Raw genomic sequence first — 57110 nt, forward strand, 5'->3', positions numbered from 1 at the left:
GACGAGAGGCGCCGGGCCGAGAACGGAGGCGTCGCGGCCCGCGCGCACAGCGGTCGCGCCCTGCGCCTCCAGCGAGTCCGCGAGGAGACGGCCGAGGCCGCCTGACGCTCCGAGGACGAGGACGACGGCACCGTCGAGTCGAGTCATGGGGCGAGCCTAGACAGATCCGGCCGCGAGGGCCGCCACCGTCGAGCCCCGACTCGCGGGTGCTGGTGCGGACGGTGAGCGGAGACGCGCGGGTCTCCCCGCCCCGATCCCGGCGCAGCCGTCAGCACCATCGGTCGGGATCGAGTCACCGACGCAGGTCCGACGCGGTCTCGTCAGCCTCGCGACGGAGGCGTTCGCTCCGACCGTCGGCGACCACGACGTCGCCCCTGGCGACACGGAGGTCGAAGGGACGGACCCGCGAGAGCAGTTCCGCCATGACTCCCTCCACTGCCTCGCGGCCGAGGTTCGAGATCACCCAGATATCCGAGTCGCCGTCGATCGAGACCCTCTTCGCCCTCGTCCTCGCGGGCAGATCAGGCTCCGATGAGACGAATCCCGGAAGAGCGACGGCCTCCCTCCCGAGTTCACTCGCGAGGATCCTCGCGACTTCCCGCAGCGCGCCGACCGCTGTGTACGGCCCCGCGTCGAACTCCGCCTGCCGTGTGCGGCTGAGCAGAAGATAGGTCCTGTACCGCGTCTTTCCCCGCAAACGGTCGTAGCGCCACTCGAGCTGACGCCCTCGATGCTGGACATTTCCCGCATTCTTGGTCTTCTCGATGTAGTCCTGCCCGAAGTGGGCGAGCATCTCGTCGTCGAGACGCCGGACTCGAGTGACCGGACCACCCGATTCCATCAGCGCTCGCACCTGCTCGCTGTCGACGTCCTCCAACGCCGATTCGAGCAGCTCGACCGTGTCGATCCCGCAGCAGCGCGCGAGTTCGATTCCGAATTCGATCCCTATTTGGCTGCCGTCGGTGTCGTCGGGGAACCGCGACTGCAGGAAGTCGGAGAGTGCATCCTTGTCCAGCGGAGTCGACAGGGTCTCCCCGTGCACGGCCTCCGGCTCGACTCGGACCTGGATGTGCGGCCTCTCACTGTCGATCGTCGGTCGCGCGAGAATCCGATCGATGGCCACGAACGTCTCATCGAGTGCGCGTCGCGCGTCGGACGCCGCGCCGAAGAGCTGGTCGATCGTCTCCTTGTCCTGCTTGCCGACCGCCTCGTACTGCGCGCCCTTGTAGCGTCTCGCGTGCTCGAATTCCGCCCACGCATGTCCTGCCACTGTGCGGATCTGGATCTCGAGGCCTCCGAACGTCGTGAAGTAGCGCTCGAGCTCTCCGCCGGAGACGACCCAGTCGGAGTCGTGGCCGTCGACTTCTCCGGAGACGACGATGTGCAGGCAGTCGTATCCGCGCAGGCGCGGCGGCTTCTCATCCCCGGGATTCCGATCCTCACCGGTCAGGACGGCGAATCGGGAGCGGATCAGCTCCCCCACGCGGTCTCTGTCCGTATTCGAGTACGTGATGATGCGGATCGCGACGATGTCCGTGATCTTCGCCATGGGATCCGTGTACTTCTTCAGCCGCTGCTTCCGCTGGAAGGACGCTATCGATTTCGCTCGCGCCGACACGGCGTGCGGCTGGATGCTCGACTCCGCGAGCAAGCGGCGGACATAGCTCTCGACCTCCTCCGCCGCGCGGGGAAGCCAGTCCCAGTTCGTGTAGTCCACATCGTCGATACTGCTCATCCCGCTCCCCTGTGCTGTCTGTTCCTCAATTCCCCCGCGTTTCACGGTACAGGCCCTTTCGCGGTAGAGGCCGTTTCACGGTAACCGAGCGCGATCTCCGGAGACTGCGCGCCGAGGGAGACGTCGACGCCGCAGGTGCGTCCGTCGAACGAGACGTCCGACGAGGTGTAGCCGATGCCGGTGATCACGTCGCGGACGACGGTCGGGATCTCCACGTAGCCGGAGGTCGTCACCTCCCCGGCGACGTGGACGAGACCGGTCGTCATCATCGTCTCCACGGCGACGCACGCGTGCGGATCGAGGGCGAGGACGGCGTCGAGGATCCGATCCGAGATCTGGTCGCAGATCGTGTCGGGGTGCCCCTCCGTCACCGATTCGGAGGTGAAGAGGCGGAGTGTCGTCGGGGTGTCGGACATGCTGTCTTGTGAAGGCGGGGCGGGGAAGCGAGGGGTGCGATCGGAGCGTCGGCTCCCGTCGCGGGGCGGGTCAGACGAGCTCGTCGAGCCGGGTCAGGCGCGGGGAGAGGCCTGCGGCGCGAGCGAGCTGCTCGGCGTGGGACCGCGCGGCCTCGAGCGCGGAGGCCGCGGTGGACGCCTCCGCTCTGACCTGGAGTACACGGTCGCCCGAGGAGCGCAGTGCGGGAGCAGAGTCGCGGCGCAGCCACACGACTGCGGTCGTGGTGGGCTCGGCGGAATCGTCGGGCATTCGGAAGGAGGAGGCCTCCTCCGCCGCGCCGAACCAGATCGCCTGCGCCGACCGCTGCACCGGCACGAGCCTGTCGAGCACTCGGTCGCCGAAGATCTGCTCGACCTGGAGCGCGTCCATATCGACGCCACGACCGTCCGCGACCATCAGGTAGATGTCGTCGCCGCCGACCCGAGCATGCGTCTCCAGCGGCACGGGGCCGCGCTCGGTCAGGACGAACTCGGTGTGCGAGGGGCCGTAGCGCAGCCCGAGTGTGCGGAGGAGCCGGCGGGTGCGCTCGGCGAACTCCGTCCGCACGGCGTCGGGGAGATCCGCCGGCAGCACGTGCCCCATCTCGACGAGTGTGCGCGGATCGGAGTACTTCCGTGTGACGGCGAGGACGACGTGCGTCCCGTCCTCCGAGAACGCCTCCACGCTGTACTGCGGGCCGTCGAGGAACTCCTCGACGAGCACGGCGGCCGACACCGCCAGCGCGCGCTCTCCCGCCGCCGACAGCCCGTCCTCGGAACGGAGGACGCTGACCCCCTGCGACCCCGTCGAATCGGACGGCTTCACCACGAGCGGGAACCCGATCGCCGCGGCGGCCGTGCGCAGTGACGCCTCGTCGTGGGCCATCGCGGACCGGACTGCGAGGTCGGGGTCACCCGCGAGGCGCCGCCGCATCGCGCCTTTGTCGCCGATGGCGGTGATGGTCGCCACCGAGTGGAAGACGAGTCCGGTGCGCTCCGCGAAGCGGGCGGCGAGGAGCGCCAGGTGGTCGACCAGGGCGACGACGTGGGTCGGCGTCGGGCCCCGTCGCGCGACCGCCTCGCTGAGCGCGTCCGGGTCGTGGGCGGCATCCGCGACCTCGATCACCGCGTCGACGGTGTCGACTCCGGTCGTGCGCCCGACCCGGCTCGCCTCCACCACCAGGGTCACGGTGCTGTGCGCGAAGCGCCGGTGGGCGCGCTCGGCGAAGTCGAAGGGCTCGCCGAAGACGACGAAGTGGGTCACGAGTCCGATTCCGCTCTGCTCGCCGGGGCCGTCGGGCCGTCGTGCTCGAAGAGCTCGGCGGCCAGCGCGGCCGCAGGCGCGACGATCTCCGAGAGCGACCCGCGCAGGGCGGTGAGCCTCTCGGCCAGCTCGCCCGTCGTGTCCGTGCCGAGCGCCAGCACGCCGTCGGCCAGCCGCGCACGGATCTCGGCAGCACCGTCGGCGCGTTGGATGTCGGCGTACACGTGCGGGTTCGCCTCCAGGATGCGGGCGGCGCAGGCCAGCACCGTCCGCGCCGGTGGGGGCGCAAGACGCCAGACCAGGGCGGGGTCGATCGAGGAGGAGGCGAGCACCGACGCGACCGCGAGGAGCGCCGCGTGCGGCAGCACCTGGGTGACCGCCATCAGGCGTCGTGATCGGCCGGGTCGAGGAGCTCGACGAGAGCGCCGCTGCTCTGCAGCGCGTCGCGGAGGGGCAGGGCGGCCGTTTCGTCGGCATCCGCCGTGGTCACCAGAAGGACCCGCCGCCCCGCCGTGCTGAGCGTCGGCCGGAACATCGGGTTGCAGCCGACGAGTCGGCGTCGACGACGACGGCCGGCGGCCGTGTCGAAGAGCGGAGACTGCACGGAGGCGGTGGAGACGAGCAGAGCGTCGGAGCGCAGCAGGGGCTCGATCGAGTCGGCCACCTCGAGGACGACGTCCTCCGGCAGAGCGAGCGCCACCAGATCGGCCTCGGCCACGAGCCGGCGCAGTCGCGGATCCGAGCCGCGAGCGTCGGCGTCGAGCTCAGCACCGGCGGTGTCGACCGCGACCACCGACCAGCCAGCGTGCTGCAGCACCTCCCGGAGCCACGTGCCCACGATCCCGGCGCCACCGATCACGACCGCCGCGCTCATTCTCCTACTCCGACGCTCGCCGGCTGCCGCTGGAGCACCGGGGAGCGGCACACACCGTGGGCGGGGACGCTCGCCTTGACGAGGGTCTCCTCGAACTCGTCCTCGGGGTCGGAGAGCGCGGTGATCGCGCCGCCGACGCCGAACGTCGCCCGGTCGCCGGTCACCACGACCGTGCGGATCACTACGCTCAGGGTGATCGCCCCCGAGTGGTCGAACCACCCGAGCGCGCCGGAGTACGGCCCGCGCGCGGCGCCCTCAAGCCTGTCGATGATCTCCATCGTCCGCCGCTTGGGAGCGCCGGTCATCGAGCCGGGCGGGAAGCAGGAGCGGACGACGTCGACGGAACTCACACCCTCCGCCCGCACGCCGACGACGGTCGACACCAGCTGGTGGACCGAGGGGAAGGACTGGATCTCGAACGGCGAGGGAACAGTCACGGATCCGGGCTCGCAGACGGCGTTCAGATCGTGCCGGACGAGATCGACGATCATCAGGTTCTCGGCCCGGTCCTTCCTGCTCGACGCGAGTTCCTCGCGCAGCCGCTGGTCGGCGACCGGGTCCGGGCCGCGAGGGCGGGTGCCCTTGATCGGCCGCGTCACCACCGTTGCGTCGGCGCCGATGCGCAGGAAGGTCTCGGGAGACGAGCTGAGGATCGCCAGGCCGGGGAGCTCGAGGAAGGCACCGTAGGGCACCGGGCTCACCGAGCGCATCCGCTCATAGGCCTCGAGGGGGTCGGCGGGAGCCGGCGCCGTCGCCGAGTTGGTCAGGCAGACCTCGTAGGACTCGCCGTCGCGGATGAGCCGCTTCGCCTCCTCGATCTTGCTCACGTACGCGCGGTGGCCGTCGCGGAGGTTCACTGCGGCTTCCGGCACCGGGCCGGGCGTGTACTGCGCGTCCGGCTCCTCCACCGCGGCGATCGGAGCGGGCGGGTGCGGGACGGCTCCGCCCGTGGCGACGTCGTGACGCCAGGCGCGGCGGCTCCGGTGGTCGAAGACGAGGAAGGACGGCGCCCAGGCGAAGCCCGCGTCGGGCACCTCGGAGCGTCGGCTCGGACCTGCGCCGACCAGCTCCTTCAGCTCGTAGCCGAGGTAGCCGACGAAGCCCGACGTGAACGGCGTCGGCCCGTCGGCCTCGCGCACCGCGGACGCGGCGAGGAGCTGGTCCAGGAGCAGGAAGAGATCGCCCGTCACGGAGTCGGAGCCCAGCGGTCCGTGGAGCGAGAGCCGCCGCGTCGAGACCTCGTAGGCGAGCGTGACGTCGCGCCCGCCGATCCCCATGAGTGAGTAGCCGGCATCGGGGTGCTCGCTGTTCTCGGCGTCGAGCCAGAACCGTGCGCCTGCGGCCCTGGCCTGCCGGAAATGAGCGGAGAGATCGCGGGGCCAGTCGACCTCCGTGACGTGGACGACACCGCGCAGGACACCGCCGACCCGCTCGAAGGCAGCCGTCACAGAGTCGGCGCCCGCCCGACCCCCGGCGAGATCGAGGAAATTGCTCAGCAGGGCCCGGCCGCCGTCGGTGTCGATCGACTCCGGATGGAACTGCACGCCCCAGATCGGGAGCGTGCGATGGCGGAGGGCCATCACCAGACCGTCCGCGGAGCGAGCGGTCACCTCGATCTCCGGCGGCAGGTCTGTGGCGACCAGCGAGTGGTAGCGGACGACGCGGAGCGGCGCGGGGAGCCCGGTGAAGAGCCCCGTTCCGTTGTGGGAGATCTCCTCGATCATCCCGTGCACGGGCTCGGGGGCGTGGACGACGCTGCCGCCGAACGCCACGGCGATCCCCTGGTGCCCGAGGCAGACACCCAGGATCGGAAGCGGATGACGCTCGATCACCTCCCGGCAGACACCGAAGTCCTCCGGCACGGACGGATGGCCCGGGCCGGGCGAGATCACGACGGAGTCGACCTCGCCCAGGGGGAGATCCTCGTAGCGCGTCCGGTTGTCCACGACGATCGGACGTTCGCCCGTGATCTCGTGCAGGTATTGGACGATGTTGTTCGTGAACGAGTCGAAGTTGTCGATCACCAGCACCCGGCTCATGCCTCACCCCGCTCCCCCGACGCCATTCGAGCGTCCTCCGCCGCACACGTCGCGTCGATCACCAGGCGGAAGACCCCGCCGAGATACTCCGGATCGAGCCCCTCACCGACCGCCCGCGCCCTGGCGCGCTCGATGACGAGGGAGACCCTCCCCGGCTGCATCATGGGGATCCGGTGCTGCGCTTTCAGGTCGGCGATGGTCAGGCACACGCCCATCCTCTCGACGAGGAGGTCGAGGAGCTGCCGATCGAGCTCGTCGAGGCGGGCGCGGTCGGGTGCGAGGATCTGGCTGGCACTCTGGGTCATCGGTCTGTTCCTCCTCGGAAGAAAAAGGGCTGTTTGCCGCGCCGATCGTGCGCGGGCGAGCGGTCGCGGTCGATCCGGATCCCGGCGAATCCCCGCGTCCGGAGGACCTTGGCGAGCGTCGGCTCGGCCAGGAAGGACGGGGCGAGCGTCGAGTCCTCGACTCCGGCGGCGCCGGGTCCGCAGAGCACGAGGCCGAACCGCTGCCCGTCGTCCTCCACGACGAGCTGCACGTCGGAGGACGCCACCGGGAGTGCGCCGCGGACCATGGCCTCGGTCACGAGAGTGCCGCGGATGTTCGTCGAGGTCCCTTCGCGAGAGCCGAGCCGGAGCACCATCGACGGCGAGCCGCACCGGCACCGGCGGCCGAGCTGCGTGCCCTCGTCCCCGACCAGGTACCTGACAAGCGCGAGTCCGCTGTCGACCAGAGGCGTCACGGCCACCGTCCCCAGCACTCCCTCAGGCACCGGCCGCCCGTCCGGGCCGAGGATCTGCACGTGCACGAGGTCTTCGTGGAGGTGGTGGTCCGGGCCGCTGAGGTGCTCGCACTGGAATCCGATCGGCCCGGTCTCGGTCGTGCTCAGCGCGAAGGAGCGCAGCTCCACGCCGCTCGCGGCCAGCGCGCTCCGAAGGTCCCGCCGCGGGCGATCTCCCAGGTAGTAGGCGACTCGGATCGAGTCGAAAGCCTCGGGACGTCGGGCGTGGAGCAGTCCGATCTGGCCGGGAACGGCCACGATCGCGTCCACTCGCTCGCCCGCCATCACGTCGGCGAGCGCATCGGGATCCATCGCGCTTCCCGCCGGCAGCACCGCCGCGCCTCGGCGGGCCAGGGCGTCCTCGGCGAAGCCGAATCCGCCGAAGAGGTCGCCGGGAGCGAGCGCGTTGACGACCAGGGGATTGCGGGGAAGGCCGCCCATCCCGATGCCTCGGGCGCCGAGGAAGCCCACCTGGTCGTTGAAGCCGGCGGAGTGGCGGACCGTGCGGATCGACCCGGAGGATCCGCTCGAGCGCAGAACGATGCGGACGTCTCCTGTCGTGATGCTGTTGGGCGCGACCGCGTCTGCACCCCAGGCAGCGAGCCGGGCCCGGTCGAGGACCTCGATCTCGTCGATCCGATCGGGACGGAGGGCGTCGACCACCCGGGTGTACGCGGTGCAGGTCTCCGACGCCGCGATCGCGTCGCGCATGGCGGCGAAGGACCGGTCCTGCGCGGCGTCCAGAGCAGACTGCTCGGTGGGCAGCGGTTCGAGACGCATTCAGCGCACCTCGATCCGGATCATCGCGGCGGCCCGCGCAGCGAGGTCCTCGGCGGCCTGGGCGGATGCTGCCGCGGCGACGACCTCTCCGACCCGCCACCAGCTGGCGTCGGCGTCCTGAACCTGATCGCCCGGCTCGACCGCGACCATGACCTCACGGACCCCGGCGAGCGCGCGGGCCGCCTCCACTCCCGAGATGGAGACCACCGTGCCCGTCCGCGCTTCCAGGAAGCGCTTGCTGATCGCGACGGCCGTGGGCGGCTCCGACGGTGGGACCGGCCGGCCGGTCGCGAGGGCGATGAGCTCCCTCTCTGCGTCGCGTCCGGTCACCGCGGCGACCAGGGCCGGGATGCCGTCTCCGCCGGTGCGGGCGTGCGATTCGACGACGACGACTCCGTCCGCACCCAGGATCACCTCGGTGTGCGCCGGGCCCGCGCGGAAGCCGATCCGATCGAGGAGCTCTCGGACCGCGTCCATGACCCGGCGGGCCCCCTCACCGGAGAGTCGGGCGGGGACGGTGTGCGCGACTTCCACCCGGTGCTCGTTGGTCGTCTTCTCGACGATCGCCAGGAACTCGTGCCGCCCGTCCGTGCTGACGCTCTCCACACTGAACTCGGGACCGTCCACGTACCGCTCGATCATGAACCCGAACACCGGGAGGACGGCGCTGTACCGGTGCCCCTCCTCGAGCAGGGACCGGACCTGCGCCCACACGGCGTCGAGTTCGCGAGCCTCCCGGACAGGGAACACTCCGAGACTCGCCGAGCCGCTCGTCGGCTTCACGATCAACGGCAGCCCGTGCTCGCGCACGAAGGAGGTCAGGTCGGCACGCGAGGACAGCACCGCCCACGGGAGCGCGAGGCGCGAGCCGGCGAGCGCGCGACGCAGCGCGGCCTTGTCGCGCAGCAGCGCTCCGACACCGCTGCTCGGCAGGCCCAGCGTGTCGGCGATCGCTTGGGCCGCTGCTATCGCGGGCTCGTGGTTCGTCACGACCCCCGAGAAACGGTGCTCGGCATGGAGCTGCTCGGCGAGCCGCACCAGGGCGGGGACGTCGGTGAGCGTGTGGCGCAGGGAGCGCACACAGAGCGCAGCGCTCGCCGGAGCAGCCATGGTCGGATCCTCGATGTGCACGACGGCGAGGCCGGCGTCGCGCACCTTCCAGAGCGTGCGCGCGCTGGCGCTGATCACGAGCACGCTCTCCGCTGGCGCGCTCACGTGAGGTTCTCCCTGGCGATCGGCGAGCGGAGGGCGCGCGTGACGATGGGGCCGACCGATGCCGCAGCGAGGAGCAGGGCGAGGCCCAGCAGCGTCCAGCCCAGGACCCCGTGCCCCAGCACGATCCAGGTCACCACCAGCGGGCCGAGCGCCTCCGCGAGCGTGCCGCCCATACCGAAGAAGCCCTGGTACTGGCCGTACCGCTGATCGGGGACCAGCCGGAAGCTGATCTCCGTCATGCTCGAGGTCTGGATCATCTCGCCGAAGGTCAGGACCACGGCCGCGCCGACGAGCACCGCGATCGCCGGCTCCGGGCTCGTCGGCAGGCTCGCTGCGCCGAACAGCGCCATCGCGGCGAGCAGCAGCAGTCCCGCCCATCGCAGCCGCCGGACTCCGACGAGGACGCCGGTCACCTCGCGCGCGACCCGGTACTGCAGCAGCACGACGAGTGCGGTGTTGATCACGAAGACGAGCGCCACCGACCATGTGGGCGCCTGGGTGTCGCGCACGATCCAGAGGGGGAGAGCGACGTCGATCAGCGTGATGTGCAGCGAGAGCACACCGTTCGCGATGCCGAGACCCACGTACGGGCCGTCCCGGAAGACTCCGAGCATGCTCCGCAGCGACCCGCCGCGCCCGCCCTCCTCGCGCTCCGGCGCCGGTCCCGTCCTCGTTGCGAGCACCAGCCCGGCCGACACCACAAAGGTCACGGCGTCGATGAGGAAGACCGCCCGGAAGACCGCCTCGTCCGCACTCTCCAGGGCGATGCCGCCGACGACCGCCCCGAGCGCGAGACCCGAGTTGCTCGTAGCGGTCAGAACGGCACGTACGCGGGTCACGATCTCCGGACGGAAGGTCCGTCCGATGACCGCCGCTCGTGCCGACTGAGTGCCCTGAGTGCAGACCGCGAGCACGACCGAGGCGACGGCGAAGACCACGATGCTCGGAACGACGACGAACGCCGCGACCGAGGCTCCGCAGGCGAGCAGCATCACCGCCGCCACGATCCGAGGGTCGGAGCGGTCCGCGAGATGACCCGCGGGCACACTGAGCGCCATCGCGACGAGCCACGACGCGGTCAGGACGGCGCCGTAGACCACCGGGGAGACGTCGAGGATCTGGGTGAAGAAGAGCGCGGCGCAGACGTAGAAGATGCCGTCACCGAGGTAGGTGACGAAGTACGAGGCCGAGAAGACCACCAGCCGGCGGTCGCGGAGGGTCGCCACCCGAGTATCCGTCGCGGTCATCGCGCACGCTCCCCCGACCCCGATGAGGCCGTCGTTCCGTCGCTCGCGACCGCCGCGGCGGCGCGGTCGATCTGCTCGGGAGTGTGCAGCGCCGAGATCGCGAAGCGCAGCAGCGCAGAGCCCTGTTCCACCGTCGGGTAGAAGGCGGGGAGCATGATGATCCCCTCGGCGCGGAGGCGTCGCGCGGCCGCAAGCCCCTCCGCCTCGCGCGCGAAGCGGACGCCGCGGACAGGAGAGCGCAGTCCCTCGTTGAGGACCCGCCCGCTGAGAGCGTCGTCGAATCGCGCGATGTTCGACCACAGCCGCTCCTGCAGGGGTACGACCTCGCCCGAGAGGTGCATCTCGGCGGCCGCCACGTCGGCCGCCAGCATCGGGAGCATGATCGAGTGGCCGAACACCAGCGGATTGGCCGATGTGCGCAGAGCCCGGACGTCGTCATCGCCCGCGACCACGGCGAATCCGCCGGAGCCTCCGAACGCCTTCGACAGGGAGCCGGCGAGGACGACATTGTCGGGGAGCCGGCCGCCGAACGCGGTGAACGCCCAGCCGGCTCCGGCCGGTCCGTCGATGGAGATGCCGTGCGCGTCGTCGACGTACAGGTATCCCCCGGCCGCCGCGAGCCGGTCCGCCAGCTCCACGACCGGCACGAGCCCGCTCATCGAGCCGACTCCGTCGACGAGGAGGATCGGCGTGCCGCCCGCGCGACGGACAGCGGCGAGGCGCTCCTCGACCGCGAGCGTCTCGGCGACGTCGACCCTCGTGGTCGGCCCCAGCTGGTCGAGGATGCCGCGCAGCACCTGCATCGACGCGTGCGCCGTGCGGTCCACGAGGAACTCGACCCGCCCCTCGACCGGGTAGCCGGGCAGGCCGTTCGCGCCGAGCACGGGCAGCACTCCCAGATGCACGCTACTGGTCGAGGTGAAGACGCAGACCGGCGCGCCCGCGTAGACCTCGCGGAGGAGCGCCTCGAGCTCGCCGAGGTACCGCGGCCGCATCCGGTTGCGCGACGACGAGAGGTGCAGTCCGAACTCGTCGAGGGCGCGGTGAGCCGCCTCGACGAGCCTCGGATGCGTCTCGAGTCCGAGGTAGGAGCAGGAGACGAACTCGATCGTCTCGCTGCCGTCCTCGAGCGTGACCCGCTTCCCGTCCCGGCCGACGACGACGTGCCCGGTCAGTCCCTCCTCGAAGGCCCGATCCAGGGCGTCCGACGCGCTCTCGAGCCGTCGGTGCATCCAACTCGTCGATGCCTCCGCAGCCCTCATCGCCGTGCCGCCCGGGTGATGCGGGTCTCACCGGCGGAGTCGAGGACGGTCTGGACCTCGGCGAAACCCTGCGCCTCCAGCAGCGCACGCACGGCCTCGGGTTGAGCGCGATCGTGCTCGAGCAGAAGCGTGCCCTGCGCCGGCAGGACCGTGCGGGCGACCTCGACCGCGCGCCGGATCAGATCGAGGCCGTCGCCGCCTCCGTAGAGGGCCTCTCGCGGCTGATGCTCCGCCCACTCCGGCAGGAGCCGCAGGTCCTGCGGAACATACGGCGCGTTCGCGACCACGACGTCCGCCGGAGCCAGTCCCCGCGCGTCCGTCTCGTAGAGGTCGGCCTGCACGGCGGTGACCGAGGACCGCTCCGAACCGAGCAGACGGGCGATGTTGCGGCGCAGGTAGCGCATCGGCACCTCGTCGCGCTCGATCAGGGTGACGCGCGCATCGGGCCGGCGCAGAGCGATGCCGATCCCGAGAGTCCCGACGCCCGCGCACAGGTCGAGGACGGCGCCGCCCCGCCTCAGGATCTCCGGCGCCGCCGCGAGCTCGATGATCCGCGTGCTCTCCGCGCGCGGGATGAACGCTCCCGTGCCGACTGTGTACGTCGCTCCGTCCACGAGTGCCATTCCGACGATGTGCTCCAGCGGGATCCGCTCCTCGCGCTCGGCGACGGCACGCTCCAGCTCTGCCTGGGCCGAGGCCGCATCGTCCGGTCCGAGGAAGCGGTCCAGGAGCGCGCGGGCGTCGCCCTCCGGGTCCCAGACACCGGCTCGAGTGAGCCGTCGCGTCACCTCGCGCTGGAGAGTCGCGCGTGCGACCGTCACGACCACTCTCCGTAGTAGCGCTCGAGTCGAGCCCGGATCGGCGCGCTCATCGCGGCGACCAGCTCGGCCGGCGGAGTGAACGTCTCGTGCAGGCCGTCGACCAGCTCGGCGTAGTGACGGTGCAGATGGCGCTCGATGCGCGGCGGCCATTCGGAGATGACGTTCCAGCGGTACTCCCACCCCGTCGCCATCATGTGCTCCACGGTCGTCTCGACGACCGACGCACGGTCTCCCGTGGCCAGCGGCGCACGCACCGGCTCGAAGTCGCGCAGGAACGACCAGTGCCCCTCGCTGCCCTCGACCAGTCCTGCGACGTGGCCGGCGATCAGCGGCGACTGGTGCAGGCCGTCGCGGTAGGTGCCGGTCGCGAGGAACAGGCCGTCGATGCCGGTCGGACCGATCAACGGGAAGCCGTCGGCGGGGATCGGCCGATTGCCGACCTGCACGCGCAGGAGCGCGGCCTCGGCGAGGTTCGTGTGCAGCTGGTCGATCGCGCAGCCGATGAGGAACTGCAGGTCACCGAGTGCGGCGGTCTCGCGGGGCTCCGGCGAGACGATGTTCGTCGCGCCGACGTACAGCGTGGAGTCGTCCCGGGGGACAGCGTGGAGCCCGCAGGCGAAGGCCCGGTTGGGAGTCCGGATCACGGTGCGCGGAAGAGGCCTCTCCTCCGGCTCGAGCAGGACGGACACCCCGTAGCCGCTCACCATCGGAGGGATCTTCGCGCGGATGTCCGGCACGTCGTCGAGGAGGGAGAGCGAGCGGGCACCGGCGGCGATGACCACGGAGCCGGCCGTGAGGACCGTCCCGTCGACGAGTTCGACGCCGGTGAGACGGCCCGCCGTGACGACAACCCGGCGCGCTTCGCGCTCGTCGACGACTCCGCCGTAGCGCGCGAGAGCAGCATCGGACTTGACCAGGAGCCGGTGGGAGTCGACCGAGCGCTCCCCCGGGATGTGCAGCGCACGGAGAGGGCGCACGAGGTCGTTCGGATCCAGCCAGTCGATGGCGTCGGCGTCGACGTCCTCGTAGGGCTCCTGCGCCTCGTCGAGCGAGGAGATGATCGCCGCGTAGTTCCCGCTGTCGACGGCGCGGGAACCGGCGGAGTTCAGGATGACCGTCGTCCCGTCCGAGGTGAAGAGCGACTCCTCGTCACCGGAGGCGTCCGCGAGCAGCTCGTCCCACTCCGGCCAGAAGCGTCGTGCCTCGATGTCCATGGCGAGCTTCGCGCGGCCGTGCTCGGAGGCGAGGACACTCGTCGTCACCTCGCCGAAGCATCCCAGCATCGCGCCGGCCGCCGTGCTCGCGGCCAGGGGCCGGGCCGCGCGGCCGAGCCGGGTGACGCGGTGACCGCGCCGTGCCAACTCGAGACTGATCGCGCTGCCCAGAGCGCCGTTGCCGATCACGATCGTGTCGCCCGCCGGTGTCGTCACCAGATCCTCCCTCGTCGTGGTCGATCGCCGCCGTCGGGCGGGACCTCGATGAGGTTAGGGACGGCGGCCGCGAATCGACGAACCGTTGAGCGGAGCTAAAGGATGCGCCGCGAGAAGACGGGAGCGGCGGAGGCGCCGAGGAGGTCCTCTCCTGCGCGCGTCAGCGAATGCACGGAGTTGCGGCCGCGGCGGTCGGTCGTCACCAGGCCGCAGTCGCGCAGCACGGCGATGTGTTGGCTGACGGCCCCCGGAGTGACTCCCGCGATCGACGCGAGGGCTCCCGTGGTCACAGGGCTGCGGACAGAGTGCAGGATCGTCGCCCTGACCCGCCCCAGCAGGTTGCTCAGCGGGTCGGGATCCTCGGGCTCCTCGCTCCAGAAGTCCCTCGCGAGCGTCCGCGGATACACCAGCATCGGCTCCAGCGGGGGCAGCATGGTGAGCACCTCCGACTGCGAGAAGACGCTGGGCACGAAGGCGATCCCGGCGCCGCCCATGGTGGTGGAGAAGTCGTAGGTGCTGCGCACGCTCAGCGTCGTGCCGTCCCAGCTCACCCGCTCGTTGACCGAGGAGAGCATCGCTGCTGTTCCGCCGCGCTCCGCGAGCAGGGTCCGGTCGCGGATGTCGTGGCTGAGGGAGTGGTCGAGGCGCCCCCAGATCGGTTCGAGCACGGCGCGCCAGTACGACTCGAGCTGGTCGGCGACCACCGGCAGCGCCTGTTCGGGGTGCTGCACCGCGAAAGTCCGGGCCGTCGCTGTCCGCGCTTTCCACTCCCTCGTGGTCCCCGGATCCCGCTCCATCCAGTCGACTTGGGCTGCGAACTCTTCCGCGGGCGTGGCCCGCACCTCCTCCAGCTGTGTCCGGAACGAGGGCGCGAACCGCGGGCTGGGTGTGAGGACGTCCGGCACGTACCCGGTGCTGGGCACGAGGGAGCGGAGCACTCGCAGGTCGACGCCCTTCAGGCGCCCACGCGCGTGCTCCAGGAACGGGCCGAACTGCGACGCGGCCCCCGGCCGCGTCAGTGCCCGCAGGCTGAAGACGGCCTCCCCGATCGGCGACGGCGTGAGCCGGACTCGGGCGACATCGGTCGCGGAGGCCTCGTAGGTTATCGCCACGGTGCGTCGTCGCGGATGAGGTCCTCCTCGAGCGCCGCGTAGACGAACTCGCTCCCCCACGCCCCCGACAGGCGTCGATCGTTCTCGACCAGGTGCGCCTCGCGCCGGAATCCCAGACGTCGGCACAGCAGCACCGAGCGCTCGTTCTCGGTGTCGAGCCGGGCGAACAGCCGATGCGCGCCGTACTCCGAGAAGGCGAGCTCGGCGATCGCCCGCGCGGCTTCGGTGGCGTAGCCTCTGCCCGCGTCCTCCGGGTTGAAGACCCAGCCGATCTCGAGCTGCGAGGCCCGACGATCCGACAGGGTGAGGACGACCTCCCCGACGACCCGACGCTCCCCGCGCACCCGGATCGCGAAAATCAGGGTGTCTCCCTCGGCCTCGAGCGTCGTGGTCGCGACGGCCCGCTCGATGCCCGCCGCGCAGGCCTCCCTGCTGAGCGGCTCGCGGTAGAGGTAACGGGCGACGTCCTCCCGCGATTGGTACGCGAGACGATCGTCGAGATCGCCGCTGTCGAAGCGTGTGATGTCGAGGCGACGGGTGGTGAGGATCAGCGGCACCGTGTGCTCCATGCGCCCAGTCTCTCATCCTCCCGGTCCCGTTCCCGGGGACGCAGCGGCCTTCTCTCACCGAAGGCACTCGGGTCACCGTCGTGACGGGACGGCCGCCGCCGCCGCCGGTCCACTCCGGCGAGTTCGCGGCGCCTCGGCTCGGTCGACGCCTGCCTGCTCCGGCCTGCGGGAACGAGCCCGGATCAGTGGATCGCGGCGTGGCCGAGCTCGGTGCGAAGGGCCGAGCGTCACACGGTGGAACGGAACTCCAGTCGACTCAACGGGTGTCGGCCGTAGGGGGCTGATTCACGCGGCTTGTGTGAAGAAATGAAGTGCTACGACCGCGGAGAGTGTTCGGGTGAAGGTGGAGAACGGTCGCCGGCGGACCGTGTGGAGTAAGCGCCAGTTCTTGAGGTGGGCAATCGCTTGTTCGATCTGGCACCGGATCAAGTTCACGTCATTGTTGAATTCGTGTTCCCATTCAAGCACGTAGCTGTCGGGATTCTTTCGGATGGGGTAATCATTTCCAGTTCGATGTAGCCTTTGAGTGGCATTCATAAGGCTGTTTTCGGGCCGAGTCGGTAGGGCTCGAGGTTCGTGATGGTGCGGATGATGGCGGGGAGTTCGGTGAGGTGTCCGCGGTAGCCGGTGGCGATGATTTTCCCGTTATCATCTGCTCCCGCGGGTTCACAAGGGCCGGGCGTCCCGGCAACGAAGAACGTCGAGCCAGGATCTGGAATATCCGACCCACCAACTCCGTCACCTGCCCAGAGCTGACACCTGTGGTAAAGCCATAGAGCAACGACTGCTCGCTTCAGAAATGGCGCGTGTAGGCACCTCCATTCTCTCGCGCGAGAAGTTGATGTCTTTACAACGACACGCGCATATCAGACCTTATGAATAACGCTCTGAGGTCACGGTAGTAGTGCAGCGGTGACCGTAGACCAGGATCGAGATCCGGCAGGAACGAGACTCCGAACTTCAGCACCTTGCCTTGCACGTCATTCCATGCCGCGGATGGTTCACTGAGCGCTCCTACCCCTCACGTCGTTCTTCGGGCACAGACTTCTTCAGGTGGCGTATGTACAGGTACTGGCAGAGACCAGCTACGCCGACGATCAGAGTGGCGACCACTGGTCGGATGGCCACCACTTCATCGACCGGCAGGCTCATGGCCAAGACTATACCGGCGATCGCCTCGGCGAGGACCAGGAATCCCCACAGAGCCGTGGACACGATCATGGTGCGCCGGTAAGTCGGTTCGTTGTTCCACATCCACGTGGCAGTGACTCGTTCATTCCTCGCAGCAGCATCCATGGCCGGAGCGATCAGGCTCTGGATCACAGGTCGTCCGACGAAGGCAGACACGATCATGAGCAGACCGATGCCAGCGGGAACGATGCCGGAGGCGACGAGGACCGACGAGGCATCCCGCGTGACCAACGCGGTGATGACACTGAGCAGGAGGAGGAAACCGACGGCCCCGGAACTTGCACTGATCCGCCGGGTGATCGCGAACACGTACGCCGCGGAGACGAGAGACCAGGCGACTCCCGTCATCAGCCCCACGACCTCATTCGCGCCGAGAGCGCGGGCCAAATAGTAGAGCGCGACTGGGACCGCGACGTTGACGGCACCCATCACGATCTTCGCCTTGGGAGTGCTGAAGCGCGACCTGTCGTACATATACGGTTCCTGACTCGTCCTTTCCATGTCCTTGATCCGCGGGATCGCGGCCGGATCACTCGGCCTGATCTCGGCGTGAAGCTCGACGTCGTCCCTCCACGAGATCAAGGACCGCCCGGCGCACTGACCTCTCCGCCTCTCGGGCGAGCCCCGGCCTGTTGCCTGTGGGGTGAATGATCGAGCCGAGGTACGCTGCGCGTATCGTCACATGCTCGGTCGCCAGCACGTCCTTGACCGTTGCGCCTAGGAGACGCGGGTCCAGTGCTCGAAAGCATCTGGACCAGGGTTCGCGACGATGCGATTCATCATGGTCACGACCGGCACGGACGGACGGGGCGCTGTGCAGTGCAGGAGTGGACAGTCGTCTTTCTTTGTCATCATTCGCGGTTCCACAGGGATTCGCCATCTCCGCAACTCGTCCATAGAAGTTGGCTCTTGCCGACGCGCCGAGGAGATGTTTCGTGCGCGCGTCCATGGCCCTATGGGCGTCCAGCGTGAGGGTCACTCTGGCGGAAGAGCCGCTGAACTCCCTCATGGCTGCGCGATAGCATTGCACTCCCCCATACTGGGTCTCTTCGCTCTTAAACGGACGCGTATGCACTCCCAGAGGCGCCAGCGGCGGACACTCCACTTCGCCATCCCCTTCGCCAGTCGCGCAACGCCCGACGTGACATCCCGGTATTCCCGATCTGTCGATATTGCAATCTCCTTCCAGGAGGACGGCGCATACTTCGTGAAGCTGGTCGTCACCGAGCTCTCGATCATCTTCGCGTCGCAGCGCCCCGAAGCGGATGCGCGGCCCGACGCTAAAAGAGCGGGAGGGGCCTGCGACCATCGACTCGATCGCAGGCCGCGAATCAGTCAGTCGATGTGTTCTCTTAGCAGGTGGAGCTGCACGTGGACGAGAACGAGGGCGTTCAAAGCCACGTGTCGGAGGCCGAAACTCCGAGGGCACGGTCGTCCAAGCCGTTGACCACCTCGACCACCTCGATGCGGTCGAGGTCGATCGCAAAAATGCCCGCATTGTTCATGTCATCTTCTTTCGTGATGGTGAATTTCGGGGTCTTCCAGCGCCACTGTATTCCGGCCGAGGTCGACGCAACCGCGCTTCGGCTGAGAGTTGTCTCGCCATCAACTCAAGAAAGCGCGGTTCCTGAGTGGATTGATACGTCAGCCCGGCGAACACTCTCGGACAGGTGCGGATACGGCAGAACTGGCTGTGCGCTTTGACATGTTCTCTGCGCTGAGCCGAGCGGTACTTGAGGCGTCGCGAGCGCGGAGGACCGTCACGCTGGCGTGAGCTGCAGAGATCACTCTCTGCACGGTGACAACTGCTCTGCCGCTCGGATCCGCAGAGCCATCGACGCCCCGGGGTTCTCCAGGCCCACCACCACCACCGAAACGCACAGAGAGGATGGCCGTGCATGAAGAATGCACGAGGAATGACCCGTGAGAGGGACCAGAGTCTAGCTGACAGGATTCTTCGGTACTTCGCGATATCCAGGTCGTCGCCTGATCGGCTGCCGGCCCTCAGACTCTTCGGTTCTCTCGTCGTCACCGTCTCGTCCTTGCGACGGACCTCCACTCAGGACGATCGTGCCGAAGGAAAGGTGCGACCCTCTCTCGAGCCGCTCCGTCGCTCACCACCTGGAGCGCCGCGGCCTTGTTTACTGACGGGCCCATCTCGGATGCTCTCGTTCTCCGCGTCGAGCCGATGCGCGCCGTACCCCCGAGAAGGCCGACTCGACGATCGCGCGCATGTCGGTGCCGGACGGGACGGCCTCTCGCTCCGGCTCGCCGGATCGGCCGATCCCCGCGAGCCGAATTCCGACGAGTCGGAGCCGTCTCACACGTTGAAGCGGAACTCCACCACGTCCCCGTCCTGCATCACGTAGTCCTTGCCCTCGATCCGGGCCTTGCCCTTCGCGCGCGCCTCCGCGATGGAGCCGGTCTCGACGAGGTCGTCGAACGAGATGATCTCGGCCTTGATGAAGCCCTTCTGGAAGTCGGTGTGGATGACGCCCGCGGCCTGCGGAGCGGTCCAGCCCTTCCCGATGGTCCAGGCGCGCGTCTCCTTCGGGCCCGCCGTGAGGTACGTCTGCAGGCCCAGCGTGTCGAAGCCGATGCGGGCGAGCTGGTTCAGGCCCGACTCCGTCTGGCCCGTCGACTCGAGCATCTCGGCGGCGTCCGCCTCGTCGAGGTCGATCAGCTCCGACTCGATCTTCGCGTCGAGGAAGATCGCCTGTGCCGGTGCGACAAGCGCCGCCAGCTCGGCCTTGCGCGACTCGTCGGTCAAGACCGCCTCGTCGACGTTGAAGACGTAGATGAAGGGCTTGGCCGTCAGCAGGCCCAGCTCGCGGATCGGCTCGAGGTCGAGCGGCGACGCCGAGAGCGGCTTGCCGGAGTCGAGGAACTCGCGCGCCTTCTTCGCGGTCTCGACCACGATCGGCTCGATCTTCTTCCCCTTCAGCTCCTTCTCGTAGCGGGCCTCGGCCTTCTCGAGGGTCTGCAGATCGGCGAGGACCAGCTCGGTGTTGATCGTCTCCATGTCGCTCGCGGCGTCGACCTTGCCGTCGACGTGCACGACATCCGAGTCCTCGAAGCCGCGGATGACCTGCGCGATCGCATCGGCCTCACGGATGTTCGCCAGGAACTTGTTGCCCAGGCCTTCGCCCTCGGAGGCGCCGCGCACGATGCCGGCGATGTCGACGAAGGAGACGGGGGCCGGGAGGATGCGCTCGGAGCCGAAGATCCCGGCGAGCACCTCGAGGCGCGAGTCGGGCAGGTTCACGACTCCGACGTTCGGCTCGATCGTCGCGAACGGGTAGTTCGCCGCGAGGACCGTGTTCTTGGTCAGCGCGTTGAAGAGCGTCGACTTGCCGACGTTGGGGAGACCGACGATTGCGAGAGTGAGAGCCACGGGCATCCATCCTACGGCGTGGCGCGGGCGGGCCGGGCGGCCGCCGCGTGCCGCTGCGGGCGGCGTCGGAGGTGCGTGAGAGGGTGGAGCGTGCCCATCGACTTCACCGCCATCGACTTCGAGACCGCCAACTCGCACGGAGCCTCCGCCTGCTCGGTCGGGCTCGTGAAGGTCCGCGACGGGCGGGTCGTCGACCGCGCCGGCTGGCTCATCCGCCCGCCGCTCGGCTTCGACGACTTCCTCGAGTGGAACACGCGGATCCACGGCATCCGCAAGACCGACGTGCATGCGGCACCGGGCTGGGCCGAGCAGTTCACCGACCTCGCCGCCTTCGCCGGCGACGACGTCTTCGTCGCGCACAACGCCGGCTTCGACATGGGCGTCATCCGTGCCGCCTGCGCCGCGACCGCGCTCGAGCACCCCGAGTACGACTACTTCTGCTCGCTCCAGCTCGCCCGCAAGACCTACGAGCTCGACTCCTATCGCCTGCCCGCCGTGGCGATGGCCGCCGGCTTCGAGGACTTCCGCCACCACGACGCGTCGGCCGACGCCGAAGCGTGCGCCGCGATCGTCGTGCACGCCGCGCAGCGGCACGGCGCGACCGGCCTGGCCGAGCTGGGCGAGCTGGCCGGTGTCACAATGAAGCGTCTGCGCCCGAAGGCCCCGGTCGCGGTCTAGGACCCTGCGGCACCGGCCCGAGGGTCGCCGAACCAGGTGCTGAAGATGCGCCAGAAGTTGCGGTTCCCGTAGGCCGAGCAGGTGTCGCCCTCGCCGTAGAGGTTCTCGAGCGCAGCCGCGTTCGGCTGGTACGGCGTGTAGTAGTAGAGCCCCGCCGTGGCGGCGTTCTCGATGCGCACGGGAGCCGTGCCGCACGTCTCGTCCGGTGCATAGCGGATCTGGCTCGTCGCTCCGACCGGGTACCAGTCGAAGCTGCTGTCCGGGTCGCGATAGCGCTGGAACTGCCAGGCGGCGCCGTACACCTGCGCCGCGAAACCGTAGGAGCCGCTGTCGCAGTCGGCGGTGTCGGGGCAGCCGTACCCGGTGGCGCTGCGGAACTGGCGCTCGCTCGGCGCGGGATCGGTGACGAGCGACTGCTCCTTCTGCAGCAGCGTGAGCAGAACGGCAGGGTTCACCCCGCAGGCGGAGGCGATCGTCGCGATGATCTCGGCCGCCGGGAGCCGCCGGCCGCCGGGAGCCGCAGCGCACTCCTCGTCCGCCTCAAGGGGCGCGACATCCTCGGCGTAGTCGCGGAGGCAGGGCACCCCGTCGCCCTCGCAGAGCGGCACACGGGCGTTCAGGAACGCCTGAATGGTCAGCGGGCCGAACGCGTCCCCGTCGAAGAAGACCTCGTCCGAGACGATGTCCCCCGGGTCGAAGTCGGCGGCGACAGGACCGGGCGCGAGGAACGTCCACAGGCGCACGCTCGAGAGCTCCCCCATCGGTGCGCGCTGCGTTCCGTCGGCTCCTCCGCCGATGAGGAGCGCCACCAGGGCCGCGACGACGACCGCACCGCCCCGGCGGCGACGGACGCTCGGGGGCGGTGCGGTCGGGGTCATCCCCTCACGCTAGTGGCGCGGTGGTCGTCGATCAGCCGCAGGGCGTGAGGCGTGCGACGTCGTCCGAGAGGGTCGTCGGCCCGCCCAGCAGGACGACCCTCGTCGCCCCGGACGTGGCGATGTCGGCGAGCACTGCCCGAGGCACGCAGGTCGGCGGCACCGCGAAGAGCGGGCTGCTCGAGTAGCCCGCGGCCGTGGCTCCGGCCAGCGCGTCGGGGAAGTTCTCGCCCGTGGCCAGGAACACGGTCTTCGCGCTCGCGAACGCCGCGCGGTTGAGCTGCTCCGACGTGTCGTAGCGGTCGACGCCCCCGATCCGCGTGACGCTCGGCGCCGGAAGCGAGTCCTTGATCCCGTCGCTCACCGACAACGCGCTGCCCGCGATGGTGAGGTTCTGGACCTTGAGGCCCGAGACGATCGCTCGTGTGGTCGAGTCGGCGCTGGCGAGGCCGCCGTTCACCAGGATCACGGGAGCGTCGACGGCACCCGCTGCCGCGCTCGCACCGAGAGCGTCGGGGAACTTCTCGCCGGTCGCGAGCCAGGCGCGGGACGAGCCTCCCGAGAAGGCGTACTGGATGATCTGCTTCGACGTGTCGTAGCGGTCCTTCCCGCCGATGCGCTGCACCTGCAGAGAGTAGGACTTCAGCTGGTTCAGCAGGCCGTCGCCGACGCTGAGCGAGGAGCCGACGACCACGATCTTCGCGGGCGCGAGCCGGGTGAGCTCATCGCGGACCGGCTGCGACATGGAGTCGCGGTCGACGAGCAGGAGCGGGCCGCCCTGCTTGGCTGCGGCGGGCGCGGCGCTGAGCGCGTCGGGGAAGTTCCCACCGGTGGCGATGTAGACGACCGGCACACGGGGGCCGAAGACCGCCTTCGAGATCTCGACGGCGGTGCCCTGCCGGTCGGTCCCGGCGAGTCGGGCCACGTCGATCCCGGCGGTGGTGCTCACGCTCGAGCAGCCGAGGTCCTTCGAGCCGGGTCCGCGCGAGTCGCCGGTGCCGGTCCAGCGGTTCCACTCGACGGAGGCCGCGCTGACGCAGACCTGGTAGGTGCCGGCCGCCGAGACCGGGACGGTCGCCGCGAAGCCGTGCGCCCGGCCGGCGGCCGGGTAGTCGCGCGGGATGTCGCCGCGGTCGCCGTTCGCGGTCGGGGTGCGGACCGTCTTCGTGCCGTCGGGAGCAGTGACGGTGACCGTCGTGCTCAGCGCGGCCCGCTGCGTCGTCGGATCGACACTCCAGCCGGACGCGGTCAGCGTGCCGCCCGAGATCCGCGGGGTGTCGACACGGCCGACGGGGGCGATCCCCGCGTTCGCGAGGGTGCCGGCGGGGTTCCAATCGCTGAAGAGGTACCAGAAGTTGATGTTGCCGTAGGTCGCGCAGTTCGCGTCGCCGCGCCCGGTGAGGGCGTAGTCGTTGGGCTGGTAGGGCGTGTAGTAGTAGAGATCGGCGGTGGCCTGGTTGCGGATCGTCACGGCTGAGGATCCGCAAGCCGTGTTCGGGTGGTACTGGATGTTCGGCGTCGTCCCTGGCGCGTAGGCCGTGAAGTTCGCGCCGGAGCCGGGCGGGTTGGCGTAGCGCTTGAACTGTCGGGCGGCGCTGTAGACCTGCGTGAAGAAGCCGGCGGAGCCGGGATCGCATGCGGCGGTGTCCGGGCAGTTGTAGCCGGTCGCCTTCGCGTAGTCGGCGGCGGTGGGCGTGGTGTCGGTGACGAGGCTCCGCTCCTTCTGCACGAGGACGACGAGCACCAGCGGGTTGATACCGCAGGCCTCACCAACTCCGGCGAAGATCGAGGCCGCCGACTCGAGTGCTCTGCCGGAGTACGCCGCGCACATCGCGTCGGCGGGTCGGCTCGGTGTCGCCTGGCTGAAAGCGCGGAGACAGGGGACGCCGGCGTTCGAGCCCGTGCAGCTCCTGCCCTTATCGTCGAGCAGCTTCTGCACATCGCTCGCGCTGAGCGCGTCCGCGTCGAAGAAGTTCGCGTCGCTAATGATGAAGCCGGCGCGGAAGCTCTTCGTCTCGTCGGCGTCGTACGCCTGGACGGAGAGATCGGGAGTGCCGAGATCGGCCCGGTCGAGGGAGGCGTCGACGGCGCCCGTCTCGACCGAGGTGGTCGACGGCGGCACGGCGTCCTCGGCGGCGGAGGCGGCGGTGAACGGGACGACGGCAGTGCCGAGTCCGACGGCGAGGGCGAGCGCGGCGGTGAGCAGGCGCGATGGTCGGCGGTGATTCCCCATGGTCGCGAAGCCTATTAGCCCCGGGGGACCGCCCGTGTCCCTCGTTCGGTGGCCGTGGCGCGTCGGTCAGACGATGTCGGAGGTGCATGGTCTCATCGGCGGCATGGAACTCAGCTTCATCCTCGGCCTCGTGATCGGCGCGCTCCTGGCCGGAGCCGTCGCCGCGCTCCTCGCCCGCTCGCGCACCCCGATGCCGCTCTCGCCCTCGAGCTCGCGACGGCGCAGGCCCGCGCCGACGGGCTCGAGGCGCGCCACGAGGCGGTCGCGAACAGCACCGCGAGCACCTCGGCTCCGCGCGCGACCAGATCCGCGAGTTGCAGGAGCAGCTGCGCGTCGTGGCCGAGCGCGAGCGGCACGACGCGCGCATCCTGCAGACCCTGTCCCCGGTCGCCGAGAGCCTGCGCGGCATGCAGGAGGCGGTGGGCCGGCTCGAACGCGAGCGCGCCGCGCAGTTCGGCGCCATCACCGAACAGCTCGAGGGCCAGCGGGCCGCCGGCGAGCAGCTGCGCTCCACCACCGAGACCCTCGCCTCGGCACTGCGCTCGAACACGAGCCGCGGCGCCTGGGGAGAGACGCAGCTGCGCAACGTCGTCGAAGCGGCGGGGCTGACCCAGCGGGTCGACTTCGATGTGCAGTTCGGCCTCGAGGGCGAGGCCGGCCGGGGGCGCGCAGACATGGTCGTCCGCCTCCCGGGCGGCAAGGCGATCGCGGTCGACGCGAAGGTCCCCTTCGACGCCTACCTCGAGGCGAGCGCGATCCCCGCCGGCGCGAGCGGTGACGAGGAGGCGCGTCGCGCAGGCCTCCTGCGCGCACACGTCCGCGCGCTCCGCGGACACGTCGACGCGCTCGCCGCCCGCTCCTACTGGACGGGGCTGCCCGCCAGCCCCGAGTTCGTCATCGCGTTCATCCCGAGCGAGCCGCTCCTCGCGAGCGCCCTCGACGCCGATCCGAGCCTGCTCGAGTACGCGTTCCGCAAGCGCGTGGCCCTCGCCTCCCCCGTGACCCTGTGGTCAGTGCTCAAGACCGTCGCCTACACCTGGCAGCAGGACGTCCTGACGGACGATGCGAAGCGACTGCTCGACCTCGGCAGGACCCTCTACGCACGTCTGGGCACACTGGCCGATCACGCCGAGGGGCTGCGCCGCTCACTCGAGAAGACGGTCGACTCCTACAACGCGTTCGCCGGCTCGCTCGAGAGCCGCGTGCTCGTCACGGCGCGCCAGTTCGACTCGATCGACGAGTCCCGGGTCATCGCACCCGTCGGAGGCGTCTCCTCGTCGCCGCGCCGCCTCACGGCCGTCGAGCTGCTCACCGCCGACACCGATGAGGGCGAGCGCTCGGCCTGAGCCGGAGGCCCGACCGGCCAGGGCGCGGCGGCGTCCGGTCGCCGATGTCCTGCTGGTCGTCGGGCGGAGTCCTGGCGGGACTCAGACCCACTTCTCGGCGAGGTGCTGAGCGGTGACGCGGCGGATGGTGCCCGAGCGCGAGCGGAGGACGATCGACTCCGTCGTGATGACGTGCCCCTCCTTGCGCACACCCTTGACGAGGCCGCCGTTCGTGACTCCGGTGGCGACGAAGTAGGTGTTGTCGCTGCGGACGAGGTCGTTGGCGTGCAGGACGCGGTCGAGGTCGTGGCCGGCGTCGATCGCGCGCTGGCGCTCGTCGTCGTCCTTCGGGCGGAGGATCCCCTGGATCACTCCGCCGAGCGCGCGGATGGCGCACGCCGTGATGATCCCCTCCGGCGTCCCTCCGGTGCCGACGCACATGTCCAGGCGCGAGTCGTGCCGGGCGGCGTTGATCCCGCCCGCGACGTCGCCGTCGAGCAGGAGCCGGGTGCCGGCGCCGGCCGCGCGGATGTCCTCGATCAGCTGAGCGTGGCGCGGCCGGTCGAGGACCGCGATCCGCATCTCCTCGACGGGCTTGCGCTTGGCGCGGGCCAGGGCGCGGATGTTCTCGCCGATCGGGCGCTCGATGTCGATGATGCCGACGCCTCGGGGCCCGTGACGATCTTCTCCATGTAGAACACGGCGGAGGGGTCGAACATCGCGCCGCGGTCGGCGACGGCGATCATCGAGAGCGCGTTCTGCCGTCCGGCGGCGGTGAGCGAGGTGCCGTCGATGGGGTCGACCGCGATGTCCGCGGCCGGGCCGGAGCCGTTGCCGACGTGCTCGCCGTTGAAGAGCATGGGCGCGTTGTCCTTCTCGCCCTCGCCGATCACGACGACCCCGTCGAAGTTCACGGTGCCGAGGAAGGTGCGCATCGCGTCGACGGCTGCTCCGTCGGCGGCGTTCTTGTCGCCCTTGCCGATGAACGGCACGGCGCGGATCGCAGCGGCCTCGGTGGCGCGGACGAGCTCCATGCCAAGGTTGCGGTCGGGGTGGAGGTAGAGCGAGTCGTTGTCGATCACTGGAGCATTGTCGGTCACTGAGCGGAGTCCTTCGTCGTCGAGTTCGTGCACGTCGTCGCAGGACCCGCGGAGCGGATCCCCATCCCCTTCGAAGCCTAGCCCAGCGCGCCCGAGGGCCCGGGGAGAGGGCGCAGCCCGCCTCGCTAGACTCGACGGCGACGCGGGCCCCGCCCGACCCCTCCCGTTCATCCGTCAAAGGAGATGCCATGCCCGTCGCTACCCCGGACCAGTACGCAGAGATGCTCGATAAGGCGAAGGCGGGCGGATTCGCCTACCCGGCGTTCAACGTCTCGTCGTCGCAGACCGTCAACGCCGTTCTGCAGGGCCTCACGGAGGCGGGCTCGGACGGCATCATCCAGGTCACGACCGGAGGCGCCGACTACTTCGCCGGTCACACCGTGAAGAACCGCGCGGCCGGCGCGATCGCCTTCGCGAAGTTCGCCACCGAGGTCGCCAAGAACTACCCGGTCACCGTCGCGCTGCACACCGACCACTGCCCGCAGAATGCGCTCGAGGGCTTCGTGTACCCGCTGATCACCGCCTCCGAGGAGGAGGTCAAGGCCGGCCGCGAGCCGCTGTTCCAGTCGCACATGTGGGACGGCTCCGCGGTGCCGCTCGACGAGAACCTCGCCATCGCGAAGGAGATCCTCCCCCGCGTGAAGAACATCAACGCCATCCTCGAGGTCGAGATCGGCGTCGTGGGCGGCGAGGAGGACGGTGTCTCGCACGACATCAACGAGCACCTCTACACCACGCTCGACGACGCGATCGCGACCGTCGAGGCCCTCGGCTTCGGCGAGCAGGGGCGCTACATGGCGGCCCTCACCTTCGGCAACGTGCACGGGGTCTACAAGCCGGGCAACGTGCGCCTGCGTCCCGAGTTGCTCCGCGAGATCCAGGACGGCCTGCAGAAGAAGTACGGCACCGATGCGCTTCCGCTCGACCTTGTCTTCCACGGCGGCTCCGGTTCGACGGACGAGGAGATCGCCGAGGCGGTGCGCAACGGAGTGGTGAAGATGAACATCGACACCGACACGCAGTACGCCTTCAGCCGTTCCATCGCCGACACCGTGCTCAAGAACTACGACGGCTTCCTCAAGGTCGACGGCGAGGTCGGCAACAAGAAGATTTACGACCCGCGCGCCTGGGGCAAGATCGCCGAGACCGCGATGGCCGCGCGCGTCGCCGAGGCGACCCGCCAGCTCGGCTCGGCCGGGAACTCCGGGAAGTAGGGCACCGCTCCGTGACGAACGCACACGATCAGCCGGGCGCCGGGCGTCCGGAGCCGCAGTACGGCGAGTACGCCCCGCCCGGCTGGTCGTGGCGGCCGCCGGAGGACGCGGTGGTCGTCCCCGATCCGCGCGGCTCCGAGAGCGATCCGCGTCCCGCGACCGCGCCTGCCGAGCCGGTGGTCGCGCATCCGGTCGACCGCTTGCTCACGATCGTGCTGCTCGCGCTCGGCGTCTTCTTCGCCGTGCCGACGCTGCTCGATCCGTCGAGCTTCGCGACGACGCTGCAGGAGCTCTATCGCACCCAGGGCATCGGGACCTACGCGTCACCCGAGCTCGCGCGGATCCTCGGCATCGTCGTGGCGCTCGCGCAGTCGCTGATCGTCGCCTTCGCGGTGTGGATCTCGATCCGGCGCCTGCGCGCGGGCAAGCGCGCGGTGCTCGTGCCGATCTTCGGCATCGTGGCGACGGTGCTGCTCTCGCTGATCGTCGCGGCGATCGCCATCCTGGGCGATCCGACCTTCGCGGACTACGTCACGCGCCTGTCGTCGTCGCAGAGTGGCGCGGCCACGGACGTCTAAATCCCCGCTGACGGAAGAGGCCGCCACTCCCGAGGGAGGGCGGCCTCGTGCGTAAACCGGGGCTGACGCTCTAGGCGCCGGCGCTGATCCGCCCGCCGACCCCGCGCGCATCGCGCTTGCCAGCGACGTCCTTGCGCAGCTCCTTGGGGAGCGAGAACATCAGGTCCTCCTCGGCGGTCTTGACCTCCTCCACGTCGCCGTAGCCGGCGGCGGCGAGGTCGTCCAGAACCTCCTGCACGAGCACCTCGGGAACCGAGGCACCACTGGTGACGCCGACAGTACGGATCCCGTCGAGCCACTCCTGCTTGATCTCGCTCGCGTAGTCCACCCGGTAGGCCGCCTTCGCGCCGTACTCCAGTGCGACCTCGACGAGGCGCACCGAGTTGGACGAGTTCGCGGAGCCCACCACGATGACCAGCTCGGCACCGGCGGCGACCTTCTTGATCGCGACCTGGCGGTTCTGCGTGGCGTAGCAGATGTCGTCGCTCGGCGGGTCCTGCAGGTTGGGGAAGCGCTCGCGGAGGCGGCGAACCGTCTCCATTGTCTCGTCGACCGAGAGCGTGGTCTGCGAGAGCCAGACGACCTTGTCCGGGTCCTTGACCACGATGTTCGGCACGTCGTCGGGGCTGTTGACGAGGGTGACGTGATCGGGCGCCTCACCCGCGGTGCCCTCGACCTCCTCGTGGCCCTCGTGGCCGATGAGGAGGATCTCGAAGTCGTCGCGCGCGAAGCGCACGGCCTCGCGGTGCACCTTGGTCACGAGCGGGCAGGTCGCATCGATCGCCTGGAGGTTGCGAGCGGCCGCGCCCTGAACGACCGCCGGCGAGACACCGTGGGCGCTGAAGACGACGTGCGAGCCCTCCGGCACCTCGTCGACTTCGTCGACGAAGATCGCACCCTGGCTCTCGAGCGTCGAGACGACGTGCACGTTGTGGACGATCTGCTTGCGGACGTAGACGGGGGCACCGTAGTGCTCGATCGCCTTCTCGACGGCGACGACCGCGCGGTCGACTCCGGCGCAGTATCCGCGCGGGGCGGCGAGGAGGACGCGTTTGGTGCCGTCGACGGGGACGTCGCGCAGACGCCCCGAGGCGCGGGGCATGCGCGGCATGGGCAGGCTGATCGACACGTGACTCACCCCCCGATCCTACGTGCTGCATCCTGTGCCGGAGCCGTTCCCGTGTCGGAGGCATCCCGTACCGTGGTCGGCGCGGGAAGGCCCTCCCGCTCCCCGTCCCTTCGAGCAGAGGCAGCGATGACCGACGCCCCACCCACCGCCGACTCTCCGTGGCCGGTCGGCCTGCTCGCGAGCAAGATCAAGGGATGGATCGAGCGGCTCGGCACCGCCTGGGTCGAGGGCGAGATCACCCAGTGGGGGGTATCGGGCGGCAACGTCTACGGCAAGCTGAAGGACCTCTCGGGCGACGCGACCGTCGGCTTCACCGTCTGGTCGTCGGTGCGCAGCCGGCTTCCGGCCGATCTGGCGCAGGGCGACCGCGTGATCGCCCTGGTGAAGCCCAACTACTGGCTCAAGGGCGGCACGCTCTCGATGCAGGTGTTCGAGATGCGCCACGTGGGACTGGGCGATCTGCTCGAGAAGCTCGAGCGGCTGCGCCGGCAGCTCGCCTCGGAGGGGCTGTTCGAGCCGTCCCGCAAGAAGCCGCTGCCGTTCCTCCCGCACGGTGTGGGCCTCATCACAGGCAAGGACTCGGACGCGAGAAGGACGTCCTGCGCAACGCTCAGCTGCGCTGGCCCGCCGTGCGCTTCCGCATCGTGCACGCCGCGGTCCAGGGCGAGCGCACGGTGCCGGAGGTCCTCTCGGCTCTGCGGGCGCTCGACGCCGACGCGAGCATCGACGTCATCGTGATCGCGCGCGGAGGCGGCGACTTCCAGAACCTGCTCGGCTTCAGCGATGAGTCCCTCGTGCGCGCCGTCGCGGCCTGCTCGACGCCCGTCGTCAGTGCCATCGGTCATGAGGCCGACCGTCCGCTGCTCGACGAGGTCGCCGATCTGCGCGCGTCCACGCCCACCGACGCGGCGAAGCGCGTGGTCCCCGACGTGTCCGACGAACTTCTGCGCGTGCAGCAGGCGCGGCTGCGGATGACCTCCCGCGTGAGCGGACTCGTCTCGCACGAGATCGACCGGCTCTCGCAGCTGCGCTCGCGTCCGGTGCTGGCGCAGCCGCGCGTGCTGGTCGATCGCCACTCCGAGGAGCTGACCCGCTGGGTCGCCCGCGGGGCGGAGCTCGTCGAGCGGCGTATCGAGCGCGCCCATCTCGAGGTCGAACGCCTGCACGGTCAGTTGCGCGCGCTCTCCCCCCAGCACACGCTCGACCGCGGGTACGCGATCGTGCAGAACTCGGCCGGGCACGTCGTCCGCGCTCCAGGAGACGCGCCCTCCGGCGATGCGCTCGTCCTCACCCTGGCGGCGGGAGCCGTCGGTGCCCGCTCCGAGGGCCGCGCAGCCGACCCGGCCGGCCGCTCCTGAGCACGCCGCGACCCACTCCGCCCTCAGCCCCGCTCGATAGGATCACCCTCATGGCCGACGCCCGCACCGACTCCCCCGACGCTCCGGTGAGCGACTCCGACGTCTCGGGATTCTCGTACGAGCAGGCCCGCGACGAGCTCATGCGCGTGGTAGCCGAGCTCGAGCAGGGCAGCTCGACCCTCGAGCGCTCGCTCGCCCTGTGGGAGCGCGGCGAGGCGCTCGCTGCGCGCTGCGAGGAGTGGCTGATCGCGCCCGCGCCCGGCTCGACGCGGCCCGCTCCCCCGGGGCGAGCGCCGGATGAGCCGCGGCACACCCCCGCGGGTCGTCGCCGAGCTCGGCCGACCCGAGACGGCCGAGGAGACGGCTGCCCGGAAGGCCGAGAACTCCCGCCTCTACCGCCAGCGCAAGACGGTCAACAACCTCGTGTTCTCGCTCCTGGCCACAGTCGGCGCCGTCGCCCTCATCGTGCTGCTGGTGCCTCGGGGCGACACGGTCGATCTGGCGTCGGTCGACGTGCCGCGCGTCGCCGCCCAGGTCCAGCTCGGCCAGACGCAGACCCTGGCCGTGCCGACCCTGCCCGAGGGCTGGAAGGCGAACGCCGCCGAGTTGCGCCGCGAGGGCGGAATCGACTACTGGTACGTCGGCCTGCTGACCCCGAAGGCCGGCTACATCGGTCTGAGTCAGGGACTCGACGCCGACGAGGACTGGGTGGCCTCGCAGCTCGACCGTCGGGCGGCGACGGGCGTCGAGCGGATCGACGGCCGCGCGTGGACCGTCTTCGACCACCGCGACTCCGGCGCGGACACCGGCAACACCCCCTACGCACTCGAGACGACGGAGGGGTCCAGCACCTACCTCGTCTACGGCACGGCCCCGACGGACGAGATCCGCCAGGTCGTGGCCGCCATCACCCCGCAGATCGGCCTGGAGGAGTCCCGATGAGCCTCGATTCGAGCACCGACGTCCCGCGCGAGTCCCGCCCGCCCGCCTGGGTGTGGAAGGAGATGCTGCGTGGCAACCAGCGCTTCGTGGCCGGGGAGCCGCGTCATCCGCGCCAGGACGTCGAACGGCGCGCCGAGCTCGCCGCAGCTCAGGCACCACTCGCCGCGCTCTTCGGCTGCAGCGACTCCCGGCTCGCGGCCGAGATCATCTTCGACCTCGGTCTGGGCGACCTCTTCGTCGTGCGCAACGCCGGCCAGGTGATCGCCGATTCGATCATCGGATCGCTCGAGTACGGCGTCGCGGTGCTCGGCGTGAAGGTCCTGCTGGTCCTCGGCCACGACGAGTGCGGAGCGGTCCGCGCGGCGATCCAGTCGCAGGCGCCCGGTGCCGAGCGCCTCCCCCCGCACATCGAGCACCTGATCGAGCCGATCATCCCGGCCGTCCGGCGCCACGTCGGCCCGCAGCCGGACGGGCGGGTGCTCGTCGACCCCTCGGCCACCGATGCTCTGGCGGTCGGCCGTGAGCACCTGCGCGACACGGTCGCCGAGCTGCTACAGCGCTCCCCCCTGATCGCCGACGCCGTCGCGTCCGGCTCGCTCGCCCTCGTCGGCGCCAACTACCGACTCTCGGACGGGACCGTGGTGTCGGACCTCGTGCTCGGGATCGACCCGCCGGAGCTCAGCCCCTACGTCTCCGAGCTGGAGCGCGGCTCCGGCTCGGTCCTCCCCGCGACCCCTGCGGTCTCGGGGTCGGATGCCGCATGAGCGGCTCCGGACAGCACAGCAGCAACCGATCAGACAAGGACGAACACAGCGTGGTGGATCACTCCCCGACCGACGACTCCGGCGACTTCCGGATCGAGCACGACACGATGGGCGAGGTGCGCGTGCCGCGCGACGCGCTGTACGCGGCGCAGACGCAGCGGGCCGTCGAGAACTTCCCGATCTCGGGAGCCGGGCTCGAGCCGGCGCAGATCGCCGCCCTCGCCCGGATCAAGAAGGCCGCAGCCCTTGCGAACGCGGAGCTGGGCGTCCTCGACCAGGAGATCGCCGGCGCGATCGCCGATGCGGCCGATCTCGTGGTCGGCGGGGGCTACGAGGCCCATTTCCCGATCGACGTGTACCAGACCGGGTCCGGGACGTCCTCGAACATGAACATGAACGAGGTGCTCGGCTCGCTCGCCACGACGGCGCTCGGTCGCACCGTGCACCCGAACGACCACGTCAACGCCTCACAGTCCTCGAACGACGTCTTCCCCACCTCCGTCCACGTGGCCGTGACGGGTGCACTGATCGAGGCGCTGATCCCCTCCCTCGAGCAGCTCGCCGAGTCGCTCGAGGTCAAAGCGGAGCAGTGGGCCGAGGTGGTCAAGGCCGGGCGCACCCACCTGATGGACGCCACACCCGTCACCCTCGGTCAGGAGTTCGGCGGCTACGCGGCGCAGATCCGTCTGGGCATCGAGCGCGTGCAGTCGGCGCTCCCCCGCGTCGCCGAGGTCCCCCTGGGCGGCACCGCGGTCGGCACCGGAATCAACACCCCCGCCGGCTTCCCGCAGAAGGTCATCGCGCGCCTCGCGGAGGAGACGGGCCTTCCCGTCACCGAGGCGCGGAACCACTTCGAGGCACAGGGCGCCCGCGACTCGCTGGTCGAGGCATCCGGAGCGCTCCGCGTCATCGCCGTGAGCCTCACCAAGATCAACAACGACCTGCGCTGGATGGGCTCCGGACCCAATACGGGCCTCGGCGAGCTTCGCATCCCCGACCTGCAGCCGGGCTCGTCGATCATGCCCGGCAAGGTCAACCCGGTGATCCCGGAGGCGGTCCTGATGGTCTGCGCCCGCGTGATCGGCAACGACGCCACCATCGCCTGGGCCGGCGCTTCCGGCGCCTTCGAGCTCAACGTCGCGATCCCGGTGATGGGGACGGCGCTGCTCGAGTCGATCCGACTGCTCGCGAACTCGGCCGTTCTGCTGGCCGACAAGGCGATCGACGGGCTCGAGGCCGACGTCGAGCACGCGCGAGCACTGGCCGAGTCCTCGCCGTCGATCGTGACCCCGCTGAACAAGGTGATCGGCTACGAGGCTGCCGCCAGGGTCGCGAAGAACTCGGTCGCCAAGGGCATCACGGTGCGCGAATCGGTCGTCGACCTCGGCTTCGTCGAGCGCGGCGAGGTCACCGAAGATCAGCTCGACACCGCTCTCGACGTCATGTCGATGACGCACCCCGGCTGAGCCGCACCGCATCGGACGGCCCGTTCCTCCGCGAGACACCCCGCTCACCGGGTCGTCCGCCGGGAGCGGGCCGTCCTTCATCCGGCGACCACCAACCAGAACGCGGCGAGCTGGAAGGGGCCGAACGGCATCCGCTCAGCGCGCAGGCGCAGGACGAGCACCCAGACGCCGGCCAGGACGAAGGCGAGCGCGGGCGCGAGGAGACCCGATCGGCCCCGAGCTGCGCGAGCGGAGGCGCGAGCGCCGCTCCCAGCTTCACATCACCGAGACCGAGCCCGCCCGACCCGTGCAGCATCCAGAGCGCGACGCCGGTCCCGAGCACGGCCGCCAACGCGCCCGCGCTCAGGACCGGCACAGCGGTGAGAACGAGCAGCGGCAGCGTGAGCACGTTCGGGAGGCGTCGCTCGCGGACATCCACCAGCACCAGCGGCACCGTCAGGAGCGCCACGGGCAGCAGCCCCGGCACTCCGCGATGAGCCGCGACCACCAGCAGGGCCGCGGCACCCAGCACCAGCGCTGCCCGATCCGCAACAGAGGGATTCGACATCCGCCGACATTAGAGCGCGCGAGCGCGTCCCCGTCACGGTTCTCCACAGCGCCTGCTGTGAACGGTCCGGGCCGGCCGCGAACGGTCCGGGCGGGCCGCGAACGGTCCGGGCCGGTCCCGAACCGGGTACGAGCCTCTGCCGGAACGCGTCTGGCGCCCGCTCACGCACGTCGATCAGTCGCGCGGCGGAACCGGTCCGAGCAGGAGGGCAGCGAAAGCGGCGTGCGCCGAGGCATCGTCGGAGGGGTGGAACAGGCCGGCGAGCACGTCGCGGTAGAGCCGGGCGAGTTCGGAGCGGCGGGCGTAGGCCGAGCCGCCTGCGACCCGCACGGCGCTCTCGACGATGCGCAGCGCCGCCTCCGTCGTGCGGATCTTCACGCCCGCGAGGGAGGGGAACCACCGCTGGCCGCGGTCGGCCAGCGCATCGACGTCGGCCGCCGCCGAAAGCAGCGGAGCATCGAGGCCGTCGAGCAGGATCGCCGCCTCCGCGAGGCGACGCCGGACCTCCGGATCCTCGGCGATCGAGCGCCCGCCTGCGCGGAGCGACGTGCGGTGGCGGGCGGCGGCCGCAGCGAGCTCCAGCGCCCGCTGCGCGATCCCGAGGTAGACGGCGGAGATGAGCAGCTCGAAGTTCGCGAAGACCGCGAAGACGAAGGGGTCCGCGCTGGGACCCACCGGCAGCGAGCGGACCATCCGCTCGGCGGGGACCACGACGCCGTCGAGCACCGTCGACCGGCTCTGCGTCGCCCGCATGCCGAGCGTGTCCCAGTCGTCACGGACTCGAGCCCGGGCACCGGTGACTCCGGGCTCTCGCGGTCGATGAAGCCGTGCACGAGCTGGGGCTGAGCGGAACTGTCATCGCGGCCGAACACACCCAGACGGGTCCAGGCCGGGGCGAGGGAGGTGAACACCTTCGTGCCGGTGAAGCGGTAGCCGCCGTCGGGCAGCGGTTCGGCCCTCGTCAGCGAGTCCGAGAGCACGAGGTCGTTACCGGCCTCGCTGTTGCCGAACGCGAAGACGTGACCCGCCACCGCGTCGGTCAGGACGTGCCGGAGGGAGTCGTCGCCCCGCTCGAGGAGGGCGCGCGCGATCCCCGTCCAGACGAGGTGCATGGTGACGGCGAGCGCGGTCGCGGGGGCGGCGGTCGCGAGCCGCGTCTGCTCCGCCGCGACCGCCTCCAGACCGAGGCCGGCGCCGCCGAGGTGCGCGGGGACGAAGAGGGCGAGGTAGCCGATCGCTCGCAGCTCCTCGAGGTCCTCGCTGCAGAAGGCGTTGTGCTCGTCGTAGTCGGCGGCGCGGGTGCGGAAGCGCTCGAGGAGCGCGTCATCGAGGATGCTCACCCCGCCCACGCTACGCCTGCCCCGGGAGTCCGGATCACTGGACCGTCTCCGGCCCAAGGAAACGCGCCCGGCTCGCCGAGATCGGCGGATCCCGGGAGCCGGACGCGTTCTGACGAGCCGGAGTCGGCCGGAATTAGGCCAGCTCGTTCGACTCCAGCATCTCGGTGACGAGCGCCGCGATCGCCGAGCGCTCCGAGCGCGTCAGTGTGACGTGCGCGAACAGCGGGTGCCCCTTGAGCGTCTCGATCACGGAGGCGACTCCGTCGTGCCGGCCGACCCGCAGGTTGTCGCGCTGAGCCACGTCGTGGGTCAGCACCACCCGAGAGTTCTGGCCGACACGCGAGAGCACCGTCAGCAGCACGTTGCGCTCGAGCGACTGGGCCTCGTCGACGATCACGAAGGCGTCGTGCAGCGACCGACCGCGGATGTGAGTGAGCGGCAGCACCTCGAGCATCCCGCGCTCGATCACCTCGTCGAGCACGTTCTGCGAGACCAGGGCGCCGAGCGTGTCGAAGACCGCCTGGGCCCACGGGTTCATCTTCTCGGCGGCGTCGCCGGGCAGGAAACCGAGGTCCTGCCCACCGACCGCGTAGAGCGGGCGGAACACCATGATCTTCTTGTGCTGACGCTTCTCGAGCACCGCCTCCAGCCCCGCGCAGAGTGCGAGCGCCGACTTGCCAGTGCCGGCGCGCCCGCCGAGCGAGACGATGCCCACCTCCTGGTCGAGCAACAGGTCGATCGCGAGACGCTGCTCCGCCGAACGCCCGTGCAGCCCGAAGACGTCCCGGTCACCGCGCACCAGCGTGATCTGCCGCTTACCGGTGACCCGAGCGAGTGCGGATCCGCGGTCGGAGTGGACGACCAGCCCCGTGTTCACGGGGATGTCGGCGACGACGTCGGTGAAGAGCCGCTCGCGGTCGTAGAGCTCGCTCATCGCGTCGCCCGGGAGCGTGACATCGTCCATGCCGGTCCAGCCCGACTCCGGGGCGAGCTCGGCGAGGTACTCCTCGGCGGCCAGCCCGATCGACGCGGCCTTCACGCGCATCGGCATGTCCTTCGACACGATCGTGACCGCCGAGCCTTCGCTCTGCAGGTTGAGCGCGACGGCGAGGATGCGGGCGTCGTTGTCGCCCAACTGGAGCCCGCTGGGCAGGACCGACATGTTCGAGTGATTCAGCTCGACCCGGAGCGTGCCTCCCCGACCGACCGAGATCGGGAGATCGAGTCGCTCGTGCTGCACACGCAGCTCGTCGAGGTGGCGCAGGGCCTGCCGCGCGAAATACCCGATCTCGGGATCGTTGCGCTTGCCCTCGAGCTCGCTGATCACCACGATCGGCAGCACGACCGCGTGCTCGGCGAAGCGGAACATCGAGGAGGGGTCCGACAGCAGCACCGAAGTGTCGAGGACGTAGGTCCGGTGCAGCTGATCGGTGGAGTCGGCCGACCCGTGCTGCACGCGGCGGTGGACACCGCTCTGCGTGCCGGTCTGCGGATCCATGCCCTGGGGAACTGTCACGACGACTCTCCACACTCCGGGGGCCGAGGCCCCCGGCTCATGTCCTCGAGCCGGCCTCTTCGGTGCATCCTGTGCACCGCGCAGTGTCCCTTCGGTGTCTGCGCGATATCGAGCCGTACGTCGGGGGCCGTCTCGACCAGGCGCTGTACCTGATGACTCGAACCTAACCCGGCGAATGACATCCGTGTGCTTCTCGTCGCTACGAATGTGTAACCAACGCGTGAACGCGCGGATTTCGGCTAGTACTCGATGCTGGTGGCCGCCGAGATCAGGGCGGCGCGGAGCAGGGCGAGCGTCTCGTCGGTCGTGCCCGCGTGCGCGCTGAAGCGCACCGTGCTCGGCCGCAGCCTCGCGGTCACGCCGTGCGCGGTGAGGGACGCGACCAGCGGGGCCAGCTCCTCCGGTTCGGGCTCGAGGACCACGATGCCGGCGCGCTCGTGATCGTCGCGGGAGCCGGCGACTGCGAGGCCGAACTCGTCGGCGAGATCGACGATCGCGCTGACCCGCTCGGCGACGAGGGCCGCGATCGTCGGCACACCCACCGAGGCGACGTCCTCGAGCGCCGCTGCGAGACGAGCCTGAGCGATCGGGTCCGGGTTGCTGACGCTGAAGGCACGGGCGTCGTGACGCGGAGGCGCGACGGCGTCCCAGGGCTCCGCCTCCTGCGAGCCGGTCCAGCCCGAGAGCACGGGCGACAACCGCGCCAGGGCGCGCTCGCTCAGCGCGAGGAACCCCGTGCCCCATCCGGCGCGCAGCCACTTCTGGCCGCCGGAGACGACCACGTCGGCGAACTCGTAGGGAGCATCCACGACGCCGAACCCCTGGATCGCGTCAAGGATCAGGAGGCGGTCGCCGATCACGTCGCGGATCGCCTCGACGTCGGCGAGGTAGCCGGTACGGGAGTCGACCAGGCTGACCGCGACGGCCGTCACCTCGTCGCTCAGCTGCTCCCGGACGGCCTCCGGCGTCACCCGGCCCTGCTGGGTGCGGAGCCAGCGCGGCTGGACCGCACCCAGCGCCTGGCCGGCGCGGACGGCGGCGAACGGGAGGCTCGGGAATTCGGCGGCTGAGAGCAGAACGTCCCCGGACGCTCCGAAGAGCGTGTGCAGGAGTCCCGTCGACGTGTTCGGTTGGAACACCACGTGATCGGCGGGGACGCGCACCAGCGCGGCCACGGCCTCCCGCATCCGCTCGTCCTGACGGAACAGCTCGTCGAGGCTGCCGCTCCTGGCGCGCGCGAGCATCCCGGTGACGGCGGCCTGCTCGGCCTCGACGGTGCTCGAGACCGGGCCCACACGTCCGAAGTCGAGGTAGCCGGTCTCCTCGCGGAAGGTCGCGAGGAACGCGTCCGTCGCGGATCCGGAGTCGGCGGGAGGAGTCACCTCGGACGGGCTCATGTCGGCCTCCCTGTCGGGCGCGGCGCGGGACGCGAGATCAGCTGCCGAAGCGGCGGTGGCGGCCGGCGTAATCGCGCAGGGCGCGGAGGAAGTCGACCTCGCGGATGTCGGGCCCCAGGGCCTCCATGAAGTAGAACTCGCTGTGCGCGCTCTGCCAGAGCATGAAGTCCGAGAGCCGCTGCTCGCCCGAGGTGCGGATCACGAGATCCGGGTCCGGCTGGCCGCTCGTGTAGAGGTGCTCGCCGATGAGCTCGGGAGTGAGCAGACCAGCGACGTCCTCGATCGAGGAGCCGCGTTTGCCGTGCTCGTCGAGGATGCTGCGCACGGCCTGGGCGATCTCGTGACGACCGCCGTAGCCGACGGCGAGGTTCACGTGCAGGCCGGTGTGGGAGGCGGTGCGCTCCTCCGCACTGTCCAGAGCGGCGACCAGCGCTGCGGGCAGCCCCTCGTCGGAGCCGACGTGCTGCACCCGCCAATCGGGCTGCTGCGACACCTCCTCCGCCAGGTCGGCGATGATCGCGATCAGCTCGGTCAGCTCGCTGCTGTCCCGCCCGACGAGGTTGTCCTGCGAGAGCAGGTAGAGGGTGACGTGCCGCACTCCGAGTTCGTCGCACCACTGGAGGAACTCGTGCACCTTCGCGGCGCCGGCCCGGTGTCCGTGCGCAGCGGTCTCGAGAGCGCGCTGCCGAGCCCAGCGCCGATTGCCGTCGATGATCATCGCGACGTGGTTCGGCAGGGAGTCGGGGGGAAGCTCGAGCGCAGACGCTTCTTGTAGACGCCGTAGAGGAGGTCTCTCCCTGCGGGCAGTCTCGGCTTCGGCACAGTGACACGGTAGTCGACGCGGAGCGGTCGACCCAGCGCATCGGGGTCCAGTGTCGCCCCCGGCACCGCGTCGTAGTCTGTCTCGCATGAGTCAGCGGCCGACGCCTCCCCCTCCCGAGCCCTCCGCGCGCCAGTCACGTGCCGCGGACGTCGCGGTAGCACGGGACGATGCGACCGGCCCCGACCTGCCCGGCCTCCCCCTGGTCGAGGACGCGATCGAGAACGACCCGGCCACAGAGACCCGGCCGACGTGGCGCGGCTGGATCCACGCGGGCCTGTTCCCCCTCGCGGTCATCGTCGGGGTGGTGCTCGTCATCGTCGCCGAGGGCGCTCCGGCGACGTGGGCGGCCGCGGTCTTCACGACCACGTCCCTGCTGCTCTTCGGCACCTCCGCGCTCTACCACCGCTTCGACTGGGCACCGCGGACGAAGGTGATCCTCAAGCGGATCGACCACGCCAACATCTTCCTGCTGATCGCGGGCACCTACACGCCGCTCGCCGTCCTGGCGCTGCCGCCCGCGCAGGGCTCACTGCTGCTCGTCCTGGTCTGGTCGGGGGCGCTGCTCGGGATCGGCTTCCGCGTGTTCTGGATCTCGGCGCCGCGCTGGCTGTACGTGCCGCTGTATCTGCTGCTCGGCTGGGCCGCTGTCATGTACCTCGGCCCGCTGTTCGAGGCGAGCGCGGCGATGATGGTGCTCGTACTCGTCGGCGGGCTCTGCTACACCGCGGGCGCGATCATCTACGGCGTCAAGAAGCCAAACCCGGTGCCGGGAGTCTTCGGCTTCCACGAGATCTTCCACGCGCTGACCGCTGTGGCGTTCCTCTGCCACTGGACGGCGGCGCTGATCGTCTGCCTCGACCCCGTCTACAACGCGGGCTGAGGTCAGCGGTCGGTGGAGCGCTCGGCGCGCTCGGCCTCCTCGGCGTCGAGCCGCTCGGTCACCTGCGCGGTGTAGGTCGTACGCCGCACCCGCCGGACCATGTCGACCGCGAGCAGCACGGCCGCGACGGCGATCACGAGCATCGTGATGAAGCCGAAGAGCCCGGGGGTGACCGTGTCCTCGTTAAAGTCGGGCCCGGGCGTCGGCATCGGAGTGGAGGCGGCGAGGACGAGCAGGTTCTGGGCGCTCCCGAGGGCGGTGGCGATCACGCTCGGACCCCGCTCTCGTGGGCGGCCGGAGCGTCGTCCGGGTCGGTGACGACGACTCCGGATCCCTCGGGTTCCGCCGCGACCGGGGTCCGGCCGGTCGGCTCCAGGTCGGGGGCGATCGGCGGCACGACCGCCGTCGGCCCGGGAGCCAGCTCCGCGAGGTCGAGGCCTGCGAAGAGGTCGGTCTCGGGAGTCGGCGCCTCCACCCGGCTCTCGATGAGCTGGAAGTCGTCGGTCGGCCAGGCGGCGTCGATCGCCTCGTGCGGGAGGAAGAAGAACGCGTTGTCGGGGGCGACCTGGCTGGCGTGCGCGAGCAGCGCCGCATCGCGGCGGTCGTGAAAGCCCGAGATGACGATGCGTGTCGTCGCGAGGAAGGGGGCGTCCTCGTTCCAGCGCTTCATCTCCTCGAAGACCGCGAGCCGGGGGTCCTCCGGATCACGCATGCGGAGGTGCTCGGCGATCGCCCGGAGCTTCTGACCGCTGAACACGCGGTCGTAGTAGAGCTTCGACACGCTCCACGGCGCGCCGAGACCGCTGTACTCCCCTGCGAGCCCTGCGGCGCGGAAGGCCTCCACGGCCACCTGGTGCGCGCGGATGTGGTCGGGGTGCGGGTAGCCGCCGTTCTCGTCATAGCCGATGATCACGTGCGGTCGGAACCGGCGCACCAGCCGCACCAGCGGCGCGGCAGCGGTGGTGAGCGGCAGGCCTGCGAAGGAGGAGGCGTCGACCGCGCGGTCCTCGGGCATCCCGGAGTCGACGAAGCCCAGCCAGGTGTGCTCCACGCCGAGGGCCTCGCGCGCGGCCGCCATCTCGTGACGGCGCAGGCCCCCGATGTCGCGCTCGGCGTGCGCGCGGGCCTCGAGGCCCTCGTTCAGCACCGATCCGGCCTCGCCTCCGGTGCAGGAGACGACCATGACCTCGGCGCCGCGCTCGGCGTAGGCGGCGAGGGTCGCTGCGCCCTTGCTCGACTCGTCGTCGGGATGGGCGTGCACGGCGAGGAGGCGCGGCGTCTCCCGCGCCTCCGAATCGACGGAGACCTCGACGGTCTGGGACACGATCGCTCGATTCCTCGGGGTTTAATGGGGTCGGCGCGCTGCTCCGGAAGAGACGGACGCCACCCGACCAAGAGTAGACGTATCACCCAGGGAGTTCCGTGGCCGCCCGCACGTCCGAGAGCGTCGACAGCAGCGCAGACGCCGAGCTCGAGCCGGACGAGGTCCGCTCGGTCGGTCCGCTCGCGACTCGCTACGGGCGCACGCGCCGCTCCCGCCGCGGCAACCGCTGGCTCTTCGGCGGTGTCGCGCTCGCCTTCCTCGCCGTGTTCACCGCCTGGGTCGTCTGGGCCGGGCTCGACGGCGCCCGCGGGGGCGTCGATGCGCAGGACACTGCGCACCAGGTCGTCGACGACCGCACAGTCCAGGTTTCGTTCGACCTCACCGCGCCGGTCGGGAGGGACGTGGCCTGCGCCGTGCAGGCCCTCAACGAGCAGTCCGCCGTCGTCGGCTGGCTGGTGGTCGAGTACCCCGCGTCGACCGAGCGCTTCCGCTCCTTCACCGAGACCGTGCGGACCACCGAGCTCGCGAACACAGGTTTGATCTCCTCCTGCTGGCTCCCGTAGGGTTGCCCGAGGCCCTGACGGACTCGTCGGGGCCTCGTCGTTCCACCGCCGCCGGACGCCGGCCGTCGCGATCGCCGGACGCGGATCCCTCCGCTCGGCTCTGTCGCACGCCGCGAGCGCGGCCCTCAGAGGAGGAGCCCACCATGGCCGACCAGTCACAGGTCACCTGGATGACCCAGGAGTCGTACGACCGCCTCCAGGCGGAGCTCACCGAGCTGTCCACCGCCGGACGCGAAGAGATCGCCAAGCGCATCGAGGTCGCTCGCGAGGAGGGCGATCTGAAGGAGAACGGCGGCTACCACGCCGCGAAGGACGAGCAGGGCAAGATCGAGGCGCGCATCCGCCAGCTGACCGCGCTGCTGCGCGAGGCCGAGATCGGCACGCCGCCCGAGAGCCACGGAGTCGTCGAGGCCGGCACGATCATCACCGCCGAGATCGCGGGCGACGAGTCCCGCTTCCTCCTCGGCAACCGCGAGATGGCGGGCGAGAGCGACCTCGACGTCTACAGCCCGCAGAGCCCGCTCGGCTCGGCGATCATGGGCCTGAAGGTGGGCGACAGCACCCGCTTCACCGCTCCGAACGGCCGCGAGATCGAGGTCCGCGTCGCGAACGTCGAGACCTGGAACGGCCACTGATCATACGGTGATCGGCCCTCCGCGGCGTTGTCGTCGGGCGCGACACCACCGGTATCGCTTCCTCCTCCGCCTTGCGGAGAACCGATCACCCACGACCATCGCCGCGGCGTTGTCGTCGGGCGCGACACCACCGGTATCGCTTCCTCCTCCGCCTTGCGGAGAACCGATCACCCACGACCATCACGGCGTCGTCGACGGGCGCGACACCGAGAACCGCACGATCAAGCGGTCGACACGCGCGGGTGGTAGCCGGCGTCTGTCAGTACCTCGAGGACGCGGTCGGCGTGCTCCGGACCGCGGGTCTCGACGCTGATCTCGATCTCGACCTCGCTGATCTGCAACCCGCGGCCGTGGCGGGTGTGCAGGACCTCGACCACGTTGGCGTTCGCCTCCGAGATGAGCTCGGCGATGCGAGCGAGCTGACCCGGCCGGTCGGGCAGGCCGATGCTCATCTTGAGGTAGCGCTCGGACGCGGCGAGCCCCCTGCTGATCACCCGCTCCATCATCAACGGATCGATGTTGCCACCCGAGAGGATGACGGCCGTCGGTCCCGTATCGCGGATCTTCCCCGTGAGGATCGCCGCGATGCCGACGGCGCCGGCGGGTTCGACCACGAGCTTCGCCCGCTCGAGGAGCACCAGCAGCGCCCGGGCGATGTCGTCGTCCTCGACCGTGACGACCTCGTCGACGATGTCGCGGATCATCGCGAAGTTGAGCTGACCCGGCTTGGCGACCGCGATGCCGTCGGCGATCGTCGGGCTGATCGTGATCGCCGTCGGCTCTCCGCTCGCGAGCGACAGCGGATACGGTGCCGCGTTCGCCGCCTGCACGCCGACCACCCGGAGCGTGCGCCCCTCCTGGGCGGCCTTCTGCTTCGCCGCCGAGGCCACACCGGCGATGAGGCCGCCGCCCCCGATCGGCACGACGATCGTCTCGACGCCCGGCGCCTCCTCGAGGATCTCGAGCCCGATCGTGCCCTGGCCGGTGATGACGTCGGGGTGGTCGTACGGAGGCACGAACACGGCGCCGGTACGCTCCGCGAACTCCGCCGCCGCCGCGAGCGCCTCGTTGAAGATGTGGCCGCTCAGCACGACGTCGGCGCCGTACTCGCGGGTCGCCGAGAGCTTGGGCAGCGCGACACCGATCGGCATGAAGATCGTGGCCTCGATGCCGAGCTCCCTGGCCGCGAACGCCACACCCTGGGCGTGGTTGCCGGCGGAGGCGGCGACGACTCCGCGCGCCCGCTCCTCCGGAGTGAGCCGCGAGAGCAGGTACACCGCCCCGCGGATCTTGTAGGAGCCGGTGCGCTGCAGGTTCTCGCACTTGAGGAACACCGGCGCACCGAGGACCTGCGCGAGGAAGTTGCTCGTCTCCATCGGCGTCGAGGCGATGACCGGCGCGATGACGGCGCGGGCCGCCTCGAACTCGCGGAGCGAGGGTCCGACGACCCGGCTAGTCTGCATACTCTGCGGCACCTTTCTCGGGGGTTCGGGCAGACGAGCGCCAGGATCCGCTCGCGACGTACTTGACCATCACGTTGAGGGTCGCGACGAACGGCACCGCGAAGAAGGCCCCCGCGATGCCCGCGAGGATCGATCCGCCGGCGACCGCCAGGACGACCGCGAGCGGGTGCACCTTGACCGCCGAGCCCATGATCAGCGGTTGCAGGATGTGGCCTTCGAGCTGCTGCACCCCGAGCACGACGATCAGCAGGATCAGGGCGATCAGCGGCCCGTTGTAGACGAGCGCGATGAAGACGGCGAGAGCTCCGGTGACGACCGCTCCGATCACGGGGACGAACGATCCGAGGAAGACCAGCACCCCGATCGGGATCGCGAGCGGCACTCCGAGGAAGAAGGAGCCCAGGCCGATGCCCACTGCGTCGACGAACGCGACGAGGATCTGCACCTTCACGAAGTTGGTGAGGGTGACCCAGCCCGCGCGCCCGGCGCCGTCGACCGATGCGCGTGCGCGACGCGGGAACAAACGAACCACCCAGCGCCAGATGTTCGGGCCGTCGATCAGGATGAACAGGGTCGAGAAGAGCGTGAGCAGCACGCCGGTGAGCACGTGCCCGACGGTGGATCCGACGCTCAGCGCCCCGCTGACGAGCACCCCCGAGTCCTGCTGGAGCGCCGTCAGCGCCTGCTGCGCGTACTGGTTGATGTCGTTCTCGGTGAGGTGCAGCGGCGACTCCAGGAGCCACGCCTTGAGGTCGGCGTAGGACTGGACCGTCTGGCGGCTGAGGTCGTCGAACCCGGCGTACACCTGGGTGACGACGAGGAAGAGCAGCCCGCCGATGACGAGGACGATCCCGAGTTCCGAGACGACCACAGCCAGCCATTTGGGCCAGCGGTGACGCTGGAGGAAGCTCGAGAAGGGGACGAGCAGCGCCGCGATGACGATCGCCAGCAGCAGGGGGATGACGATGAGTCTCAGCTCGATGACGAGCAGGGCGACCACGGCGAGCGCCGCGACCACCACGAGCACCCGCCACGCCCAGGCGCCCGCGATCCGCATCCCGTCGCTCACGAAGGCGGAGTCGGGGACCGGCGTGGGCCGGGGGTCGATGGCCTGCGCTGCGCGCTCGACAGCGCGCGTGCCGGAGGTGCGGCGGGACCTGCCGAGTCTCATCTGCCCAGACTAGGCCCCGGTGCATTCCGCAGCAGGCATCAGCGACGCGGCGCGGAGGTGACGCCCGAGAAAGCGGCGATGTCGGACCTGTTCGCTACCGTGGTCGCACTATGACCGAGCAGCTCTCGCCAGCACTCGCGCGCCGGATCGCCCTGGCGGCGCAGGGCCTCGGCGCGCCCCGGCCCGCTCGGGTGACGGCGCGCCACGTGCGCGCCGTCGTCGATCGCATCCGTCCCCTGCAGCTCGACTCCGTCTCCGTCTTCGAACGCAGCCACTACCTCCCGGTGCTGGCGCGTCTCGGGCCCTACGAGCGCTCGCTGCTCGACGCGGCTGCCTTCACGGCGGACGGACCGTACCTCGAGTACTGGGCGCACGAGGCGGCGCTCGTCCGGCGCGAGGACGTCCCCCTCTACCGGTGGCGGATGCAGCACTACCGCCGCATCCGGCTCCCCGAGCACGAGGCTGGGCCGCCGAGAACCGTTCGACGCTCGACTGGCTGCGCGCCGCGCTCGCCGACGGCCCCCTGCGCGCCTCCGAGATCGAGCACGAGGCCAACGTCCGCACCGGTCCCTGGTGGGGCTGGTCGGACGTCAAGCGCGGGCTCGAGATGCTCTTCCGCTGGGGTGAGGTCGTGACTGCCGGGCGCACGCGATTCGAGCGCTCGTACGGGCTGGCCGAGCAGCTGCTGCCGCGCGACGTGCTCGAGAGCGAGGTGCCGGTGGCGGATGCGGTGCGCGAGCTGGTGCGCAGGGCGGCCCGCGCGCACGGGATCGGCACGCTGGACGATCTGGCCGACTACCACCGGCTCCTCCAGGCGCCGACCCGGCTCGCCGTGGACGAGCTCGTCGATGCGGGTGAGCTCGAGCCGGTCGAGGTGCGCGGGTGGGAACGCGGCGGACGGCCCCTCCCCCTGTGGCGACACGTCGAGGCACGGCGCCCCCGCGCCCTCCGCATCGATGCGCTGCTCTCCCCCTTCGATCCGGTCGTCTGGCACCGGCCGCGCGCCGAGCGGCTCTTCGGATTCCACTACCGGATCGAGATCTACACGCCCGCGGCGCAGCGGGTGCACGGCTACTACGTCCTCCCGGTCCTCCTCGACGACGTCATCGCCGCGCGGGTCGACCTCAAGAGCGATCGCCGCCGCCGGGTCCTCCTCGTGCAGGCGGCTTGGCGTGAGCCGGGTGCACCCGCCGACACCGCGGAGCGCGTGGCGGCGCTGCTCGTCGAGGCAGCGGCCTGGCAGGGTCTGGACGCCGTCGAGGTGGTTGGCAGGGGCACTCTCGCGCCCGCCCTGCTCGCCGCTCTCACCGAGCGTCGCGTGAACGCATGAGCGAGGCCGCGCCCGGCGGGGGGATCCTCGCGCTTGCCCTCTCCGAGAAGTGCGTGGCCCTGCTGCTCGAGCGAGGGACCGTCTCGGGCGTCGGCACCGGCGAGCTCGCTCACGCCGCCGGGATCTCGCTGCGGACCTTCCACCGCTATCTCGGCAGCAAGGAGGACTGCGTGCGCCCTGTGCTCGCCGCCGCCGTCAGCGCGATGGGGCGCGCACTCGTCGAGCGTCCCCTCGCCGAACCGCTCAACGCCGCGCTGGCGGAGGCCTTCGCCGCCTCCGCATCGGGCCGTCACCTCGATCGCACCCTCCGATTGATCCCGCTGCTCACCGAGACGCCGGCGATGCGCGCCGTCTGGGCACAGTCGCTGCACGACGCGAGGAGGCGCTCACGCCGTTCCTCGCCGAGCGTATGGACCTGGGCCGCGCCTCCCTCCCGCGAGCGGCGGTGCTGGCCACGGTGGTGCTCGCGCTCGTGCGCCGAGCGCTCGTCGACGCGGCCTCCACGGGCGTCGATCCGGCGCCGGTGTTCGCTGAGTACCTGGCGACGCTCGACGGCGGACCACTCGCCGCCCCCTCGGCTGACTCCGCGCGTCACGCTCGCCTCACTCTGCTCGAGCGAGTAGAGTGAGAACTCCTCGCGTTATCGCGAGGAGTCGCGGTGGGGCGGGAAGGACTCGGGGATGATCGTGTTCGACGACGACGTGGCCGCACGGCTCGCGGCAGGAGCCCGCGACTTGGGCGACCTGCTGAGGGATCAGTCGAGCACCCGGGCGGAGGCTGCCGAGGAGGCGCTGCACGGCTTCGCCTGCATGCACCGCTCCCTGTTCGAGGAGGCGGTAGAGACGGAGGCGGTCGACCGCACGATGCTGGCCCATCGACTCGGGGCTCTCGCGCAGCAGGTCGACAGGACGCGCGCCGCAGCCGAGCGCGAACGGCAGCGGCAGGCGGGGCTCGCTGCCCAGGAGGAGCATCCGGCCGAGCCGCCGAGCCCGCTCTCGGCGTCGTTCTCGGCGCGGAGTCGTCGCCGCACGAGCGCTCCGGCGGCCGTGCGCGGCTCCGCGGACCCCACTCGGCTGCGGAGCTTCGTGGAACGGGCCCGGACGAGCGACGGGCGGGTGCGCGCCCTGCTCGATGAGGTGGCGGCGATCTGGCGGCGCTTCGGCGTCGACTGCTCCTGGGCTCCGACCGGCCGGGTCACCGTCTTCGACGGCGTCCGCGAGTTGCTCGACGAGAACGGGGCGGACGCCGACTGGATGGAGCGCGTCGCCACGGCTTTCGACGCCGCGGGCGGCGAGGCCCTCTCCTCGATGGCGGTGGAACTGGCGTCCGCTCCCGTGCTGAAGCTCTCTGATCCCGTCCTGCTCACGGCTCTCGCCACGCTCGACCCGCAGGAGGTGGGAACAGTCTGGGCGGCGCGTCCGGAGTTGCAGGAGCAGCTCCTCGCCCTCGATTCCGCGGGCGTGAACCGCTGGTGGCACGGCCTCGACGCCGAGCCCGGCGCTCTCTCCCGGCGGCAGTCGGTGCTCCTCGACGCGTGTCCCTCGTTCTTCGGGACCCTGGAGGGGATCCCCTACGGCGCGCGAGACCGTGCGAACCGGGTTTCGCTGTCGGGCTGGATCGACGCCCTCACGGCTGAGCGCGATGCAGCTCTCTTCCGCGAGGAGGAGCTCGAGGACCGACCTGAGGCCACCACGCTCGAGATCGCGGCCGCCGCGTTCGCGATCACGGCGGCGAACGAGCGTCTGCGACCGCTACTGAGCATCCAGGGGAGCCTGACGCCGGTACCCGGATCGTCCGCTCGGCTCCTCTGCTCGCTCACCGCCGACTCGCCGCCCTCGGCGTCGGTGAGCATCGGCGACCTGGACACCGCGACGACCGTGGTCTACACGGTCGCGGGAGCAGGCACCACGACGGACGACATGGAGTCGTGGACGACGGCGGCCCGCCGCGTCGCCGATCTGCTGCCGGCCGAGAGCGCGGTCGTCGCCTGGATCGGGGACGACACTCCTCCGCCTCCCGACGGGTCCGACCTCGACAGGTCGGTGCTCTCGGGGCACCGTGCCGAGCGCGGCGGCCGCGCTCTGGCACGAGCCCTCCGCGGGCTCGCGGCGGTCCGGCACGAGAACCCGGTCGTTCCCGCGCTCCTCGCGCACTCCTCCGGCAGCACGACCACGGCCCTCGCGCTCCTCGAGGAGAACATCCCGGTCGACGCGGTCGTGACTCCCGGATCGGCCGAACTCCCGCGCGGGGAGGACGGGGCGTCCCACCCCCACGCGGCGACGGTCTCCTCCCCGCAGACCGGCGACGTCGCGATCCGGGAGGAGGGCGGAGGCGACGCCGGCACGCGCCTGCACCGACGGCCGTTCTCCGAGCATCCGATCGACCCGGGAGCGGAGCCCCTCGGCGGTCGTCGCTCCGGCGCCCAGACCGGTGTCGATGCAGGCCGGGCCCTGACCGATCTGACGAGCTGACCGACGACGACGGCTCCCGTGCGGGCCACGAGGACCTCCTCGACAGCGGCTCCGCCCCGCGGAGAACGACGACCCGGTGCGGTGATTCCCGCCGCGCACCGGACGTCTGACAACGGGACCTAGAAGCGCGAGCCCATCTCGGCGAGACGCGCGACCCGGTCGGCGATCGGCGGGTGGGTCGCGAACATGCGGGCGACGACCCCGGGCTTCGAGGGATCCGCGATCCAGAGGTGCGCCATCGAGCTGTTCTGCCGGCGCATCGGGCGGCCGGCCGACTCGAGCTTGAGCAGGGCGCGGGCGAGCGCATCCGGATGGCGAGTGGTGAGCGCGCTCGTCGCATCCGCGAGGTACTCGCGCTGTCGCGAGATGGACAGCTGGACGACGCTCGCGGCGATCGGGGCGATCGCCATCGCCACCAGGCCGACCACCAGGAGGGCGGGGTTGCCGCCACCACTGTTGCTGCTGCCCCGGCCACCGCCGACGAACGCCAGCCTGAGGAACGCGTCCGAGAGAAAGCCGACGGCGACAACGAGCCCGAAGACGATCATCGAGACGCGGATGTCGTAGTTGCGGACGTGACCGAGTTCGTGAGCCATCACGCCCTCGAGCTCGGCGTCGTCCATGATCTCGAGCAGACCCGTCGTCGCGGCGACGACGGCGTGCTCGGGGTCGCGCCCGGTCGCGAAGGCGTTCGGAGCCGGATCATCGATGATGTACACCGTCGGCATCGGCGTACCCGTGGCGATCGAGAGGTTCTCGACGATGCGGTGCAGCCGCGGCTCGTCCGCTCGCCCGATCGGGACGCCTCCGCTCAGCGCGACCGCCTGGCTCGCGGCGAAGAAATACTGGAAGAGGGCGTAGGCCGCCGCAGCGACCAGCACCACGACGACGACGGTCGTGCTGCGGTAGACCGCAGCGGCCAGGGCGCCGAGCCCGCCGATGATCACCAGGAACAGCACCAGGATCACCACCGTGTTGCGCTTGTTCCGCGCGATCGCGCTGTACATCCGACCGCCTCAGAACTGGACGCGGGGCGGCTCCGAGATCGCGGCGAGATCGCCCACCTCGAAGAATTCGCGCTCCGAGAACCCGAGCCGACGCGAGAACAGGGTGTTCGGGAACACCGTGACCTTCGTGTTCATCTCTCGCACGCCGCCGTTGTAGAACCGGCGGGCGGACTGGATCTTGTCCTCCGTGTCGACCAGTTCGCCCTGGAGCTGGAGGAAGTTCTGACTCGCCTGGAGCTGCGGGTAGCCCTCGGCGACCGCGAAGATCGACGTGAGCGCCTTCTGCATGTGGTCCTCGGCCGCCGACGCCTCCGCCGGCCCCCTGGCCTGCAGCGTCTCGGCCCGGGCCCGGGTCACGGACTCGAAGACCTGACGCTCGTGGGCGGCGTAACCCTTCACCGAGTCGATGACGTTCGGGATCAGATCGGCACGGCGTTTGAGCTGCACGGTGATGTCGCTCCACGCCTCGTCGACGCGGACATTGAGGGTCACGAGCGAGTTGTACGTCGCCCAGAGGTAGATGCCGAGGATGACGACGAGCACCACGACGACGATGAGCGGGACGAGCCATTCCATGCGGTCCAGTGTAGAGAGAGGTCTCTGTCCGTCGGATGTCGATGAGGCGCATTCGCAGCAGCACGACCCGCGCCTCGCCCGGAGAGCGGGCAGCAGCGAGGAAGAGCGCGCCGCTACTTGAGCGTCTTCTGCAGCAGGACGGTGCTGAGCCAGCGCTCGAACTTGAAGCCGACCCGCCCCATCCGGCCCACCTCGACGAAGCCGAACCGCGCGTGCATGGTGAGCGACGCCTCCGCGCCCTTGTCGGCGACGACCGCCATGATCTGACGGATGCCCACGGCCTTCGCGCGCTCGAGGAGTTCGGCCATCAGCGCCTTGCCGAGCCCCTTCCCCGTGGAGGCCGCCCGGAGGTAGATCGAGTTCTCGACCGTGAAGCGGTAGGCGCGCTTGGACGACCAGGGCGAGACCATCGCGTAGCCGAGGATCTGGCCGGAGGGCGAGACCGCGACGATGAACGGCAGACCGAGCTTCTGGTTGCGCGCGAACTTCGAGCGCCACTCCTTGAGCGTCGAGTCGTCCTCGTCGAAGGTGACGACCGTGTTGCGGACGTAGTGGTTGTAGATCTCGCGGACATCGGGGAGATCCTCCTCGCGGACCTCACGGATCTCGAACGAGAAGTCCGGCTCGGGCGGTGGCGCCTTGCGCAGGTGGGGCGGCAGTACCCGCCGCCGCTCGTACTCTTCCTCAAGCATCCGGCTCCCCTTCGTCTCTCCCGCTGAGCGATCCGGGCCAGCGTAGCCGCCCGAGCGCCGTCGCCCCGTTCACGGGAGCGCGCTCCAGTCGACCGGCTCCGCCCCGCGCTCGACGAGCAGCCGGTTCGCCCGGCTGAACGGCCGCGAGCCGAAGAATCCGCGCGAGGCCGAGAGGGGGCTCGGGTGCGCACTCTCGATGACGCCGGCATCGCCCAGCATCGGCCGGAGGGATGCCGCGTCGCGGCCCCAGAGGATCGCGACCAGCGGGCGGTCGCGCTCGGCGAGCGTGCGGATGGCGTGCTCGGTGACGACCTCCCAGCCGGCGCCGCGGTGCGAGGCGGGGGCTCCGGGAGCGACCGTCAGGACCCGGTTGAGCAACATGACTCCGCTCGTCGTCCAGCCGCTCAGGTCGCCGTGCTGCGGGGCGGTCACGCCGAGGTCGTCGTGCAGCTCCCGGTAGATGTTCTGGAGGCTCCGTGGCAGCGGGCGGACATGGCGCTCGACCGCGAACGAGAGCCCGATCGGATGCCCGGGGGTGGGGTACGGGTCCTGGCCGACGATCAGGACGCGCACGTCCTCGAGCGGAGCGGCGAACGCGCGCAGGACGTCACGTCCGGCGGGCAGGTAGGGGCGGCCCGCCGCGACCTCGGCACGCAGGAACTCCCCCATCGCCGCGATGTCCGGGCCGACGGGCGCGAGTGCGCGGGCCCAGCCCACGTCGATCAGACCGGCCGCCGCCAGCTCGCTCAGATCCACGGGGTCAACTCGCCGCGAGAGTGGCGACGACGACTCCGGAGTCGCCTCCGCTCACCCGCCAGACCGATCCGGCTCCGCCGACGCGGAGCGCCCCGGTGCCGACGATGAGCACGGTCGACTCGTCCAGCGCGACTCCGCCGTCGACCAGACCGGCCTCGACCGCGGCGACGAGGCGCCCGAGAGTGCCCCACTGCGCGGCGTGGACGTCGACCGACACATCGACGAGTCCGATGCCCTCGAGCACGGTCACCTCATCGAGCTCTTCGGCGGCGGCCTCCGGAGCGACCTGGACGCCGCCGATGCGGTGCCCGCCGACGATAGCGCGGTCGGCCGCGACGGCCGCCCCCGCCGAGAAGCCCGCATAGGGCACGCCGGAGGAGACGAGGTCGCGCAGGCGCGGGAAGCAGGACTCGAGGGCGTCGCGGTAGGCCGGGGTGAGGCCGCCGCCCACGAAGATCCCGTCGACGTCGTCGAAGACCGAGGGGTCGATCCGACCGCCCTCCGGCTTCAGCACCGCGAACGGGTCGAGCGGGCCGACGGAGGCGAGCAGAGCCGCGTAACCGGAGTAAGCCTCAGGACCGAGGCCGTCGTGCACGACGACGATCGCGATGCGCGGGCCCTCGATACGGCCCGCGTCGACAGCGTGGTCGCGTGCCTCCGCCAGGAACGCGGAGTAGAGCTGCTGCTCGTGCTCGGCGCCGCCTCCGATCAGGTGGACGCTCACTCGTCGTCCTCGGCGAGGGCTCCGTCCACCGGGGGCAGAGCCGACCAGGGGAAGACGATCCAGCGCGGGGTCCGGCGCCAGAAGAAGTCGGGCTCGAGGACCGTGCGCGGCTTGGTGTACAGGGTGACCGTACGCACCTCGGCGCCCATCGCGCGCAGGAGGTCCACCGAGAGCGCGAGAGTGTGGCCGGAGTCGGACACGTCGTCGACGAGGAGGATCCGCTTGCCGCGGACCGAGGCCTCGTCGAGCAGGGGCGGCAGCACGACGGGCTCGGCCAGACGCGCCTCGACGCCGGTGTAGAACTCGACGTTCAGCGCCCCGCAGCTCTTGATCCCGAGCGCGTACGCGACCGCTCCCGCGAGCAGGAGGCCGCCGCGCGCGATGGCGACGACCAGCTCCGGACGGTAGCCCGAGGCCACCACGTCATCGGCCAGGTGCCGCGCGGCGTCACCGAACTCGAGCCAGCCGAGCACCTCTTTCTCCGTGGCGGCGAGGAGGGCGGCGGAGTCGTCGGCGTCGGAAACCATGAGGGACAGGCTAGGGCGTCGCGGCCCTCCGCGTCACATCGTTCAGGCGCGGGGCGCCAACGGTCCTTTCGCCACCTTGTGCGGGGCGGCCTGGGCGACCGGTTTGATCGTGACGAGGTCGAGGTTCACGTGCGGGGGCAGCTCGACGGAGGAGACGATCGCGGCCGCGATGTCCTCGGCGACCAGCGGCTCGGGCACCTCGGCGTAGACGGCGTCGGCGCGGGCTCGATCGCCGCCGAAACGCACGAGCGAGAACTCCTCGGTGTGCACCATCCCGGGGGCGATCTCGACCACGCGGATCGGCTCGCCCGCGAGCTCGAGCCGCAGGACGGCCACCAGCGCGTGGGCGGCGAACTTGGCGGCGTTGTAGCCGCCTCCGCCCTCGTAGGCGACGTGCCCTGCGATCGAGGTGACCGTCACGATGTCGGCGGAGGAGCCGGAATCGCGGACGCCTGCGCGCAGCAGCGGGAGCAGCGCGCTGGTGACGAGCTTGACCGAGAGCACGTTGATCTCGAACATCCGGCGCCAGTCCTCGGGGTCGGAGGCCTCGACCGAGTCCAGGCCGAGCGCCCCGCCCGCGTTGTTCACGAGCGCGTGCACCGGGCCGGAGGCGGCGAGGCTGTCGCGGAGCGCATCGACCTGCCGCGCATCGGTCAGGTCGGTGACGACGTACTCGGCGCCCGTCTCGGCGGCGAGCGCCTCAAGCCGGTCGCGTCGGCGCGCGACCGCGACGACCTCCCAGCCGCGCTCGCGGAACAGGCGGACCGTCGCCGCGCCGATCCCTGAACTCGCTCCTGTCACGACGACACGTCGATCCACGCCCGTCCCCTTTCCGTCAAGCCTCGGACACCACCGACTCCGTCGTCGCAGCCAACGCTAGTCTGGCCGCGTGCCGCACGCCGACCCGGCTCCCGCGACCTCCGGGACAGCCGTCCCTCCCCGACGCCGAGTCCCCCTCTGGGACAACGCGCGGTTCGTCTGCGTGACCCTGGTGGTGATCGGGCACGGGATCCAGCGGCTGACAGCGCACTCCGACACCTCGCTGATCGTCTACCTGACCATCTACGCGTTCCACATGCCGGCGTTCGCGATCATCTCGGGCTACTTCTCGAAGGGCGCCGCCCCGAACGCGCGGGCGATGCGCAGAGTGCTCACCGACATCCTGCTGCCGTACCTGATCATGGAGACGGTCTGGACCCTCGTGCAGTTCCTCGTCGAGGGCAAGCAGGAGTTCAACCCGACGAAGCCGAGCTGGACGCTGTGGTTCCTGCTCGCGCTGGGCATCTTCCGGCTGGTCCTCCCCTATCTCGCTCTGCTGCGCCGCCCACTGGTGATCAGCATCGTGCTGGCCGTCGGCGTCAGCTACTACGACAACGTCGACTCCACCTTCTCGCTGGCCCGCGCGATCGGGATCCTGCCCTTCTTCGTGTTCGGCTGGCGGCTGCGCGGCTGGACGAAGGGGTCGAGCGGCCTCGTCGACCGGTGGCTGGCGTCTCCGCCCTCGCGGGTGCTGCTCGCGCGGATCGTCGCCATCGCCCTCTTCGCCGTCACCGCCGTCGTCATGACGGTCAACATCGACGCGTTCCGCGCGGCGGACCTGCGCTACTGGTTCTTCTACGACCGCCCCTACGACGCGCTCGGCGAGACCCAGTGGTGGGCGGGCCTCGTCCGGCTCGCGCTGATGACGGCGGCCGTCGTGCTCTCCCTCGCGCTCGTCGTTCTGGTACCGCGCCGCCGCACCCCGCTGACCGCGTGGGGGCAGTCGACGATGTACGTCTATCTCCTGCACAGTTTCGTCCTCTACCCGCTGCGCGAGTCGGGGCTGCTCTCGAGCACAGAGAGCACGCTCGCGCTCGTGGTGATGGTGGTGTTCTGCACCGTCGTCTCGGTGCTGCTCTCGCTCGGCTGGACTCGCACGCTGTTCCATCGGCTGGTAGAGCCGCGGGCGGCGTGGCTGTTCGCTCCGACGACCGACGACCGACCGCAGCGAGCCGGCCGCGCGGATCCGACCGGCTCGAAACGCGATCGACCGCCCGAGCGGCCCTGATCGGGGTTACCCCGTGTGTCGGGCGTCCTCGCCGCCCGATCGGGCCGCGCGTACGCTCGTCGCGGCGGAGAAAGGCCTCCGTCCCCCCGACTCAGACGACCCGATGGGATGCATCATGACCGAGCCCGAGCAGTGGCAGTTCGAGACCAAGCAGATCCACTCGGGAGCCGCTCCGGACCCGGTGACCAAGGCCCGCGCGACGCCGATCTACCAGACCACCTCCTACGTGTTCGACAACGCGGCGCACGCGCAAAACCTCTTCGCGCTCGCAGAGCCCGGCAACATCTACACGCGCATCCAGAACCCGACCCAGGCTGTCGTCGAGGAGCGCCTCGCCGCGCTCGAGGGAGGTTCAGGCGCGCTGCTCCTCGCCTCCGGCCAGGCCGCGGAGACGGCGGCGGTGCTGAACATCGCGCAGGCCGGCGACCACCTTGTGTCGTCGTCGTCGATCTACGGCGGGACCTACAACCTCTTCAAGTACACCCTCGCGAAGCTGGGCATCGAGACGACCTTCGTCGAGAACCAGGACGACCAGGAGGAGTGGCGCCGCGCGATCCGACCGAACACGAAGCTGTTCTTCGCCGAGACCGTCGGGAACCCGAAGATCAACATCCTCGACATCCGTGCCGTCGCCGACGTGGCGCACGAGGCGGGCGTGCCGCTGATCGTCGACAACACGATCGCGACGCCCTACCTGATCCGCCCGTTCGAGCACGGTGCCGACATCATCGTGCACTCGGCGACCAAGTTCCTCGGTGGACACGGCACCGTCATCGGCGGCGCGATCGTCGACGGCGGGACCTTCGCGTGGAGCGCAAACGCTGCGAAGTTCCCGGGTCTCACCACACCGGACGAGTCCTACCACGGGGCCGTCTACACCGCGGCGGTCGGTGACTCCCTCGCGTACATCGTCAAGGCCCGCGTGCAGCTGCTGCGCGACCTCGGCGCCTCCATCGCACCGGCGAGCGCCTGGCAGCTGATCCAGGGCATCGAGACCCTCTCGCTGCGCGTCGAGCGCCACGTGCAGAACGCGCAGGAGATCGCGGAGTACCTCGAGAACCACTCCGACATCGCTACCGTGAACTACTCGGGCCTGCCGACGTCGCCGTGGTACGCGGCGGCGAACCACTACGCACCCCGGGGCGTCGGCGCCGTGCTGTCCTTCGAGCTCAAGGGCGGGGTAGACGCCGGACGCGCCTTCGTCGACTCCCTCACCCTCTTCTCGCACCTGGCGAATATCGGCGACGTCCGCTCGCTGGTCATCCACCCCGCCTCGACCACGCACTCGCAGCTCTCGCCCGAGCAGCAGCTCACCGCAGGCGTCACCCCGGGGCTGGTGCGCCTCTCGGTCGGCCTCGAGAACATCGACGACCTGCGCGCCGATCTCGACCACGCCCTCCATGCCGCACGCGCGGTCGTGGAGGCGTCGCGCGCCAACGCCTGACCCGGTGCCGCCGTCCGAGGAGGTCGCGGGCGGCGGCACGGCCGGAGCGGAGTGGGGGCCGCACGTCATA

At 70.5% G+C, this 57110-nt stretch carries 50 protein-coding genes and 6 pseudogenes; 17 read left to right on the forward strand and 39 right to left on the reverse strand.

Annotation, left to right across the window (positions count from 1 at the left end):
* Positions 1–292 precede the first annotated feature (292 nt).
* The 17 genes and pseudogenes from ACH61_RS00320 to ychF all read right to left on the reverse strand — a co-directional run bounded on the left by ACH61_RS00320 (position 293) and on the right by ychF (position 20145).
* Complete coding sequence (locus ACH61_RS00320) at positions 293–1735, reverse strand: GTP pyrophosphokinase (protein WP_068207156.1); 1443 nt, start codon at positions 1733–1735, stop codon at positions 293–295.
* Between the two features lie 53 nt (positions 1736–1788).
* Positions 1789–2151 (reverse strand): annotated as a pseudogene (locus ACH61_RS00325) (S-adenosylmethionine synthetase N-terminal domain-containing protein); the annotation flags it as partial.
* A 70-nt stretch (positions 2152–2221) separates the two neighbouring features.
* Positions 2222–3433, reverse strand: a complete 1212-nt coding sequence (locus tag ACH61_RS00330; protein WP_068207162.1) for an ATP-grasp domain-containing protein — start codon at positions 3431–3433, stop codon at positions 2222–2224.
* Complete coding sequence (locus tag ACH61_RS00335; RefSeq protein WP_068207164.1) at positions 3430–3816, reverse strand: prephenate dehydrogenase dimerization domain-containing protein; 387 nt, start codon at positions 3814–3816, stop codon at positions 3430–3432. Before ACH61_RS00335 ends, ACH61_RS00330 begins: the two co-directional genes overlap by 4 nt.
* Positions 3816–4307, reverse strand: a complete 492-nt coding sequence (locus ACH61_RS00340; RefSeq protein ID WP_068207167.1) for a prephenate dehydrogenase/arogenate dehydrogenase family protein — start codon at positions 4305–4307, stop codon at positions 3816–3818. Before ACH61_RS00340 ends, ACH61_RS00335 begins: the two co-directional genes overlap by 1 nt.
* Entirely contained in the window at positions 4304–6346 is a 2043-nt protein-coding gene (gene pabB / locus ACH61_RS00345) for an aminodeoxychorismate synthase component I (RefSeq protein ID WP_068207170.1), read from the reverse strand. Before pabB ends, ACH61_RS00340 begins: the two co-directional genes overlap by 4 nt.
* Positions 6343–6651, reverse strand: coding sequence for a chorismate mutase (locus ACH61_RS00350; protein WP_068207172.1), 309 nt, complete (start codon positions 6649–6651; stop codon positions 6343–6345). The genes pabB and ACH61_RS00350 overlap by 4 nt, the downstream gene beginning before the upstream one ends.
* Positions 6648–7904, reverse strand: coding sequence for a phenylacetate--CoA ligase family protein (locus ACH61_RS17180; RefSeq protein ID WP_068207175.1), 1257 nt, complete (start codon positions 7902–7904; stop codon positions 6648–6650). Before ACH61_RS17180 ends, ACH61_RS00350 begins: the two co-directional genes overlap by 4 nt.
* Positions 7905–9119: an ATP-grasp domain-containing protein gene (locus ACH61_RS00360; RefSeq protein WP_132504075.1), complete on the reverse strand. Its 1215-nt coding sequence runs from the start codon at positions 9117–9119 to the stop codon at positions 7905–7907. It abuts the gene before it with no gap.
* Positions 9116–10366 (reverse strand): MFS transporter, encoded by a 1251-nt coding sequence (locus ACH61_RS00365; RefSeq protein WP_068207180.1) that lies wholly within the window; start codon positions 10364–10366, stop codon positions 9116–9118. Before ACH61_RS00365 ends, ACH61_RS00360 begins: the two co-directional genes overlap by 4 nt.
* Positions 10363–11628, reverse strand: coding sequence for an aminotransferase class I/II-fold pyridoxal phosphate-dependent enzyme (locus ACH61_RS00370; RefSeq protein ID WP_068207183.1), 1266 nt, complete (start codon positions 11626–11628; stop codon positions 10363–10365). Before ACH61_RS00370 ends, ACH61_RS00365 begins: the two co-directional genes overlap by 4 nt.
* A complete protein-coding gene (locus ACH61_RS00375; protein WP_132504073.1) occupies positions 11625–12449 on the reverse strand; it encodes a N5-glutamine methyltransferase family protein in 825 nt (274 codons plus the stop codon). Before ACH61_RS00375 ends, ACH61_RS00370 begins: the two co-directional genes overlap by 4 nt.
* Positions 12446–13879, reverse strand: a complete 1434-nt coding sequence (locus tag ACH61_RS00380) for an NAD(P)/FAD-dependent oxidoreductase (protein ID WP_082844894.1) — start codon at positions 13877–13879, stop codon at positions 12446–12448. Before ACH61_RS00380 ends, ACH61_RS00375 begins: the two co-directional genes overlap by 4 nt.
* Before the next feature lie 95 nt (positions 13880–13974).
* Entirely contained in the window at positions 13975–14991 is a 1017-nt protein-coding gene (locus tag ACH61_RS00385) for an ArsR/SmtB family transcription factor (RefSeq protein WP_082844895.1), read from the reverse strand.
* The gene (locus tag ACH61_RS00390; RefSeq protein ID WP_068207192.1) at positions 14982–15560 is read right to left on the reverse strand and encodes a GNAT family N-acetyltransferase; all 579 of its coding nucleotides are present in this window, start codon (positions 15558–15560) and stop codon (positions 14982–14984) included. Before ACH61_RS00390 ends, ACH61_RS00385 begins: the two co-directional genes overlap by 10 nt.
* Before the next feature lie 1014 nt (positions 15561–16574).
* Positions 16575–17225, reverse strand: coding sequence for a VC0807 family protein (locus ACH61_RS00395; RefSeq protein WP_132504071.1), 651 nt, complete (start codon positions 17223–17225; stop codon positions 16575–16577).
* Between the two features lie 1846 nt (positions 17226–19071).
* Entirely contained in the window at positions 19072–20145 is a 1074-nt protein-coding gene (gene ychF / locus ACH61_RS00400; RefSeq protein ID WP_068207292.1) for a redox-regulated ATPase YchF, read from the reverse strand.
* Between the two features lie 90 nt (positions 20146–20235).
* On the opposite strand from ychF, the gene ACH61_RS00405 reads away from it, so the two are divergent.
* On the forward strand, positions 20236–20823 hold the full coding sequence (locus ACH61_RS00405; protein ID WP_068207198.1) for a 3'-5' exonuclease: 588 nt from the start codon (positions 20236–20238) through the stop codon (positions 20821–20823).
* Here the strand turns inward: ACH61_RS00405 and ACH61_RS00410 are convergent.
* Entirely contained in the window at positions 20820–21701 is an 882-nt protein-coding gene (locus tag ACH61_RS00410; protein ID WP_068207200.1) for a hypothetical protein, read from the reverse strand. The two genes, ACH61_RS00405 and ACH61_RS00410, sit on opposite strands and share 4 nt — an antisense overlap.
* Positions 21702–21732: 31 nt before the next feature.
* Positions 21733–23931 (reverse strand): cell wall-binding repeat-containing protein, encoded by a 2199-nt coding sequence (locus tag ACH61_RS00415; RefSeq protein WP_068207204.1) that lies wholly within the window; start codon positions 23929–23931, stop codon positions 21733–21735.
* A gap of 314 nt (positions 23932–24245) precedes the next feature.
* On the opposite strand from ACH61_RS00415, the gene ACH61_RS00420 reads away from it, so the two are divergent.
* On the forward strand, positions 24246–25277 hold the full coding sequence (locus ACH61_RS00420; protein WP_236713471.1) for a DNA recombination protein RmuC: 1032 nt from the start codon (positions 24246–24248) through the stop codon (positions 25275–25277).
* Between the two features lie 81 nt (positions 25278–25358).
* On the opposite strand, the pseudogene glpX reads toward ACH61_RS00420, so the two are convergent.
* Positions 25359–26290, reverse strand: a pseudogene (gene glpX / locus ACH61_RS00425) (class II fructose-bisphosphatase).
* A 254-nt stretch (positions 26291–26544) separates the two neighbouring features.
* On the opposite strand from glpX, the gene fbaA reads away from it, so the two are divergent.
* Positions 26545–27570, forward strand: coding sequence for a class II fructose-bisphosphate aldolase (gene fbaA / locus ACH61_RS00430; RefSeq protein WP_068207206.1), 1026 nt, complete (start codon positions 26545–26547; stop codon positions 27568–27570).
* 11 nt (positions 27571–27581) lie between these two features.
* Positions 27582–28148, forward strand: a complete 567-nt coding sequence (locus ACH61_RS00435; protein ID WP_068207208.1) for a DUF6264 family protein — start codon at positions 27582–27584, stop codon at positions 28146–28148.
* A 70-nt stretch (positions 28149–28218) separates the two neighbouring features.
* Here the strand turns inward: ACH61_RS00435 and ACH61_RS00440 are convergent, their stop codons facing one another.
* A complete protein-coding gene (locus tag ACH61_RS00440) occupies positions 28219–29259 on the reverse strand; it encodes a 4-hydroxy-3-methylbut-2-enyl diphosphate reductase (RefSeq protein ID WP_068207295.1) in 1041 nt (346 codons plus the stop codon).
* A 144-nt stretch (positions 29260–29403) separates the two neighbouring features.
* Between ACH61_RS00440 and xseA the strand changes: the two are divergent.
* From xseA to ACH61_RS00465, 5 genes and pseudogenes are all read left to right on the forward strand, one after another.
* Positions 29404–30635 (forward strand): annotated as a pseudogene (xseA, locus tag ACH61_RS00445) (exodeoxyribonuclease VII large subunit).
* A gap of 50 nt (positions 30636–30685) precedes the next feature.
* A pseudogene (locus ACH61_RS19165) lies at positions 30686–30871 on the forward strand (exodeoxyribonuclease VII small subunit); the annotation flags it as partial.
* Positions 30872–30932: 61 nt separating this feature from the next.
* On the forward strand, positions 30933–31577 hold the full coding sequence (locus tag ACH61_RS00455) for a DUF4245 domain-containing protein (RefSeq protein ID WP_068207215.1): 645 nt from the start codon (positions 30933–30935) through the stop codon (positions 31575–31577).
* Positions 31574–32341 carry a carbonic anhydrase gene (locus ACH61_RS00460; protein WP_068207219.1) on the forward strand — a complete coding sequence of 256 codons (768 nt, stop codon included), beginning with the start codon at positions 31574–31576 and terminating at the stop codon, positions 32339–32341. The genes ACH61_RS00455 and ACH61_RS00460 overlap by 4 nt, the downstream gene beginning before the upstream one ends.
* Positions 32342–32448: 107 nt before the next feature.
* Positions 32449–33807, forward strand: coding sequence for a class II fumarate hydratase (locus ACH61_RS00465; RefSeq protein WP_068207298.1), 1359 nt, complete (start codon positions 32449–32451; stop codon positions 33805–33807).
* Here ACH61_RS00465 and ACH61_RS00470 read toward each other — a convergent pair.
* From ACH61_RS00470 to ACH61_RS00490, 6 genes and pseudogenes are all read right to left on the reverse strand, one after another.
* On the reverse strand, positions 33782–34354 hold the full coding sequence (locus ACH61_RS00470) for a prepilin peptidase (protein ID WP_082844897.1): 573 nt from the start codon (positions 34352–34354) through the stop codon (positions 33782–33784). The two genes, ACH61_RS00465 and ACH61_RS00470, sit on opposite strands and share 26 nt — an antisense overlap.
* A gap of 174 nt (positions 34355–34528) precedes the next feature.
* Complete coding sequence (locus ACH61_RS19170; RefSeq protein ID WP_413784013.1) at positions 34529–35107, reverse strand: acyl-CoA dehydrogenase family protein; 579 nt, start codon at positions 35105–35107, stop codon at positions 34529–34531.
* A gap of 371 nt (positions 35108–35478) precedes the next feature.
* Positions 35479–35703: pseudogene (locus ACH61_RS19175) on the reverse strand (acyl-CoA dehydrogenase family protein); the annotation flags it as partial.
* Positions 35704–35827: 124 nt separating this feature from the next.
* Positions 35828–37210: a PhoH family protein gene (locus tag ACH61_RS00480; RefSeq protein ID WP_236713472.1), complete on the reverse strand. Its 1383-nt coding sequence runs from the start codon at positions 37208–37210 to the stop codon at positions 35828–35830.
* Positions 37211–37449: 239 nt separating this feature from the next.
* Positions 37450–38607, reverse strand: a complete 1158-nt coding sequence (locus ACH61_RS00485; protein ID WP_082844899.1) for an aminotransferase class V-fold PLP-dependent enzyme — start codon at positions 38605–38607, stop codon at positions 37450–37452.
* 37 nt (positions 38608–38644) lie between these two features.
* Positions 38645–39429 (reverse strand): annotated as a pseudogene (locus ACH61_RS00490) (isoprenyl transferase).
* 86 nt (positions 39430–39515) lie between these two features.
* Here ACH61_RS00490 and trhA point away from each other — a divergent pair.
* Entirely contained in the window at positions 39516–40310 is a 795-nt protein-coding gene (gene trhA / locus ACH61_RS00495; protein WP_082844900.1) for a PAQR family membrane homeostasis protein TrhA, read from the forward strand.
* Positions 40311–40312: 2 nt separating this feature from the next.
* On the opposite strand, the gene ACH61_RS00500 is transcribed toward trhA, so the two are convergent.
* Both ACH61_RS00500 and mca read right to left on the reverse strand, forming a co-directional pair.
* Entirely contained in the window at positions 40313–40579 is a 267-nt protein-coding gene (locus tag ACH61_RS00500) for a hypothetical protein (protein WP_068207223.1), read from the reverse strand.
* Entirely contained in the window at positions 40576–41634 is a 1059-nt protein-coding gene (gene mca, locus ACH61_RS00505) for a mycothiol conjugate amidase Mca (RefSeq protein WP_068207226.1), read from the reverse strand. The genes ACH61_RS00500 and mca overlap by 4 nt, the downstream gene beginning before the upstream one ends.
* Positions 41635–41732: 98 nt before the next feature.
* Between mca and ACH61_RS00510 the strand changes: the two genes are divergently transcribed.
* Both ACH61_RS00510 and greA read left to right on the forward strand, forming a co-directional pair.
* Positions 41733–42197 (forward strand): DUF4307 domain-containing protein, encoded by a 465-nt coding sequence (locus ACH61_RS00510; protein WP_082844901.1) that lies wholly within the window; start codon positions 41733–41735, stop codon positions 42195–42197.
* A 143-nt stretch (positions 42198–42340) separates the two neighbouring features.
* A complete protein-coding gene (gene greA, locus ACH61_RS00515; RefSeq protein WP_068207230.1) occupies positions 42341–42832 on the forward strand; it encodes a transcription elongation factor GreA in 492 nt (163 codons plus the stop codon).
* A 221-nt stretch (positions 42833–43053) separates the two neighbouring features.
* Here the strand turns inward: greA and ilvA are convergent, their stop codons facing one another.
* The 3 genes from ilvA to ACH61_RS18040 are packed head-to-tail and all read right to left on the reverse strand — an operon-like array spanning position 43054 to position 45741.
* On the reverse strand, positions 43054–44295 hold the full coding sequence (ilvA, locus tag ACH61_RS00520) for a threonine ammonia-lyase (RefSeq protein ID WP_068207233.1): 1242 nt from the start codon (positions 44293–44295) through the stop codon (positions 43054–43056).
* On the reverse strand, positions 44285–45466 hold the full coding sequence (locus tag ACH61_RS00525) for an AI-2E family transporter (RefSeq protein ID WP_068207236.1): 1182 nt from the start codon (positions 45464–45466) through the stop codon (positions 44285–44287). The genes ilvA and ACH61_RS00525 overlap by 11 nt, the downstream gene beginning before the upstream one ends.
* A gap of 38 nt (positions 45467–45504) precedes the next feature.
* Entirely contained in the window at positions 45505–45741 is a 237-nt protein-coding gene (locus ACH61_RS18040; RefSeq protein ID WP_236713475.1) for a hypothetical protein, read from the reverse strand.
* A 140-nt stretch (positions 45742–45881) separates the two neighbouring features.
* Here ACH61_RS18040 and ACH61_RS00530 point away from each other — a divergent pair, with 140 nt between their 5' ends.
* The 3 genes from ACH61_RS00530 to ACH61_RS00540 are packed head-to-tail and all read left to right on the forward strand — an operon-like array spanning position 45882 to position 49267.
* A complete protein-coding gene (locus tag ACH61_RS00530) occupies positions 45882–46796 on the forward strand; it encodes a winged helix-turn-helix domain-containing protein (RefSeq protein WP_330220111.1) in 915 nt (304 codons plus the stop codon).
* Positions 46793–47419, forward strand: coding sequence for a TetR/AcrR family transcriptional regulator (locus ACH61_RS00535; protein ID WP_068207239.1), 627 nt, complete (start codon positions 46793–46795; stop codon positions 47417–47419). The genes ACH61_RS00530 and ACH61_RS00535 overlap by 4 nt, the downstream gene beginning before the upstream one ends.
* A gap of 57 nt (positions 47420–47476) precedes the next feature.
* Complete coding sequence (locus ACH61_RS00540) at positions 47477–49267, forward strand: alpha/beta hydrolase (RefSeq protein WP_068207242.1); 1791 nt, start codon at positions 47477–47479, stop codon at positions 49265–49267.
* 119 nt (positions 49268–49386) lie between these two features.
* On the opposite strand, the gene ACH61_RS00545 is transcribed toward ACH61_RS00540, so the two are convergent.
* From ACH61_RS00545 to ACH61_RS00575, 7 genes are all read right to left on the reverse strand, one after another.
* Complete coding sequence (locus tag ACH61_RS00545; protein ID WP_068207245.1) at positions 49387–50274, reverse strand: M48 family metallopeptidase; 888 nt, start codon at positions 50272–50274, stop codon at positions 49387–49389.
* A gap of 9 nt (positions 50275–50283) precedes the next feature.
* Entirely contained in the window at positions 50284–50850 is a 567-nt protein-coding gene (locus ACH61_RS00550; protein WP_068207249.1) for a LemA family protein, read from the reverse strand.
* Between the two features lie 113 nt (positions 50851–50963).
* Positions 50964–51542, reverse strand: a complete 579-nt coding sequence (locus tag ACH61_RS00555; RefSeq protein ID WP_068207251.1) for a GNAT family N-acetyltransferase — start codon at positions 51540–51542, stop codon at positions 50964–50966.
* A 69-nt stretch (positions 51543–51611) separates the two neighbouring features.
* Positions 51612–52298, reverse strand: a complete 687-nt coding sequence (locus ACH61_RS00560) for a uracil-DNA glycosylase (RefSeq protein WP_068207254.1) — start codon at positions 52296–52298, stop codon at positions 51612–51614.
* A gap of 4 nt (positions 52299–52302) precedes the next feature.
* Positions 52303–53022: a Type 1 glutamine amidotransferase-like domain-containing protein gene (locus ACH61_RS00565; protein ID WP_068207257.1), complete on the reverse strand. Its 720-nt coding sequence runs from the start codon at positions 53020–53022 to the stop codon at positions 52303–52305.
* Entirely contained in the window at positions 53019–53549 is a 531-nt protein-coding gene (locus tag ACH61_RS00570) for a phosphoribosyltransferase (protein WP_068207261.1), read from the reverse strand. Before ACH61_RS00570 ends, ACH61_RS00565 begins: the two co-directional genes overlap by 4 nt.
* Positions 53550–53591: 42 nt before the next feature.
* Positions 53592–54368 carry an SDR family NAD(P)-dependent oxidoreductase gene (locus tag ACH61_RS00575; RefSeq protein ID WP_068207264.1) on the reverse strand — a complete coding sequence of 259 codons (777 nt, stop codon included), beginning with the start codon at positions 54366–54368 and terminating at the stop codon, positions 53592–53594.
* A 70-nt stretch (positions 54369–54438) separates the two neighbouring features.
* Between ACH61_RS00575 and ACH61_RS00580 the strand changes: the two genes are divergently transcribed.
* Both ACH61_RS00580 and ACH61_RS00585 read left to right on the forward strand, forming a co-directional pair.
* Positions 54439–55596, forward strand: coding sequence for an acyltransferase family protein (locus tag ACH61_RS00580; protein WP_068207267.1), 1158 nt, complete (start codon positions 54439–54441; stop codon positions 55594–55596).
* Between the two features lie 115 nt (positions 55597–55711).
* A complete protein-coding gene (locus ACH61_RS00585; protein ID WP_068207320.1) occupies positions 55712–57040 on the forward strand; it encodes a bifunctional o-acetylhomoserine/o-acetylserine sulfhydrylase in 1329 nt (442 codons plus the stop codon).
* The last annotated feature ends 70 nt before the right edge of the window (positions 57041–57110 follow it).

Source organism: Rathayibacter tanaceti, from assembly GCF_001634385.1.
Taxonomy (GTDB): domain Bacteria; phylum Actinomycetota; class Actinomycetes; order Actinomycetales; family Microbacteriaceae; genus Rathayibacter; species Rathayibacter tanaceti.

Coding starts and splice junctions, on each gene's coding strand:
- ACH61_RS00320 (WP_068207156.1), bottom strand. CDS start 1,735: ATGAGCAGTATCGACGATGTGGACTACACGAACTGGGACTGGCTTCCC.
- ACH61_RS00335 (WP_068207164.1), bottom strand. CDS start 3,816: ATGGCGGTCACCCAGGTGCTGCCGCACGCGGCGCTCCTCGCGGTCGCG.
- ACH61_RS00340 (WP_068207167.1), bottom strand. CDS start 4,307: ATGAGCGCGGCGGTCGTGATCGGTGGCGCCGGGATCGTGGGCACGTGG.
- pabB (WP_068207170.1), bottom strand. CDS start 6,346: ATGAGCCGGGTGCTGGTGATCGACAACTTCGACTCGTTCACGAACAAC.
- ACH61_RS00350 (WP_068207172.1), bottom strand. CDS start 6,651: ATGACCCAGAGTGCCAGCCAGATCCTCGCACCCGACCGCGCCCGCCTC.
- ACH61_RS17180 (WP_068207175.1), bottom strand. CDS start 7,904: ATGCGTCTCGAACCGCTGCCCACCGAGCAGTCTGCTCTGGACGCCGCG.
- ACH61_RS00365 (WP_068207180.1), bottom strand. CDS start 10,366: ATGACCGCGACGGATACTCGGGTGGCGACCCTCCGCGACCGCCGGCTG.
- ACH61_RS00370 (WP_068207183.1), bottom strand. CDS start 11,628: ATGAGGGCTGCGGAGGCATCGACGAGTTGGATGCACCGACGGCTCGAG.
- ACH61_RS00390 (WP_068207192.1), bottom strand. CDS start 15,560: ATGGAGCACACGGTGCCGCTGATCCTCACCACCCGTCGCCTCGACATC.
- ACH61_RS00395 (WP_132504071.1), bottom strand. CDS start 17,225: ATGTACGACAGGTCGCGCTTCAGCACTCCCAAGGCGAAGATCGTGATG.
- ACH61_RS00410 (WP_068207200.1), bottom strand. CDS start 21,701: ATGACCCCGACCGCACCGCCCCCGAGCGTCCGTCGCCGCCGGGGCGGT.
- ACH61_RS00415 (WP_068207204.1), bottom strand. CDS start 23,931: ATGGGGAATCACCGCCGACCATCGCGCCTGCTCACCGCCGCGCTCGCC.
- fbaA (WP_068207206.1), top strand. CDS start 26,545: ATGCCCGTCGCTACCCCGGACCAGTACGCAGAGATGCTCGATAAGGCG.
- ACH61_RS00440 (WP_068207295.1), bottom strand. CDS start 29,259: ATGCCGCGCATGCCCCGCGCCTCGGGGCGTCTGCGCGACGTCCCCGTC.
- ACH61_RS00455 (WP_068207215.1), top strand. CDS start 30,933: ATGAGCCGCGGCACACCCCCGCGGGTCGTCGCCGAGCTCGGCCGACCC.
- ACH61_RS00460 (WP_068207219.1), top strand. CDS start 31,574: ATGAGCCTCGATTCGAGCACCGACGTCCCGCGCGAGTCCCGCCCGCCC.
- ACH61_RS00465 (WP_068207298.1), top strand. CDS start 32,449: ATGGGCGAGGTGCGCGTGCCGCGCGACGCGCTGTACGCGGCGCAGACG.
- ACH61_RS00470 (WP_082844897.1), bottom strand. CDS start 34,354: ATGTCGAATCCCTCTGTTGCGGATCGGGCAGCGCTGGTGCTGGGTGCC.
- ACH61_RS19170 (WP_413784013.1), bottom strand. CDS start 35,107: ATGCGGGCGACGCAGAGCCGGTCGACGGTGCTCGACGGCGTCGTGGTC.
- ACH61_RS00485 (WP_082844899.1), bottom strand. CDS start 38,607: ATGAGCCCGTCCGAGGTGACTCCTCCCGCCGACTCCGGATCCGCGACG.
- trhA (WP_082844900.1), top strand. CDS start 39,516: ATGAGTCAGCGGCCGACGCCTCCCCCTCCCGAGCCCTCCGCGCGCCAG.
- greA (WP_068207230.1), top strand. CDS start 42,341: ATGGCCGACCAGTCACAGGTCACCTGGATGACCCAGGAGTCGTACGAC.
- ilvA (WP_068207233.1), bottom strand. CDS start 44,295: ATGCAGACTAGCCGGGTCGTCGGACCCTCGCTCCGCGAGTTCGAGGCG.
- ACH61_RS00525 (WP_068207236.1), bottom strand. CDS start 45,466: ATGAGACTCGGCAGGTCCCGCCGCACCTCCGGCACGCGCGCTGTCGAG.
- ACH61_RS00535 (WP_068207239.1), top strand. CDS start 46,793: ATGAGCGAGGCCGCGCCCGGCGGGGGGATCCTCGCGCTTGCCCTCTCC.
- ACH61_RS00540 (WP_068207242.1), top strand. CDS start 47,477: ATGATCGTGTTCGACGACGACGTGGCCGCACGGCTCGCGGCAGGAGCC.
- ACH61_RS00545 (WP_068207245.1), bottom strand. CDS start 50,274: ATGTACAGCGCGATCGCGCGGAACAAGCGCAACACGGTGGTGATCCTG.
- ACH61_RS00550 (WP_068207249.1), bottom strand. CDS start 50,850: ATGGAATGGCTCGTCCCGCTCATCGTCGTCGTGGTGCTCGTCGTCATC.
- ACH61_RS00555 (WP_068207251.1), bottom strand. CDS start 51,542: ATGCTTGAGGAAGAGTACGAGCGGCGGCGGGTACTGCCGCCCCACCTG.
- ACH61_RS00570 (WP_068207261.1), bottom strand. CDS start 53,549: ATGGTTTCCGACGCCGACGACTCCGCCGCCCTCCTCGCCGCCACGGAG.
- ACH61_RS00585 (WP_068207320.1), top strand. CDS start 55,712: ATGACCGAGCCCGAGCAGTGGCAGTTCGAGACCAAGCAGATCCACTCG.